We start from the raw sequence: 56,153 nt of genomic DNA on the forward strand, positions 1-56,153 counted from the left end.
CTCGTCGCTCGCATGATTCCATGCGAGCGGAAAGCGCGCTAAGGCAGATGGCAGGGACGCGCTCGGCGGGAAGCGCCCGCGGAACCGCAACTCGTAAAGGAGCCTCGATCTGTGAAATATCGTCTTGCCTGCCTGTTCGTTTTCGCGGTCACGCCCGCGCTCGCCGTCGATCCCACCGGCATCCCTGAATGCGACGCCTTGCTGAAGCGTTACGAGGCTTGCTCGTCGCAGCTCTCGCGCAAGCAGGTGCATGCCGCGCAGAAGGAGCTGCTCGACGGGGCCATGGGGATGCGGGCGGTCGCCAACGATCCGGCGAAGCGCGCCGATCTCGCGCGCTATTGCACGGATACGTTCGAGCAGATGAAGAAGGCGAGCGACATCAAGGACTGCATGTCGAAGCCGTAAGGCTTCGTGCGCCGCCCGACGCTCTTGCCGCCAGCGCCTTTCCGGCGACGCAATGATCGAGATAGGCGCTGGCGCGCATTTCGGCGAGACGGGAGACGGCGCGCTGAAACTCGCGCGCCTCGTCGCCATGCGGGGCGTCGTACAGCAGCTCGGGCGCGGCGGCGGCGGAGATCGCCAGCAGCACATGCGCCTCGTAGAGCACGTCGACGAGCGTAATGAGCCGCCGCGCCTCGTTGCGTTGCTCCGGCGCGAGAATGGGCGCGTCATCCATAAGAATGGCGTCGAAGCGCCGCGCGATTTCCATATAGTCCGAGGCCGCGAGCGGCCGTCCGCAAAGATCCGCAAAGCTCAGCCGGGCGACGCGCCCCGCTGTCTGCGGAATGAAAATCGTGCGCCGTTTTACTTCCAAGGTCGCCGGCGCGCCGCGCCGCACGCCGGCAAGGGCGAGAAAGAGCGCGTCCATGGCGGCATGGGCGGTGTCGTCCACGGGCGCGAAATAAACCTCGCCCGTGCAGTCGTGCCGCGCGCGATAGTCGATCGGCGCAGCGAGGCGCAGCACGTCCATGCGCGATTGCAGGAGCGCGATGAAGGGCAGGAACAAATCGCGGTTGCGCCCGCCGTCATAGAGGCGCGACGGTTCGACATTGGATGTCGCGACGACCACGACGCCCTGCGCGAGAAGCGTCACAAAGAGCCGCGCGAGAATGGTGGCGTCGGCGATGTCGGTCACCGCGAATTCATCGAAGCACAGCAGGCGCGTCTCGGCGGCGATCTCTTGCGCAACGAGCGTCACCGGATCGGCGACGCCGGCCGCCGCCTCGCGCCGAAGCCGGTGCAGCCGATCGTGCACGTCGAACATGAAGCCATGGAAATGGACCCGGCGCTTCTTCTCGACCGGCGCCATGCCGAAGAAGAGATCCATCAACATGGTTTTGCCGCGACCGACCGGCCCCCAAAGATAGAGGCCGCGCGGCTGCTCTTCCGGTTTGAGCAGGCGCCAGACGCGCGCGAGCGGCCCGGCCGGCTTCTTCTTGGGCTTGGCCAGCGTGTCGATCAGCGCCTGCAGCCGCTTCACCGCCTCGCGCTGCGAAACATCGGGATGAAGCCCGCGCTCGACGACGAGCGCGTCATAGCGTTCGACCAAGTGACGTTTCATCAGGCGCGCCGCATCCGGCCGCTGGCGGCCTCGAAAGCGCCGGGACGCAATTCGCAATAGAGCACGCGGTCCGGGTCGACGGGGCCGGGCATGACGAACTTGTCGCGCGGCGCGCGGGCGAAGCCGACCCTGGAATAATAATCGAGATCGCCGACGAGCAGCACCAGCCCATGGCCCGCGGCGCGCGCGGCGTCGAGCGAATGCTTCATCAGCTTCTCCCCGACGCCCTGCGAGCGGAAAGCGGGTTCGACGGTGAGCGGGCCGAGCAGAAGGGCGGGGGTCTCGCCGACGAGAATATGCGTCATGCGATTGGCGCCGACGAGCAGCGTGCCGACGCGCGCGACGAAGGAGAGAGACAGATCAGGCGCGACGCCTTCGCGCAGGCGATAGGCCGTGCGGGCGTAGCGGCCAGGGCCGAAGGCGCGCTCGTCGAGTTTCTCGATCTGCGCCTCATCGGCGGCCGTCATGGGGAAGAATTGGATGACAAGGTCGATCATGAGCCGGAGCGAGGCCATAGCACGCGGCGCGCGCCGGAGGCAAAACCGCCGCTAGAGACTATGCAACAATTGCCGCACGAAGGGCGCGCGCCTGAAGGCGGCGAGGTCGATCTTCATGTCGTCCCCATCCTTCGGCTTGCCGCCAACGGCCTTTCGCGCGTCGCCGAGCACGCCGGCGCGATATTCCTCGAGCGAGAGCGCGCCGGATTTGCTTTTGTTCCAACGCTTGAAGATCTTGTATTTCGCAAGGTCGTAGGCGTCCGAGCGGCCTTCCTCCGCAGCGAGATCGGCGAGGCCGAAGCTGAAGCGCATCCAGGCGTCGCGGGAGATGGCGCCCGTATGCTTCATGTCCATCTCGGCGAAGGTCTTGTCGATGAAGTGGTTGGCCTCGGTCGTCGTGATGACGCCGTCGCGGTTCTCGTCGAATGTCTGGAACATCGCATCGAGCATATGCACGGCGTCGCTTTGCGCGCGGGCGGGCAGGGGGCTGATCGCGACGAGGAGGGCGAGCGCGGTAAGAAAGCGGTTCATCTATAATCCCGAAAAGACGACAGCAGGCCCCAATTCTGGACATGCGCGCAATTATGAGGGCTTCGGCATGCTACAATCAGCCTGCCTGTTGTTTGCGGTAGTCGGTGGTGAGCATTCCGGCGAAGCCCCAATTGTCCTCGTCGATTTCGTCGATCACGATGTGAATGTGCTCCGGCCGCTTGTGCAGAATCTCGACGAGCAGTTGGTTGATGCCTGCGACGAGAGCAGCTTTTTTCTCACGGGTCACGTCGGGGCCTCGGGTGATTTTGACGTTCACATAGGGCACTGCCGAACTCCTTGGATTTGGCGGCGACAGCGCCGTCGCCGGTCAAATCACCAATAGGGCGAGACCGGCTCTCCCGCCACGACTTCGGCGATCCGCGCCCGGGTGGCGGGCGTCGCGTCCGGGGGCAGGGCGCCGAGCGGGAAGAAGCCGGCCTCGGCGATTTCGTGGTTTGGCGCGCGCGGGCCGTCGAAATGGAAGTGCCGCACCACGTAAAGCGCCACATGATCGCGGGCCGAGACGCGGCGGTTGAGATAAACGCCATGCAGCGCCGGCGCGCCCAGAATATGCACGCCGCCCTCTTCCTCCAGCTCGCGGGTCAGCGCCTGCAGCATGGTCTCGCCGCTCTCGACGCCGCCGCCCGGCAGATAGAAGCCCGGAACATAGGTGTGGCGCACGAGCAGCACGCGATCGTCGGCGTCGATGACAAGGCCGCGCACGCCGAGCGTCATGGGCCGTTGGAACAGCGCGCCAAAGGTGATGATCCGCGAGACGAGCCGCGCCTGAAACGTCGGCTGCGGCGACGCCTCGACCGGCGCAGTTTTCGTGGGCGGCTGGTGTCTCATGTTTCGACTATGGCAAATGGCGCGGGAAGGCTCTAGGACTATTCTTGTTGACGGTGGAGACCGCGAGCCTTCAGGCTCGCTCTTAAAAAATGCGCGCCTGAAGGCGCGCGGTCCGAAAGGCGCCCGACACCGTCTCTCCAACAAAGGTCACGAATAAAGGTTGAATGTGAGCTTCCTACTCGCCCATCTCTCCGACGCCCATATCGGGCCGATCCCGCGCCCCAATCTCGCCGAGCTCCTCGGGAAACGCGTCACAGGCTATGTGAACTGGCTCTATAAGCGCGCCGGCCAACACGATATGGGCGTGCTCGCGCGGCTGGTCGCGGATATGCGCGCGCAGGGGCCCGACCATGTGCTGATGACGGGCGACATTGTGAATATCGGCCTGCCGGCGGAGATCGCGCTCGCCAAGGACTGGCTCGCCACGCTCGGCGCGGCGCAGGAGGTGAGCTTCACGCCCGGCAATCATGACGCCTATATGCCCGACGTGACGAAGCTCGTGCACGAGGTCTTCGAACCTTGGACGACCAGCGAATTGCCGGCGCCGGGCTTTCCCTATCTGCGCCGCCGTGCGGGCGTGGCGTTGATCGGGCTCGATTCCGGCGTGCCGACCGCGCCATTCGTCGCCTCGGGACGGCTCGGCGAGAAACAGCTCGCCGCGCTCGGCGCGCTTCTGGACGAGACGCGCGCGGAGGGCCTCACCCGCGTCGTGTTCCTGCATCATCCGCCCCATGTCGGCGGCGCCCGCCTGCTGCGCGGGCTGGACGACGCAGCGGCGTTCGAGGCGGTGATCGCCAAGCATGGCGCGGAGCTCGTGCTGCACGGCCACAACCACAAGCCGAGCGTCGCTTATATCGCCAGCCCCAAGAGCCAGACGCCCGTCGTCGGCGTCGCCTCCGCCTCGGCGCGGCCGGGCGGGCATTATCCGGCGGCGGCCTATAATCTCTACGCCATAGAGCGGGCGGGCGACGCTTTGCGCATCAAGCTGCGTCGCCGGGAATTGAACGAAGCGGGCGAAGTCGTCGAGGCGAGCGCCGAGGAGCTGGTTCAGCCGGCGACATAGGTTTTATAGGCCCAGGCCGCAATGACCGCGAGAAGGCCGAAGAAGGCCGCGGAGCCAAGAAACTCGACCAGATAGAGGAAGAGACGGAAAGCCTTGCCGTCGAGGGCGCCGACTTTCTCTTTCTCTTGCTCTTTCACGGCAGCCGGCGGTCCGCTGCGCAGCGCGCGGGCGGCGCCGCCGCTGGCGTAATCGACCGCCAGCGCTTTCTCCCGCTCGATCAGCCGGTGCGCGATATAATCCGTCACCGCGTCGACAGCTTCGCCGATGTCCGCGGTTTCGCGCAGCGTGATGCGGCCGTGACGCGTATCCTGCAGAAAACGATAGGTCCGCCGGTCGCGGTCCATCTCCACGAAGCCGATCTGGTCGATGAACAGGCGCGGGCGCTCGCCGGGCGCGACGGCGATGTCGAAGATATCGCAGTCGGGCGGCACCTGCGCCAGCACGGGGGCGAGCGCGTCGCAGAGGATGTCGAGCCGCGCCACTTCGGCGGCGCGTAGATCGGCGAGGGCGGCGGAATGCTCGGCATTTTCGACCCGCGCGCGACGCAAGGCGCTCGCGAGACTGGCCATGCGCTGTTCGAGCGGCGCTTGGCCCGGCTTTTCCGCGACCCCAGCCTTTCCGACGCCGCTTTCGCCGCCGACTATGGGCGAAATACGGTCGGTCGCGGCGGGCGCCGGCTTTTTGAGGGCTGTCGAGCGGCCGTTGTCGGGTCTTGCAGGCAAAGGATCTTCCATGTCGCTCACTCGCTTCGCCCTCGGCCGGCGTGTGCAACTTAAGAGTTCTTTTACTATAGCGGCTTGGGCGGGAGTTGCGAAGCGCCGCAAGGGCGTAGCTGAGGCGGGGAGTCGACTTTTCCCCCATGCTCCGGCTAGGGAATCGTCAGGCTGCCGGTGATTCCGGCAATTAACCAGCAAACGCGGCGAAATACGCGCGGAGGACCCCCATGGCGAACGCCCATGGCGAATCGGAAACTGGCGTGGCTCTGGTCGAGCGCGTTCTTTTCGGCCTCGTCTTCGCCGCCGTTGCGGCTCTGGAAGCTTCCGGCGGGCCGACCCATTTGCTCATCGCCGGCTTTTTTGCCGCCGCTTCGCTCTATCTCCTGCGCCCGGCGAGCGACGCGAACCGGCAGGCGGCCAATTTCGCGATCGATTTCGTCGCCGTGGGCGTCTTCGCGGCGCTCTGCGACCGTTCCGGCGTGCTCTGGCGGGCGCCCGAGACGCTGGAGCAGCTCTTCCGCTTCTCGCCTGTGGGCGCCGGCGTCGCGACGGTCGCTTACATTGGCGGCGCGGTTGCGCTGACGGCGCGCTCGCGCATGCGGCTGCGCGGCGCGCTGTTTCTTCTGCCCTTCCTGTTCAGCCTGTTTATCGCCTTTGGCGCGCCGCCCATGACGCAAATCGGCGCGGCTTTGTTCCTGGGCCTCGACGTTCCCGAGTCAGTGGCGAAAATCTCGGCGCGGACGCTGGCGCTATTTCTGCTGAACGAGGCCGTCGTCATCGGCGTGCCGCTGGCGCTGGGCCGTTTCCTGCCGCGGCAATGGCGCCCGCACGGCATTCTCTTCGCTTCCGCCTTCATCGCGTCGCTGACGCCCTTCATGGCGACGGCGGTTTCCCAATTCGTCACGCCTTACATGCCGGCCCCGATCGCCGCCATTGCCGCGGCCGTCGCCGAGGGGCTGGCGCAGGCCGGTCTCTGGGGCGAGACCTATCTCGTCACCCAGGCGATCGCCGGCCTGCTGCGGGCGACGCCGTCGCTCTCCGTCGTCGTCTATCAGGATTGGAAGACCGGCGCGGAGAAGGGCGCGGTCTACGGCTTCACCTTCATGGGCTTGCTGTTGGTCGCCGGGCTCGTCGTCTCTTTCCCGCCGGCGGCGGCCGCCATCGCCTATTCCGGCCCCTTCGGCGGCGCCATCATCGGCGCGGCGCTTTATCCGCTCGCGCGCACGATCGTGGAGAGCACGGATTCGACGCCGCCCTTTTTCGGGCGCCTGCAAGAGGCCTATCGGCGTCGGGCGAATTTCGCGCGCGGGGCCGTCGCGGGCGCAGCCGTGGCGATCGGATTGATGATCGATCTCCCCTCGCAGAGCGGAAGCAACCGGTTCCTCTTCGGCGCCGCCGCCGGCGTTCTTATTTATGCCGGCGTCGACCTGGCGTTCGACCTCGCCGCGCTCATGCGCGATCGCCGCCAGCATTTCAGAAGCTGGCGCGTCTATATGCTGGCCGCGCTGCTCGGCGCATCGGTCGCAGGCGCCATTGCCTGGTATTTCGACGCGGACCAGCTCGGCACGGTCGTGCGGAAGTTCTTCGATTATGTTTCGCTCGACTACGCCGCCGATGGGCGGCCGCTGAACGCCTATATTGTCCGGCCGCTGTTCTCGAAATGGGGCGCGACCAATCTCGGCGTCGTCGACGGCGGCGTGCGGCTTCTCTACGACGAGTCGCTTTCCGGCGTCATTCAGTGGGTCTTCGCGGCGCCGCTCTTCTCGATCAATCTCTTCTTCCTGACCGCGCTGGTGAGGCGCAGCCTCCAGCCGCTCAAGCAGCTCGCGAGCTGGGAAGGTCTCGACATGCTCGTCGAGAACGCCGTGCGCGTGCTGCGCTGGGGTCTGTGGATGGCGCCGGTCATCTACTCCTTCCTCAAGGCCACGCCCGATCCGACCTGGTACAATCAGGACGGTCTGATCCGCACCGGCGTCGCGACCTGGATGAGCTACGTCCTGCCGGACAATGAGTTCCGCTCCTGGAGCCTCGACATTTTCACGGCGCTCCTCGCCTATGACGTCATCCGCGTGCTGATCTGGTTCGATCACATGGGCCTGCGCGTCGCGACGCTCGTGAACCTCTCTTTCGTCGGCGGCGACGCTTTGGACGAGCGGGCGGCGCGTTTCGTTGGCAAGCAGCAGGTGAGCCGCGCCATTCCCGAAGGCATCCGCCGCTTCGGCACCTGGGCGCCGCTGTTGCTGCCCTTCTACATCCCGCGCGGCGCCGAATGGGACAAAGCCTGGAGCGCCGCCGAGCAGATGGCCGGCTCGCGTCCGCCGTCCTACACCTATCTCGTGGGCGGCTATCTCGCCTATGCGGGCTTCATCGCTCTGGGGCTGGTGCTCTTCCTGCTCGGGCGGCTGGCGCAGGCGCAGAAGATACCGCTCGAGGGCATCACCGGCGCCGGCGGCGCGCCCGGCTCGCGGCCCTTGAAGCTCACCAACGGCCTGATGACCAGCGAATGGTTCCAGGACGGGCAGGGCGCGATCCGCATCGAGGGCGTCGCGCGCGGCGGCCCCGCGATCGATCTCACCCGACGCCCCGACGATCACGCCCATCCGCGCGGGCGGTTCCTGTTCCTGCGCGAGGACGGCGGCGAACTCTGGTCGGTGGGCGAGGCGCCGACGCGCTGCCCGGGCGCCTGCGCGCAACTGACCGACGCGGGCGAAAACTGCCTCTTCTTCATCGCCGAGCAGAACGGCTTCGCCGTCGAGGCGCGCGTCTCGCTCGCCCCCGACGAGGCGGTGGAGATCCAGCATATCAAGGTCGTCAATCTCGAGCAGCGGCCCCGCAAGCTCACGCTCGCTTCGCTACGCGAATGGGTGCTGAACGAAACCGCGGTCGAGCTGCGCGACGCGGCCTATAACGCCATCCATGTCGGCACGTGGTACGTGCAGTCGCTGAACGCCATTTTCGCGCAGAACCGCCTGCTGAAGGGCGGCGCTCGGCGTCAGGCCGACCGCCGTCTCTCGCCTGAGATCGGCTTCCACGCCATCGCCGCCGGTCCGGACACGAAGATGACGATCCTCGGCTATGAGGACGTGAAGTCGCGCTTCTACGGCATGGGGCCGACCAACGCGCCTGACAGCCTCAATGGCCTGGGCGAAGCGCCGCGCAGCCCCGAGGACGAAGGGCTTCTCTACGGTTTCGAACCCTGCGCGAGCCTGCGCGTCGAGATCGACATCGCGCCTGCCGGCACGGCCGAGCTTATCGTCGTCGACGGCTGGGCGAAGGACATGGGCCGCGCGACGGCCTCGGTCACGCGCCACCTCGGCCTTGCGCCGATTGCGCCCGACGTTCTGGACAAGGCGCTGACGCGCCGCCGCGCGCTCGTCATGCCGCCGACGCCGGCGCAGCATCGCTACGCCTTCACGGAAGACGGCCGCAGCCTCACGCTTGCGCCAGGCACGCCGCGTCCCTTCGCCCATGTCATCGCCAACGCCGTGGGCCAGGGCTGCGTGCTGACGAATGACGGCGACATCTTCTCCTTCTCCAGCAACTCACGCCTCAACAGCTTCACGCCCTTCCGCATGGGCGAGGGCCGCGCGGCGCCGCCCGGACAGATGATCTATGTCTATGATCTCGCCCGAACGGACCCGCACAGCCCGACCTTCGTGCCGCTACGCCAGCGCGACGCGCGCTATGAGGTGACATTCGCGCCGGGCTCGGCGGTTTTCCGCTCCGAGCGCGACAATCTCGAGCTGGAGATGACGGTCTTCGTCAGCCCTACGGAGCCGATTGAATTCCGCCTGCTCAAAATCCGCAACAAGGCGGATCACGAGCGGCTGCTGCAGATCGTGCCGGCGATGGAGGTTATTCTCGCCGAGATTCCCAACGAGAGCCTCGGGGTCGTGGAATCCGTCATCGACGACGACGTGCGCTCGATCTACTTCCGCAATCCTCAGAATAATTTCGTGAAGGGCTGGGCCTTCGTCACGACCTCGATCCCGGCCGAATTCGCCGAGACGTCGCGCCGCCGCTTCCTCGGCCACGAGAGCCGCAATCCCTATCTTCCCTACATGGTCGAGCACGGCCATCCAGACGCCGGCGCGCCCGAGCACGAGCGCAAGGTGGCGGCTTTCTCCGGCTCGATCGACGTGGCGGCTGGCGGGGAGGCGACCGTCGTCGTCGCGCTCGGCCAGACGACGTCGCTAGACGAGGCGAAGCGCCTCGCCTCTCTCGCCCACGATCCGGTTTACGCGCAGGCGCAGCTCGCGGCGAGCGACGCGGCGTGGGGCGCGCAGCTCTCGGTGCTGCGCATCAAGACCAACCGCCCGGACGTCGATCGTCTCGTCAACGACTGGCTGCCCTATCAGCTTTTGGCCTCGCGCCTGTGGGGCCGCACCGGACCGGCGCAACGCTCCGGCGCAACGGGCTATCGCGATCAGTTGCAGGACGTCATTCCGCTCGTGCATCTCGCGCCGGAGCGCGCCCGTGCGCAGATCTTGCTGCACGCCAGACATCAATATCTCGAAGGCGACGCCTGCAAATGGTGGCACCGCGCTCCCAATGGCGGAACGGGACTCGCCGACCGCACCCATTCCTCAGATCCGCATCTTTGGCTGCCCTATGTCACGATCCGCTATGTGAAGGGCACGGGGGATGCGGCGATCCTCGACGCGGTCGAGAGCTTCCTCGAAGCCAATCCGGTGCCGATGGATCAGGAGGGCGAAGCGACCGTCCCGCTCAATTCGCGCGACAAGGACACGCTGCTCGGCCATTGCGCCCGCGCCATCGACTACACGCTCGACCGTTTCGGCGCCCATGGCCTGCCGCTCGTCGGCTCCGGCGATTGGGACGACGGCATGCATCTCGTCGGCGCGCAGGGGCGCGGCGAGAGCGTGTGGCTCGGCTTCTTCCTGCATGGCATTCTGGTCGATATCGCGCCCTTCTTCGAGGCGAAGGGCGACGGCGCCCGCGCGGCGCGCTATCTCGCGCGCGCCGAGAAACTGCGCGCAGCGCTCGCCGAGTGTTGGCGCGGCGATCGCTATGTGCGCGACTTCGCCGATGACGGCCGCGAGCTTTCTCCGATGAGCGCCATGACCGCCCATTGGCCGACGCTCACCCATGCCGTGGATGCGGCGCGCGGCCGCGAGGCGATCGAGAAGGCGCTCGCCGTGCTCGGCCGCTCCAACCGCATCCTGCTCGTCACGCCGCCCTTCGACGAACATTCCGATCCCTATCCCGGCCGCAGCGCCGAATATCCGCCGGGCGTGCGCGAAAACGGCGGGCAATATTCGCATGGCGTCTCCTGGTTCGTGGACGCGCTGGCCAAGCTCGGCGGAGAGGCCAAAGCGGCGGGCGACGAGAAAGCCGCGCAGGAACTCTTCGCCCTGGCGTTCGAGAGCTGGATCGCCATCTCGCCGATCTCCAAGCTACGCACGCCGGCCGAGGCGGATGTTTACGGCTTGCCGCCGCATCAACAGCCGGCCGACGTCTATGAGGGCGAGGGCTATGCGGGCCGCGGCGGATGGAGCTGGTACACGGGCGCGGCGGCGCGCATGATTTCCGCCGCCTACGCCATGCTTGGCCTGGAGTTCGAGAATGGCGAGCTGCGCCTGCGCGCCGACGCCTTCGATCGCAAGGGCGGGGTGCAGTTGGAAGAGGTCTCCTACAAAGGCAAAGCTTTCACAAAAGAGAACAAGTCAGGGGTATAAGTAGAACGGCCTGAAGAGGTTTAAATTCCAATTGTCACGCGCGCGGCGTTTACTGTAGCGTCAATGTCAACAGGCGTCGTTTGGGCGCCTGTATTGGCGTGCTCTCATGCGTGCGTCGGCGTTATTTTTTATTTTTATTTATCTACTTAGCCCTGTCGCGGCACGGGCGGGCGCCTGGCTTTACCCGGAAGGTCACGGGCAGCTTATCCTCACAACCGCCTTCGCCGACGCGCGAGGCGCCTTCGACTCCAGCGGCCGGCTGGCGCAGACGCCGTCCTATCGAAAATTCGAAGACCGTTTCTACCTCGAACATGGCGTGACCGATTGGCTGACCTTCGTCGCCGAGGGAAGCGCGATGAGCTTTCACGGCGGCGGCGAGTCGGCGCGGCTCACACAACTCGAAGCGCTGATCGCGCAAGCAAAGGGCGGCTTGCCGCTCATCCTGCCGGCGGAAAAGGGCATAAAATTTCAGGGGCTCGGCCTCGGCGCCGCTGGCGCGCGTCTGCAGCTTTACGCTGACGCCGACTATGTGGTTTCGGTCGAAACGAGTCTGCGCGCGGCGTCGAGCGCGGCGCGTTGCTTCCTCGATATGCGCGGTCCGACGCAATTCGACGCGCGCCTCCTGATGGGGCGCTCTGTGAGCCTGTTCGGCTTCACGGGTTTCCTCGATGCGCAGATCGGCTATCGAACGCGCGGACAGAATGGCGATGAAATCCGCCTGGATCTAACCGCGGGGCTTCGGCCGATCGACCGCCTCATGGTGATGGCGCAAAGCTTCTCGGCGCTCGCGCCGCGCGGCGGGCTCTCGACCTTCATGGCCGCGCAGAAATTTCAACTGAGCGCGGTCTATGAGGCGACGCCCGCCATATCGCTGCAGATCGGGGCCGTCACTGCGCTCAATGGCGTCAATGCGCCGGCCGAGCACGGCCTGATCGGCGGAGTCTGGTGGCGCTATTGAAACGGTTTATTGCGCCTCGGCGATGGCCGAGACGGGTTCGACCTTCACATGGGCGACGCCGGCCGAGCGGAACCCCAGCGCGTCTGCGGCCGTCGCAGAGACGTCGATCACGCGGCCGCCTCTAAAGGGTCCGCGGTCGTTGATGGTGACGACGACGGATCGATTGTTCACCAGATTGGTGACCCGCACCCTCGATCCAAAGGGCAGTGTGCGGTGGGCCGCCGTATAGGCGCCGACATGGCCGCCGCTCGCGGTGCGTCCGCCGAGTTTGTAATAGGAAGCCTTACCGACCCAATCTGCTTGGGCGCCGCCGGGAAACGCAACCAGCGCGACGGCTCCAATCAATATTTTCCTCAACAGCAGTCTCCTCCTCGCACATGCGTGCTTGCGGCGGTTTGCGCCGGCGATCATTGCGCCAGCGTGGCTGCTGTCAGTAGAGAGGCGTTCAGGCAAAATAAAGGTAGGAACAAGACGCACTAGAGATAGGAACGTCCAGAAGTGTGGTGATTCACTATAAATTGTGCGGCGCAAACAACGCGCGGACAGTCTCTCATAATAGAAAGAAAATAGTCGGTTATACGATACATATCAGATATTGCGGAGCATGCGTCGTTGCATAATAGCAACACGGCGAAAAAATCATCCGGGCGCTAGCCTGGCGGCAGGGCAGGCGCGTGTTGCTTGATTTGCCTATTGGCGGCCGCATCTAGCGGCTTCTGGCGGCGTTGCGGCAGAAGACGCGCGCCCACGCTTTTCTTCGCTGAGCGCCGCCTTTCGGCAAGGAGGCGGAGATGGTTACCCGGAAATTCTACGCCGCTCTAGCAAGCGCGGCGTTGGCGGCGGCTCTGTTCGCGCAGACCGGAGCGGCCGACGCACAAATGCGCGTCGGCGGCGGCGCGCCGGCCGGCGGCGGCTTCGCCCATGGCGGGGTCGGCGGCCTCGGCGGCGGTGGGCTTGGCGGCGGCGGGCTCGGGGGCGGCGGCCTCGGGGGCGGCGGCCTCGGCGCAGGCATGGGCGGCGGGGGATTTGCTCACGGACCGGTTGGAGGGCTCGGCGGGGGCGGGTTTGGCCACGGCGGATTCGCCGGCGGCGGAATGGCGCGCCCCTTCGGCGGGTTTGGTGGCGGCGGCGCGATGTTCGGACCGGGACGCCTTGGCGGGGCCCCCGTCGCGGGCGTTTTCGGCGGCGGTCACCGCTGGGGCGCGTTCGGCGGCGGTTGGGCCGGGCGCCCTTACGGCATGTGGGGCGGGCGCCACCTCGGCTGGGGCGGGCGTAACCTCGCCTGGGGTGGGCATTGGGCGCGCCCATGGGGTGGCTTCGGCTACCGTCGCGCGGCGTTTGGCTGGGGAGGCTGGGGCTGGCGGCGGCCTTGGTGGCGCCACCGGGGTTATTATGCGGGCGGCTGGCCGCTGTATGGCGCAGGCCTCCTTGGCGGCGGCTGGGGGTGGGGCGGCTATGGCTGGCCCTATTGGGACGATTATGGAAGCTGCTGGCGGCCCCGAGTCATTCGCACTTACTGGGGTTGGCGGCGCCGCTGGGTGAATGTCTGCAGCACCTGGGGTTATCCCTCCGGGGGCTATCCCTCCTGGGGCTATGGCGGCTGGGGCGGGCCCGGGGTCTTGAGCGTCGGCTGGGGACCAGGCTGGCTCTGGTGATGAAACATCCCTCCCTCGCCGATGCGCGGGGGAGGTTTTTTTTCAGGCGGCGGCCGAGCGGGCATGAACGTCGTGCCCGCCGTTTTTCTGCATGACGTCGATGGCGATCTTCTCCTTCGCCTCGTCCCAGGCGCGCGCCCAGAGCAGCATGCCGCCATGGGCCATCTGCGCCTTCACCCAGGTCGCCTCCGCTGAGCCCAGGAGCTGGGCGAGAGTCGCGCCGATGATGCCGCCGCCCCCGCCGAGCGCCAGCGCCGCCGCGATCGCCGCGCCCAGCGTTCCGCCTGCGGCCAGCGCCATGCCGGCGCCGCCGACCGCGCCGATGTAAAAAAGTGCGCCGATCAGGCCCGCCTTGGCCTCGTTGCGGGCCTCCGGGTCGATATAAGCGCCGTGCGGCGCCGCCGCGCTGCCGCCGAGCTTTTCCGCCGAAAGGCTAGAGTCGCCGAGCGCCTCGCGCACGACAGCCTGCGGCGCCAGAACGCTGATCGTCGCCTGGTCGAAGCCGTCGACGAGGAGATCGTCGATGGCCGATTGCATCTGGTCGAGATTGTCGAACACGCCGACGACCTCGCGCAGCTCGCCACGTTGCTCGGGCGTAAGAGCTTTTTGCGTTTCCATTCCCGTGCTCCCCGAGCGCGGCGCGACGAAGCCGCCTGAACCAACCGCGCTCTCGCTTTGTTAAAGGGAGCGGAGAGGGCAGGGTGGCAAGGTTCGGGCGGGGGATTTTGGGGTGGATGCGAAAGGGGCGCATGCACGTTTCCACATGAGCCGCAAACCTCTCCGCGTCATGCCCGCGCTTGTCGCGGGCATCCACGCCGCGCCGCTGTGCGCGCCTTGGAGCGTTTGTGCAGCCCCTCGGCGTGGATGGCCGGGACGGAGCCCGGCCATGACGGTTAATGGGCTGTCGCGCTGCTTCTCCCCGACCATGAAACAGCACGCGGGGCTTGAGCGGCATAGCCTTGGCGATATCATCGCAAGATGCGCGGCGGCTGGGTTTACATCGTGACCAATCGGCCAAACGGAACGCTTTATCTGGGCGTGACGAGCAATCTTGCGCGCCGGGGTTGGGAGCACCGGGAAGGCGTCTTAGACGGCTTCACGAAGCAATATGGCCTGAAGCGGCTGGTTTGGTACGAGCCGTTCGAGGACATTCGCACGGCCATTCAGCGCGAAAAGACAATGAAACACTGGCCGCGCGCTTGGAAGGTGCGGCTCATTCTGGACCTGAACCCCGAGTGGCGCGATTTGTACGAAGACTTGGCGAACTGAGTGTGTGAGCGGCAACTTCTCGGCCGTCATGCCCGCGCTTGTCGCGGGCATCCACGCCGCGCCTGTGCGCGCCTTGTTGCGTTTGCGGAGCCTCTCGGCGTGGATGGCCGGGACGAGCCCGGCCGTGACGGCTGAGAGGGCTCTTGAAGCCTTTGAAAAGAGCCTCACCCAACGTCATGCCCGCGCTTGTCGCGGGCATCCACGCCGCGCCGCTGTGCGGGCCTTGGAGCGTTTGTGCAGCCTCTCGGCGTGGATGGTCGGCACAAGGCCGGCCATGACGGTTGAGAGGTTACGCACGCACACGCACGCGTTCAGCTTCGGTCAGCTACACCCCGTCGTACTTCCGCACGTCTCGCACTTCAAGCACGTCCCATTGCGCACCAAGGTGAAATTCGCGCACTCCGGGCAAGCCTCGCCGACATAGCCCTTCATTCGCGCTTCGGCGCGTTTTTCCGCCATGCCCTGCACCGATTTCGTCGGCTCCGTCCAGCCGAGCTGCGAGAGCGGCTCGCTGGCTTCCTCGCGCGTCACTTCCGGCGTTTCGCGCAGCGCCACGGCGCCGCCGTGCACCACCATCAGCTTGTCGGTCTTGGAGCGCAACAGGCCGCGCGAGACGATGGCGCTCGTCTCTGTGGCCTTGCCTTCGTGCTCGCCTTTGCCCAGCACGTCGTGGCCGATGTCGTCGGGCGAGACATGCGCGAGATCGCTGCGGCCGAGATAGGAGACGGCAAGCTCGCGGAACACATAGTCGAGGATCGACGTCGCGTTCTTGATCGCGTCATTGCCCTGCACCGGGCCCGCGGGCTCGAAGCGGGTGAAGGTGAAGGCGTCGACATATTCTTCGAGCGGCACGCCATATTGCAGGCCGAGCGAGATGGCGATGGCGAAGTTATTCATCAAGCTGCGGAAGGCCGCGCCTTCCTTGTGCATGTCGATGAAGATTTCGCCCAGACGCCCATCGGCATATTCGCCGGTCCGCAGATAGACCTTGTGGCCGCCCACCGCCGCCTTTTGCGTATAGCCCTTGCGGCGATCGGGAAGCTTCTCGCGCTCGCGCACCAGTTGGTGAATGACGCGCTCGACGATGCGCTCCGCGACATTGGCGGCGCGCGCCGGCATGTTTTGCGCGATGAGCTCCTCGACCTTGTCGTCCTCTTCGTCCTCGCCTTGGATGAGCTGGGCCGACAAGGGCTGCGAGAGCTTGGAGCCGTCGCGATACAGCGCATTGGCCTTGAGGCCGAGACGCCAGGAGAGCAAGTAAGCCTGCTCGCAATCCTCGATCGTCGCGTCATTCGGCATGTTGATGGTCTTGGAGATCGCGCCCGAGATGAAGGGCTGCGCCGCCGCCATCATGCGGATATGCGAGTCGACCGAGAGATAGCGCTTGCCCGTGCGCCCGCACGGATTGGCGCAATCGAAGACGGCGTAATGTTCGCCTTTCAGGAAGGGCGCGCCCTCCAACGTCATGGCGCCGCAGGCGTGAATATTCGCCGCCTCGATCTCCTGTTTGGAGAAACCGAGATGCGTCAGCAGATCGAAATTCTTGTCGTCGAGCTGCTCAGGGCTCACCTTCAACACGCCGGTGAGGAAGTCCGGCCCGAGCGTCCATTTGTTGAAGACGAATTTGATGTCGAAGGCGCTCGGCAAAGCGGCTTCGACTGCCGCGATCTTCTCGTCGGTGAAGCCGCGCGCGCGCAGCGACGCCGTGTTGATCGCCGGCGCATTGGCGAGCGAGGCGTGGCCGACGGCATAGGCCTCGATCTCGGCGATTTCGCTCTCGCGATAGCCGAGCGCGCGCAGACCTTCCGGCACGGCGCGGTTGACGATCTTGAGATAGCCGCCGCCGGCAAGCTTCTTGAATTTCACCAGCGCAAAGTCGGGTTCGATGCCGGTCGTGTCGCAATCCATCACGAGGCCGATCGTGCCCGTGGGCGCGACGACGCTGACTTGCGCATTGCGATAGCCGTAGAGCTCGCCCTGCGCGAGCGCCTTGTCCCAGGCCGCCGCCGCATGTTCGGCGAGCCGCGCGTCGGCGCAGGCGGCGACGTCGAGCGGCACCGGATTGACGGAGAGGCCCTCATAGCCCGCGCGCTCGCCACGCGCCGCGCGGCGATGATTGCGGATGACGCGCAGCATCGCCTCGCGGTTTTCCATGAAGCGCACGAAGGGGCCGCGCTCCTTCGCCATTTCGGCGGAGGTCGCGTAGCAGACGCCGGTCATGATCGCCGAGAGCGCGCCGGTGATGGCGCGACCAGCCTCGCTGTCGTAAGCGACGCCCGAGGACATCAGCAGGCCGCCGATATTGGCGAAGCCGAGGCCCAGCGTGCGATATTCATAGGAAAGCTGCGCGATCTCCTTGGAGGGGAATTGCGCCATCAGCACGGAGATTTCGAGCACCACGGTCCACAGGCGCACGGCGTGCTCGTAAGACTCGACGTCGATGCGCTTGGTCGTCGGATCGCGGAACTGCAGCAGGTTCAGCGAGGCGAGGTTACAGGCCGTGTCGTCGAGGAACATATATTCCGAGCACGGATTGGAGGCGCGGATGTCGCCGCCGGCCGGGCAGGTGTGCCAGTCGTTGATCGTGGTGTGGAACTGAATGCCCGGATCGGCCGACGCCCAGGCGGCGTAGCCGATCTTCTCCCACAGATCGCGGGCGCGCAGCGTCTTCGCAACCTTGCCGTCGAGACGCTTGATGAGGCTCCACTCGCCGTCGTTCTCGACGGCGTGCAGGAACTCATCCGTCACGCGCACGGAGTTGTTGGAGTTCTGGCCGGAGACGGTCAGATAGGCCTCGCTGTCCCAATCCGTGTCATAGGTGTCGAAGGAAATATCCTTGTAGCCCTGCTTGGCGAATTGGATGACGCGCTTGATGTAATTGTCCGCCACGTCGTTCTTGCGGGCGAGCTTGATCTCGCGCTTCAACGCCGGGTTCTTCTCCGGATTGAAGCAATCGTCGCCCGAGCCCTCGCAATTCACGCAGGCGCGCAGAATGGCCTTGAGATGTTTCTTGACGATCTTGGAGCCGGTGACGAGCGAGGCGACCTTCTCCTCCTCCTTCACCTTCCAATCGACGAAGGCCTCGATGTCGGGATGGTCGACGTCGACGACGACCATCTTCGCCGCGCGGCGCGTGGTGCCGCCGGATTTGATCGCGCCCGCGGCGCGGTCGCCGATCTTGAGGAAGGACATGAGGCCCGAGGAGGAGCCGCCGCCCGAGAGCTTCTCCTTCTCGCCGCGCAGCTTGGAGAAATTGGTGCCCGTGCCGGAGCCATATTTGAACAGGCGCGCCTCGCGCACCCAGAGATCCATAATGCCGCCGTCGTTGACGAGATCGTCCTCGATCGACTGGATGAAGCAGGCGTGCGGCTGCGGATGCTCATAGGCCGACTTCGACTTCACCATCTTGCCATTGGCGAAGTCGACGTAGAAATGCCCCTGGCTCGGCCCGTCTATGCCATAGGCCCAGTGCAGGCCGGTGTTGAACCATTGCGGCGAATTGGGCGCCGCCATCTGCATGGCGAGCATGTAGCGCAGCTCGTCCATGAAAGCCTGGGCGTCTTCCTCGGCGTCGAAATAGCCGCCCTTCCAGCCCCAATAAGCCCAGGCGCCGGCGAGCCGGTCGAAGACCTGCTTGGCGGAGATTTCGGAGACGTAGCGCTGATCCTTGGGGAGCGCGGCGAGGGCTTCCGTGTCGGCGACGCAGCGCCACAGGAAGGAGGGGATGGAGGTCTCCTCGATCTTCTTCAGCTGCGCGGGCACGCCCGCCTTACGGAAATATTTTTGCGCGAGCACGTCTGAGGCGACTTGGCTCCATTGGGCCGGCACTTCGATGCCGTCGAGCGAAAACACCACGGATCCGTCGGGATTACGGATCTCGCTCTTGGCCGTGCGGAACTCGATAGACGCGTATGGAGACTCGCCCGCCGTGGTGTAACGCCGCTCGATTTTCATGCCCTTCAATCTCCTTCAGGCGCGAGGCCGCGCTCGCGCGCAGCCGTTCGCCGGCCCGCGACGCAAATGTCCGCAATACGAACTCGGTTAGAGGCGCGCCGTCGCCCGCGGCCGAATCTGCTCGCGAGGTTGGAACGCCGGATACGAGGATTACGCTCAAGTAAAATGACGACCTCCGGCGGAAGCCGGACACAGCCAGACGTTGCGAAGAACGCTCGCCGTGACGTCATGATCTTGTGCCTCCACACTGCGCGAGTCTGAAGATGTCGTCAAGATATTGTGGCGGATATTAACAGGGAGACAACATGTGGACAAATCGGTGAATTCTGGGGATAAATCCAGAGGCAAGGCCAGAAAAGGTCGGCGCTACCCCGTCATTGCGAGCGAAGCGAAGCAATCCGGGGCAGCGGAATGGCTGTGGATTGCTTCGTCGCTTCGCTCCTCGCAATGACGGGCGCCACTGAGGCTTGCAGGCTATTTACAGCTCGCCGCCGGCGCGGGCTTCAGCAGAAAAGCGTGGTTCTCGGCGTTGGCGGGGCTGAGATAGAGGTAGCTTCCGCGCGCCTCGGGGCCCGGAAGCTCCAGCCGCTCGCGGATCGTGAGCATCAATCCTTCGGGCTTTTGCTCCAGCGTAAAAGAGCCCGAGTCATTGAACGACACGCGGCAGGCGCGCACGCCGTCTTCCTTGCTCTTGCAGCGCTCGGTTTCCTGTGCGGAGAGCGCGGCGTTGCAGACGAGGCCGGTCCGCTCCCAAAAACAGGCGCCGATCGTGCTGAAGGCGGTCTTGCCCGACCACATCGCGAGCATGGCGTCGGCGAGGATGCGCTGCTTTTCGCCGGGCGTTTCGGGGACGGAGGTCTTGGCGACCGAAAGGGCGACCTTGCGCACGATCTGCCCGCGATGCGCCTGGAGCCAGGCGGCGTCGTAGACGCGTTCGTAGCAGCCCGCGAGCGGGACGATCTCCTCCGCGCAGGCCGGCCCCGTGAGCGCGATCGCCGCCGTCAGGAAAAGCGCCTGCCGCCCAAAAATCATGCTTTGCCTCCGGAAGTTCGCGGGCAAAACTAGAGCCTGGCGGGGCTTGTGTCACCAATCGGCGCGTCACAAAAGCTTTGTGGAATCGTGATGAAAAAATTTCTGTAATCGCGGGGGAATTATCGCGGATGTGGACCAGCCACGCGGATATTGGGCGGACGATCGCCGCTCTGACAAATCTTCAGCCGCCTTCGCCGCAGAACAAGACCATTGTTGAAACGCTTGGCCGCATGGGCTCGCTCGAGGCGCGGCTCGCGCGTCGCAAGGGCGAGATCCGCAAAGCGCAGCGCCTGCGTTACGAGGTCTTCTATAAGGAAGGCGGCGCGATCCCGGACGCCAAGACCGCCTTCACGCGCCGCGACGCCGACAAGTTCGACAAATATTGCGACCATCTGATCGTCATCGATCATGCGTGGACGAATAAGCGCGGCAAGGTGAAGCCGAAGATCGTCGGCGCCTATCGGCTGCTGCGCGGCGACATGGCGCAGAAGGCCGGCGGTTTTTACTCTGCCGGTGAATATGACATCGCGCCCTTGCTCGCGCGTCATGCCGGCAAGCGGATTCTCGAGCTCGGCCGCTCTTGCGTGCTGGAGTCGCATCGCAGCAAGCGCACGATCGAGCTGCTGTGGCGCGGCCTGCTCGCCTATATCCGCGCGCATCAGATCGACGTGATGATCGGCTGCGCGAGCTTTCCGGGCGTGAGCCCACTCGCCCACGCCCAGGCGCTGAGCTATCTCGCCCATTACGCCGGCGCGCAGGGCGAGTGGCGGGTGAAGGCGAAGACCGATCTTTATGTGCCCATGGCCATGGCGCCGAAGGACAGCCTCGACGCCAAGGCGGCGCGCGAGGCGCTCTCGCCGCTCATCAAGGGCTATCTGCGCCTCGGCGCGCGCTTCGGCGACGGCGCGGTGGTGGACCTCAAATTCAACACGACGGATGTCTTCGTCGTGATGCCAGTCGCAGAGATCGGCGCGCGCTACATCGAATATTTCAGCGGCGTCGAGCGCCGCGCGGCGTAAGGCCTTCCGGCAGCGACGCCCGTCATTGCGAGCGGAGCGAAGCAATCCAGAGCCACGCCTCGGCTCTGGATTGCTTCGTCGCTTACGCTCCTCGCAATGACGGCGGTGGCCGGAGATTAGCGCCCTTACCGTCGCATCTCCTGCAACATCGCCCGCACCTGCGCTTCAGTCTCCGCCGCCAGCGCTTTGCGATCCTTGCCCTCGAATGCGATTGCCTCGCCAAAGGCAATGCGGCACTGAACGCCGCCGCGTTTCATGAGGCTCCACAGATGCGGCAGGAAGGTCATGTCGCCATACCAGCCGACATCGACCGGCCGCGCGCCGTCCGTGTAAAGGATCGCCGCCGGCGCGATGGCCACCGCGCCGTCATACCCTTGGATGGCGTCGAAATGCGCCGGCTTGAACGGCAGAACGTCGACGCCCGCGCTCGATGTGCCTTCGGGAAAGACGACGAGATCGCGGCCCCCGCGCAAAACGCCGCAGAGCGCGGCGTTGACCAGCGGAATGTCCTTGCGCGAGCCGCGCGGCACGAAAACCGTGCCCTGCAGTCGCGCCAGAAAGCCGAGAACCGGCCAGCCCGCCACTTCGCTCTTGGCCAAAAAGACCAGCGGATAAAGGCTCGCGAGCGCGATGATGTCCGTCCAGGAAACATGGTTCGAGACCACGAAACGCGGGCGCGAGGCGGGCAGGGCGCCCGCGGGCGCCACCTTGATGCCGATCACGATGCACATCAGCCGGCAGAAGCCGGTTTGGATCGAGTGCTGAACCGCCCAGCCGCGCCGCCGCGCGATCGTTTGGATCGGAACGAGAAAGATGAAGGCGGCCGCCATGGCGGCGGCGAAGGCGAAAGCGCGGATATAGGGCATCGCCGCGCTGATCGCGCGGGCGTGAGACAGGCGTGTGACAAGGCGCAGGACGAATTCACCCGTAGCTGTCTCAGGAACGGGACGGATGCCCCCGCCGAGCGCCAGCGTCTTGCTGCGCCGCCCTTGACGTCGCCGCTTGCGGCGCCCTTATGTGCTCAGCCGCCGCGCTGGCGGTGGAGGAAGGTTCCCCAGGAGAAATTCCCATGTCCTTTGTGATTGCGCGCCGCGCTGTCGTCGTTGCGGCCCTCTCGCTCGTTTCCGCCGGGCTGGCGACGGCCCCCGCCTTCGCGCATGGCCCCTCGCGCCAGAAAGTGGTCGAGAAGATCGAGATCAACGCGCCGGCCGACAAGGTCTGGGCCATCGTCGGCAATTTCCAGGACATGAGCTGGCTGCCCCCGGTCGCCAAGACCGAAGGCGCGGGCGGCAATGACGTCGGCGCCAAGCGCAAGCTGACGCTCAAGGACGGCGGCGTGATCGAGGAGTCGGTCACGAAATACGACGCGGCCGGCAAGTCGATCAGCTATAAGATCGACAATGTCGACGTGAAGGTTCTGCCGGTGAACAACTATTCCTCGACGATCACCGTCAAGGACGCGGGCGGCAAGACGGAAGTCGAATGGAAGGGCGCCTTCTATCGCGGCTTCATGAACAACGACCCGCCGCCGGAGCTCTCCGACGAAGCGGCGATCAAAGCCGTGACGGGCGTCTACACCGCCGGCCTCGCCGGGCTGAAGGCCAAGGCCGAAGGCAAGTAACCCGATAGCCCAGCGCGAGAGGGGCGCCGGGAGGATTGTAAAATGTCCAACCTGTCCCGCCGCGCCGCGCTTCTCGCGCTGGCGGCGTTCGCTTCAATGGCGTTGGCGGCCGTCGCCGGCGCCGAGCCCCCCACGCCGGGGCCGAATTCCTGGGCCGCCCATGGCGCGGCCCCGCTCAAATCGATCGAGACCATCCTCATCGATGCGCCGCCCGAAAAGGTTTGGGCGGTGGCGAGCGACTTCGCCCATTACGACTGGCTGCCCGGCGTGAAAGGCGTCGAGGCGAGCGGCGGCAATGAGCCGGAGAAGGCCAAGCGGAAGCTCCTCATGGCCGATGGCGGCGCGGTGGATGAAACGCTCGTGCGATGGGACGCCGGGCGTATGACGCTCGCCTGGCATCGCGACCATGACGACGTCAGGCGGCTGCCGGCCATCAATTACATGACGCATGTGACGGTGAAGCCCGCCGGGGAGGGCAAATCGCTCGCCGAATGGAAGGGCCGCTTCTATCGCGGCCATCCTTTCAACGACCCGCCGCCGGGTCTCGACGATGACACGGCCCTCGCCGCCGTGACGGCGCTGCACCGCGCCGGTCTCGCGGCGCTGAAGGCGCGGGTGGAGGGGAGATGAAGCGTCCGAGCCTCCCTTCTCCCGCTTGCGGGAGAAGGTGTCGCGCCGAAGGCGTGACGGATGAGGGCCGCCCTCACCCGACCCCTGCTCACGCAGGGGCCACCCTCTCCCGCAAGCGGGAGAGGGCAACGCGCGCAGTCTGTCTTGCCGCGATGCTTTTTTCCTCCGTGTCTCAGGCCGACGAAGCCTTCGTCACTGCGCAGGGGGCCGATGCGCTCGACATTATCGACGTCACAACGATGAAGCCGCTCGCGCGCCTCCCCATCGGCGGCAAGCCGGCGGGGATTACTGTCAGCCGCGACGGCGCGCGCGCCTATGTGACGAGCCCGGAAGGCAAGTTCCTCACAATCATCGACGCCAAAGCGCATAAGGTCGAGCGACGCATCCCGATCGCCGGAGGGCCGCTCGGCGTGGCCGCCGCCCCGGACGGCAAGCGCGTCTATGTCGCCGACCTCTACGGGCGCCGGCTCGTCGAGGTCGACCCGGAGCAGGGCGAGCTGCGCTCCGTCGGCGTCGGCGCCATGGCCTCGGGGGTCGCGGTGACGCCCGACGGCAAGACCATCATCGTCGCCGATCGCGACGACAACGCCGTCTCCTTCATCGACGCGCAAAACTTTACCCGCATCGCGACGCTGCCGGTCGGCAAACATCCCTTCGGCGTGACGATCGACGCCGCAGGCGCCCGCGCCTATACCGCCAATGTCGAATCGGACGACGTCAGCGTGATCGACATCGCCGCCCGCAAGGTCGTCGCGACGCTGAAAACGCAGAGCCGTCCCTATACGGCGGCGCTGGCGAGCGGGCGGGTGTTTGTCGCGAACCAGCACGCCGATAGCGTGAGCGTCTTCGACACGGCGACATTCGCGCCCCTCAGCGTCGTGAAAGTCGGCGAATATCCCGAAGGAATTGCAACGGGCGGCGACGGTTCGCGGGTTTACGTCGCGAGCTGGTTTTCAAACGAGCTCTGGTCCATCGACGCCAAAACCCTGAAGGTCGAGGGCAAGGTCGAGACAGGCGATGGGCCGAGGGCTTTTGGGGCGTTTATCGCCCCTTCGGCCGCCACGCGAGACTAGACACCGCCGCGCCGCAACGCCATAAGGAGCGCAACGACGCCGACTGGCCGGCGCAAGGCGCGCCGCAAAGAAGAGGCCGAACGCATTATGTCCATCTTCACCCGTTTCTTCACCTGGTGGGATCGCGCGACCCTCAACACGAGCCTGTGGACCGCGCTCTATGGCGAACGCGTGGGGACGGACGAGTTCGGCAATGTCTATTACCGCCGCCGCGGCGGAAAGAAGGACAAGGCGCTGGGCATCGAGCGCCGCTGGGTGATCTTCAACGGCTATTGCGAGGGCTCCGCGATTCCGCAGGGCTGGCACGGCTGGCTGCATCACACGGTCGATACCCCGCCCACCAAGGAAAACTACGCCCGCAAGGAGTGGGAGCTGCCGCATCAGGCGAATTTGACCGGCACGCCGCTCGCCTACCGGCCGCCGGGATCGCAGCTCTCGACCGGCGAGCGCACGCCGAGCGGCGGCGACTATGTCGCCTGGCGGCCGGAGGGCTGATTCCCCTTCCGTCCACGGAAACGCCTTTCTTGCCTGTTTATGTCGGTCCAGCGTTTTCCTCTGGCCGCTGCGCGCGGCGCGGTGACATGATGATCTCATCCCTTCGTTACGGCTTGGCGCTCGGCGCCTTCATGGCCGCGCTCTCTGGCGTGGCCGCCGCCGAACCCATCCGCCATCCCACCGCCATCTTCGCCGGCCTCGACAAGACAACCGGTCGCATCATCAATTTCGACGTGGCGATCGACGAGACCGTCCAATTCGGCTCGCTGAATGTGACGCCGCGCGTCTGCAACACGCGGCCGCAGACCGAAGCGCCGCAAACGACGAGCTTCGTCGAGGTCGACGAGGTCGCAAGCCGGCTGGAGCGGCAGGCAAAGGCCGAGTTGAAGGACGCGCGCGCCGACGCCAAGTCCGAGACGCGGCAGGAGGCCAAGCGCATCTTCTCCGGCTGGATGTTTGCGGCGAGCCCCGGCCTCCATGGCGTGGAGCATCCGGTCTACGACGTCTGGCTCGTTGATTGTAAGGGCGGCAAGGAGAACGCGCCGACGCCCGTCGCCGCCGAGGAGCCGTCGGTAGACGGCGCCGCCGCGCCTGCGCCGGAAACGGGCCGCAAGAAGCGCTCGCGCAAGGTGGAGCCCAAGGCTCCGGCGCCGGTGGAGAACGCGCCGATCGGCCCGTCCGATTCGGTTCCGCCGCAGCCCGCCATGGACGGCGCCCCCGCGCCCGACGCCGGCGCGGCCGAAGCTCCGGCGCAGCCTCAGCCGCAGAAGAAAAAGAAGAGGCGGTCGTCGCCCGCCGTGACGCCTGTGGAGCCGCAGCCGGGCGGGCTTCTGCCGTTCTGATCATACGGGATCCGCTTGATTAGTTCGCTGTCATTCCCGACGCTCGCGCAGCGAGCGATCGGGAATCCAGAGCAAAACCAGCTCATCTGTGGCTCTGGATTCCCGGTCGGGCTTTCAGCCCGCCGGGAATGACAAATCCTCACGCGAGCTGTTCAAACGGAAATGGAATCAATCCTCAAGCGCGGCGAGCGCCTGGTGGCCGGAGACCCTCTCCTCCGGCTTCCAGACATGGAAGTTGGCGACGACGCAGAGCGCCTCTTCCAGCGCGCGATGATAGGAGTCCCGCGAAATCTCGATCGCGCCCAGCGAGGCGAGATGCGTGGTCATGAACTGCGTGTCGAGGAGCTGGAAGCCGCCGGCGCGCAGCCGCGCCACGAGGTGAGTGAGCGCCACTTTGGAAGCGTCGCGCTCGCGATGGAACATGCTCTCGCCGAAAAAGGCGCCGCGTAGCGCCACGCCATAGAGACCGCCAACAAGCTGACCGTCGCGCCAGCATTCCACCGTATGGGCGAAGCCCATGTCGAAAAGCTGGCGATAGAGGCGGCGGATTTCGTCGTTGATCCAGGTCTTCTCGCGATCCGGCGCGGGCGCGGCGCAAGCCTCGATCACCGCGTCGAAGTCGCGGTCGACAACAACCTCGAAACGATCCGAGCGCACGGTCTTGGCGAGCGAGCGTGAGACGATGAAGGTGTCCAGCGGAAAGATCGCGCGCTTTTCAGGGTCGACCCAGAAGAGCTGGTCGTCCTCGGCGCTCTCCGCCATGGGAAAGAGACCGATGGAATAGGCGCGCAGCAAAAGCTGCGGCGTGATGGCGTAGGAGGCGCCGGGTTTCGACATAGGTAAAAGGATAGCGCCTAATCTGGAAAAATGCAGCGGTCGCTATCTGGCAAACTTTATCAGGCCGTCGCCGCGGACGCCACTTATGCGAAGACGGCGGGTGGGGGGAGAGTTCGGTCCTTCCGGCGGTCTCCGTCATTGCGAGGAGCGCAGCGACGAAGCAATCCAGAGCCGCGATGACGCTCTGGATTGCTTCGCTCCGCTCGCAATGACGGACTTCCCTTCGCTTACTCGGGCGTCCGCAACTCAATGAGGATAATCAAACCTCCGGCTCGATCCCGCCTGTCGCCAGGAAATGCTCGAGCCAATGGATGTCGTAGATCCCGTTCTGCACGTCGGCGTTGCGCACCAACGTGCGGAACAGCGGCAGCGTCGTGTCGATGCCGTCGACGATGAATTCGTCGAGCGAGCGGCGCAGGCGCATGAGCGCCTCTGTGCGGTTGCGGCCGTGGACGATCAGCTTGCCGATCAGCGAGTCGTAATTGGGCGGAATCGAATAACCCTGATAGACAGCCGAATCGACGCGCACGCCGACGCCGCCCGGCGGATGGTAATAGGCGATGCGGCCCGGCGAGGGGCGGAAGGTCAACGGATGTTCGGCGTTCACGCGGCACTCGATCGCATGGCCGTAGAACTGCACGTCTTCCTGTTTCATCGAGAGCGGCGAGCCGGCCGCAACCCTGATCTGCTCGCAGACGAGATCGACGCCCGTGATCGACTCGGTGACAGGGTGTTCGACCTGAATGCGCGTGTTCATCTCGATGAAATAGAACTCGCCATTCTCGTAGAGGAACTCGACCGTGCCTGCGCCGGCATATTGCAATTCGCGCATGGCCTTGGCGCAAACTTCGCCGATCTCGCGGCGCTGCGTGTCGTTGAGCGCGGGGGAGGGGGTTTCCTCGAACACCTTCTGGTGGCGGCGCTGCAAAGAGCAGTCGCGCTCGCCCAGATGGATGGCCTGGCCCTTGCCGTCACCGAAAACCTGGATTTCGATATGGCGCGGCTTTTCGAGATATTTCTCGATGTAGACCGTGTCGTCGCCGAAGGCGGCCTTGGCTTCCGTGCGCGCCGTCGCCATGGCGACGCCGAGGTCATGCGCGTCGCGCGCGACCTTCATGCCGCGTCCGCCGCCGCCGGAGGCCGCTTTCACCAGCACGGGAAAACCGATCTTCTGCGCGACCTTCAGCGCCTCCTTCTCGGAGAGCACGGGACCATCCGAGCCCGGCACGCAGGGAATGCCGAGGCGCTTGGCGGTGGCCTTCGCCTCGATCTTGTCGCCCATCAGCCGGATATGTTCGGACTTGGGGCCGATGAAGGTGATGTTGTGCTCTTCGAGAATTTCCGCGAAGCGGGCGTTCTCGGAGAGGAAGCCATAGCCCGGATGCACGGCGTCGGCGCCGGTGATCTCGCAGGCCGACAGCAACGCCGGGATGTTGAGATAGGAATCGCGCGCCGCCGGCGGGCCGATGCAGACGGACTCGTCGGCGAGCTTCACATGCATGGCGTCGGCGTCGGCGGTCGAATGCACCGCCACGGTGGCGACGCCGAGCTCCTTCGCCGCGCGCAAGACGCGCAGCGCGATTTCGCCGCGATTGGCGATGAGGATTTTGTCGAACATCCGCGCGCCTTATTCGATCACGAGGAGAGGTTCGCCATATTCGACCGGCTGGCCGTCCTCGACGATGATGGCGGTGACGACGCCCGATTTCGGGGCGACGATGTCGTTGAAGGTCTTCATCGCTTCGATCAGCAGCAGCTTGTCGCCGGCCGAAACGCGCGAGCCGATCTCGATGAAGGGCTTGGCGTCGGGGTTGGGGCGCAGATAGGCTGTGCCGACCATCGGCGATTTGACCGCGCCCGGATGTTCGGCGAGGGATTCCTCGGTCGGCGGCGCAGCGGGCGCGGGCGCTGCGATGGGGGCGGGCGCAGCGACAGGCGCGGGCGCATAAGCCGTCTGCGCCGGGGCGGCGATGGTGACGGTCGCGGGCGCGGCGAGCGGGGCCGGCGTGCGGGCGGCGCGAATGCGCAAATCGCCCTTCTCGACCTCGAACTCGGTGAGATCGCTCTGCGCCACGAGCTCGGCGATGGTGCGCAGCAGCGCAGGGTCGATCAAAGGCGCGGTCGCGGCGGCGGCGCGAGGCGCCGCTGCGCGGGCCGGGGCGGGCGTGCGAACGGGGGCGGCGGCGGCCGAGGAGCGGCGGCCGCGCGTGGTCTTGGTGGGCTGTGCTTTGCGCGCCATGGTTTTTCCCAGGTCTTTCTCAGATGTTTTGGAGAATGGCCTCGAGGGCCAGCAAATATGAAAGCGGGCCGAAGCCCGCGATGACTCCCCGCGCCGCCGGGGAAATATACGAGTGATGGCGGAAGCTCTCCCGCGCATGCACATTGGAAAGATGGACTTCGATGACGGACGCCTGCGCGCCTTTGATCGCGTCGTAAAGCGCGATCGACGTGTGGGTCAGGGCGCCGGCGTTGAGGATGACCGGCGCGCCCGCGGCGCCCGCCTCCTGAATCCAAGTGACGAGATCGCCCTCGAAATTCGATTGCTTGAAGACGAGCGAGACGCCCTTCGCCCTACAGCGTTCGTCGAGCTGGGCGCGGATGTCGTCCAGGGTCGCCGATCCGTAGATCCCGGGTTCGCGCTTGCCGAGAAGGTTGAGATTTGGACCGTTGAGCACGTGTACGGCTGACATTGCCTTCCCGAACGATCGATTTTCTTCAAAGAGCGAAGCGCGTCTCTCTTAGCCGCATTGGCCCCGCAAAGGAAGCCCGGCAGGAAAGGGCGCGCCGGACCGCGCGCCTTCAGGCGCGCTCTTTAATGCGAGCCCGAAGGCGCGCGGTCCGGTCAATGCGAGCGTGAAGGCTCGCGGTCCGGGCGCCTCAACAGGTCGCCTTGCCGCATTTGCGTATGTTGTCGACCTTCGCCTTGAGCTGCGCAAAGGGCAGGCCGCCCACGACGGCCTCCTTGCCGATGACCCATGACGGCGTGCCGTCGAATTTGAGCTGTTCGGCGAGAGCGGCGACTTCCTTCAGCGCGGCCTGCGTCTCGGCGCTGTCGGCGTCTTTCTCGAGCCGGTCGATATCCGCGCCGACCTCCTTCGCCGCCGCGATGGCCTGCTGCTTGCCGATGTGCCCGCGCGTCGAGAGCAGCTTCTTGTGGAATTCCCAGAATTTCGCGGGCGAGAGCTGCATGCGGGCGGCGGTCGCGATATGCGCGACATCGACCGAGTCCGCCCCGAGAATCGGGAAATCCTTGAGAACGACGCGCAGCTTCGGATCGGTTTCGATGAGCTTCGCGACCGAGGCGAGCGATTGCTTGCAGTAGCCGCAGTTGTAGTCGAAGAATTCGACCAGCGTGACGTCGCCGTCCGGATTGCCGACGACGGCCTGATTTGCCGAATGGACGATCTTCTCGCCGTGTTCCACGACGGCTTTCTCGCGCGACGCCAGCTCCGCCGCTTCCTCGCGTTTCTTGAGCGCCTCGATCGCCTCGCGGATCACTTCCGGATTCGAAACGAGATAGTCGTGGATGATTTTCTGGATGCCGGCCTTTTGCTGGTCGGAAAAGGCGTCGGCCGCCCGCGACGGCGTCGCGCCGGCGAAAATGACCCCTGCAAGGGCGCCGGCGACGGCAAGAGCGCGCCAGGACGCAGCGCGGGACGGGGAAAGGCGCATCGATTTCTCCTTCATGCGCGGGGCGATAAAGCGCCTTCCGCAATTCGGGGCGTGTTCTGGAGTGAGGCCGCTTTTAACAGACGGCCTCGCCCCTGTCATTCAGGGGGCCGAGGCCGTCGTTTGATCAGCGCATGTAGCTTCCGCCGTAGCCGCTCGAATAGGAGCTGCCCGACGTGGCGTTGCGCACGCCGTCGTTCACGAGCACCGAGCCGAGGCCGTAATTGAAGCGCGCCTCGCCCAGCGTGCGGAACTGCAGGGACACCATGACGGCCTGGTTGCGCGCCGGCAGGCCGGTGTTCGCCTGCGGCTGATAGATTTGGGAGTAATTGATCGACAGCGTCGTGCATTCGTCGTGATAGCCGACGCCCGCGCCCAGCGCCGCGACCGAGAAGAGCGGCGCCGTGCCGTTGAGATTGGCGCCCGTATAGGCGGTGTACAGATACGGGTTTTGAGTGAGATTATTGTAGAGATAACGGCTCATGTCGAAAGTGACGGTGCCGTTCAGGAAATAATTCTTCGTGATGTCGTAGCGGCCAGTGGCCGAAAGACCCTGCCGACGGACGTCGAAGCCGATCGCCGGCTGGGACGCGTAATTGGCGTATTGCAACTGCAGGGACAGCGGATCGAAGTTGAATGTCGCGAACAGATCGATGCGCTTCGCGATCAGGCTTTCCTTGTCGAAGCGACCCTTCGCGACAAAGCTCATGAAGGAGGCGGGCGCAAAGGCGAAACGGCCGACGATGTCGGACGTGCGCCTGTTGAGGCCCGAGTTCAGGCCGACATTGGCGGCGTCGGCGGTGGCGTAGCCGTTGGCGCCGGCGAGCTGCGTCGACTGGCCGACCATGGCGTTGACGAAGCCGCCATTGCCGAGCGTCAGCGTGGCCTGCCCGCCGTAATTCAGGCGCGTGCCGGTCTCGAAGCGGTCGTAGCCCGAGAATTTGTTCCATTCGAACAAGGTCGAGTCGTCGAAGACGAGGCTCTGCGCGTCCATATTGACGAGCGAGGGAATCGACGTCTGGTTCGGGCGCGCGACAATTTGTGCGATGGGCTCGACGACAATATTGCCGATGGGGCTGCGCGCGAGGATGGGATAGCGCCATTCGGCGCCGAAGCCCGGCGTCGCCTGACCGCGGAAACGCTGATCCAGGCCGTCCAGAAACAGGCCCTGATTGGCGTTGGGGATCGGTTGCCAGGAACTATTGTAGATCGGGTAGAGGCCCTGCCGGTCGTAATCGAGATAGCTGCCGGTGAAACGCGCGAAGGCGAAGGCCGTCCAGACCCCGCCGATGGGGTCGATGACCTTGCGTTTCCAGTCGCCCATGACCGTGGCGTGCTGGTAGGCGCCGCCGATGCCGCGCAACAGGCACGTGCTGCGCTGTGGAACGACGTCGCGATTGTAGGACTGACAGACGTTGTAAAGGCCGTAGATCCTGTCCAGCGTGCGCGGGTTGATCGACTCGTAATTGGCGACGTCCGCCGAGGTGCTCGTGAAATTGGCGTCGATTTCGATCTGGCCGCCGACGCCGGCGGTCTTGGCCGGATCGACGTCGAAGACACGATTATAGTCGATCACCGGATGCACGAGCGGCTGCTGCGCCTGCACGTCGCTGGGCGAGAGACCCTGGAAGTAATAGCCGCGCATGTCGAAATAGCTGCGCGGACCCTGGCCGTTCAGATAGATCGTCGAGGACGATTCGCGGAAGTAATAGTTCTGCAGGAGATAGTTGAACTGCTTGTAGTCCTGCAGAAAATAGCGATCCGAGAGCGCCGTTATATCCCAGCCGGCGCGCCAGCGGTCGTTGAGCCAGAAGTCGCCCTGAGTCTGGAGCGCGCCGCGCCATTCCCGATTGCGGGCGCCATAGGGAGCGATGGCGAAGGCGCTCGGATCGCCGACATGCGTGCCTTCGGCGCGGACCGAAAATCCGCCGTTCTCGAAGCGCTTGCGGAACTCGCCCGTCAGGAAGGGCCCCTGGCGGGAAAAGATGGTGGGCGTGATCGTGAGGTCGGAATCGGGCGAAATCGCCCAGAAATAGGGAACCCCGACGCCCGCGCCGAGCTGTGAGCGATAGGTGAAGACGGGCGTCAGCAAGCCGGACTTGCGCTTCACCGTCGGATCCGCGGAGGACCAGAAGGGCACATAGGCGATCGGCGTTCCGAGGAACTCGAAGGTCGCGTCCTCGTAGTAGATCGTCTTCTCGGCGTTGTCGTGGATGATCCGCTTGGCCTTCAATTGCCAGGTGCGCGGCTTCGAGGGGTCGTCCTTGCAGGCCTCGCAGGCCGTATAGGCGCCCATGTCGAAGGTCGTGACGCCATCCGTGCGTTCGGCGCGCGGCGCGCTGAAATGGGTGTCGTCGGCCGTGTCGACCTGGAGGCTCTCGATGAAGCCGGCCTTGAAGTCGTCGGTCAGATCGAAGCGCTCTGCGCGGGCGATCGTGCCATTGGTCTCGGTGAGCTTGGCGTGGCCCTCCGCATAGACCCGTGACGTGTTGCGGTCATAGACCACGCGGTCCGCCTCGAGCAGGCGGCCTTTGTAGAGAAGCTGCACCTGGCCACGCGCCGTGACGGTGTTGGCTTTCTCGTTATAGATCATCTCCTTGGCCTCGACGACCATGCGCGCGCCCGCGCCTTCCGGCGCGGCCGAGGCGGGCGAAGCAAAGACCGCCGCGCCGCCCGTTAAGGCGGCGACGCTGGAGAGGAGAGCCGAGAGGCGGCGAAGGCGGCGAGACATCAGCCGTCCTCCGAATAGAGCAAAGTAAGCGTGCCCAACATGCTCCCGACGAGTGCAGGCGACCATGCGGCGACGAGTGGAGAGATCATCCCGGCGCCCCCGAGGTCGGAGAAGATTTTAGTGGCGATGTAAAGCACGAAGCCAGCCACAACGCCACCGGAAAGCGTCTTGGCCACGCCGCCGAACCGAAAGAACCTTAACGAAAAGCTCGCGGCGACCAGGACCATGGCGACGAGAAGCAGGGGGCGCGCCAGAAGGGTTTGGAACTGCAGTCTATATTCTGTCGCGTCGAGTCCAGCCTCGGTCGTGCGGGCCGTCATTTCCGGGAGATCCCAGAAGGGCGTGCCCTGCGCCGGCGTCGTGGCGGCGGCGGCTTGCTCGGGGGTGATGTCGGTCGCGAGCATATAAGAATCGACCTGGCGTGCGGGTTCGCCGGGCGCGCTGACCGTCGCCCCTTGCAGCACCCACACGCCCGGCTCGAGATGCGCCTTGCCGGCCTCCACGCGCTCGACGAAGCCGCCGTCGGCCGAATAGATATTGACGCTCACGCCCTCGAGATCGACGCCGCTGTTGGCCGTCAGATTCGCGTGAATGACGGCAAGGCCGTCGACGCCGTGCTGACGCAGCCACACGCCGCGATCGACGCGAACGCTCCCCTCCCGCCCGAACAGCTCGAGCTCCATCTGATCCGAGCGCTGCTTCATTTTGGCGGAGAGCGGGTTGTAGATCGTCACCGAGACGATCCCGATGAGAAGCGCGGCGAGCGCCGGCGCGGCGACGAATTGCCAGACCGACATGCCGGCGGCGCGCGCCACGATCAGCTCAAGCTTGCGGGTCAGGTCGACGAAAGTCGCCATGGAGCCGAAGAGAACGGCGAAGGGGAGAATCATCTCCGCCGCGGCCGGCACCTTCATGACCGTCATCAGCGCGATCATTCCCGCGCCGGCCGCCGGATTGTCGCTGGCGCGGCGCAGCGTCTCGACGAAGACGACGACGAACATCAGGCAGAAGATGGCGAAAAAAATCGCCAGAATGGCGCGCGTGAAGCGCATGCCGAAATAGCGGGTGATGGTCACGCCGATCACGACCGCGCTCCGGCGCGGCGGAAGGGAGCATAGGCCGGGGCGCGGCATCGCGTCATCGTCGCCATCGGCCTCGGTTCGCTCCTTCTCAAGTGACTCAAAACGCAGCGTTAAACGCTCATTAACGATCGCTAGACGCTCCCGCGCGTCCAGGCAAGCGCCGCTCCGGATACGGTCGAGGTTCAGACTAATTCATTTCTCGAGCGTTGCTTTTGCGCAACGTCGCCATTTTCTGGCCCGATCGCGGCGATTTGGGGGCGCGACCCGGCGAGGCTATTTGACCGGGGCCCTTGGCCGCGATATTGCGCGACCAATGTTTTCTTCAGCGCGGCCAATTCTAGCGCCGCGCGACCCTCCAGCGAGGCGGCAATGTCTCTCAATGCGAAATTCGAGGTCCTTTCCTTCGATGAGGCGGAGGCCGCTCTGCGCGCGCCCGAGGACGCCGCCCGCCCGCGAACCCTCGTCGTTTTCGCCGGAAACGAGCTTGCGATGTCGGAGCGCGTCAAGGCGCTGCTGAAGGAGGCGCAGGCGCAGATCGAGCGCGCTGCGGGCGCGACGAAGTTCAAGGGCAAGGCCGGTTCGGTGCTGGAGATCCTCGCGCCTGTCGGCGTGGCGGCGAGCCGGCTCCTTGTTATCGGCGTGGGGGCCGGCAATTCGGACGATTCCGACAAGCCCGCCAAATTCGAGGACTATCTGTCGCTCGGCGGCCAGACGGCTGGGAAGCTGGCTGTGGGCGCGGCGGCCGTGGTCCTGTTCGACCTGCCGGAAGCGCCGTCCGAGCCAGCCGCTGCGGCGGCGCAATTCGCGCTCGGCGGCTGGCTGCGCGCCTATAAATTCGATCAATACAAGACGAAGAAGAAAGACGAGGACAAGGACGGTCCGATCGAGATCCAGCTCGGCGTCGCCGACGCGGAGAGCGCGAAGGCGCATGTGCTCGAGGCTACGCACACCGCCGAGGCGGTGGTTCTGGCCCGCACGCTGGTCAATGAGCCCGCCAATGTTCTGTCGCCGGCCGAATTCGCCCGCCGCGCCTCGGAGCTGATGAAGCTCGGCGTCGAGGTCGAAATCCTCGACGAGAAGGCCATGGCGGAGCTCGGCATGCGGGCGCTGCTCGGCGTCGGGCAGGGCTCCGAGAATGAGAGCCGCCTCGTCGTGCTGCGCTGGAACGGCGGCGCGGCGGGCGCCGCGCCCGTCGCCTTCGTCGGCAAGGGCGTCGTCTTCGACACCGGCGGCATTTCGATCAAGCCCGCCGCCTCCATGGAGGATATGAAGGGCGACATGGCCGGCGCGGCGGCCGTCACCGGCGCGCTCTACGCTATCGCCGCGCGCAAGGCGAAGGCCAATGTCGTTGGCGTGCTCGGCCTCGTCGAGAACATGCCCGACGGCAAGGCGCAGCGGCCCGGCGACATTGTCAAATCCATGTCCGGGCAGACCATCGAGGTCATCAACACCGATGCGGAAGGCCGCCTCGTGCTCGCCGACGCGCTCACTTATGTGATCGAGAAGCACAAGCCCGCCGCGGTCGTGGATCTCGCGACGCTGACCGGCGCGATTCTGGTGGCGCTGGGCCAGGAATATGCCGGCCTCTTCTCGAACAACGACGAGCTGTCCGAGCGCCTTGCCAAGGCGGGGACGGCGACGGGGGAGAAGCTGTGGCGCTTCCCCATGGGGCCATATTACGACAAGCTCATCGACTCGAAATTCGCCGATATGAAGAACACCGGCGGGCGTCACGGCGGCTCCATCACGGCGGCGCAGTTCCTCCATCGTTTCGTCGGCAAGACGCCCTGGGCGCATCTCGACATCGCCGGCACGGGCATGGGCTCGCCTTCCAGCGACGTGAACCAGAGCTGGGGCTCCGGCTTCGGCGTGCGTCTGCTCGATCGGCTGGTGAAGGATCATTACGAGGGGTAAATCCGCTCTCCCGTCATTGCGAGCGGAGCGAAGCAATCCAGAGCCCCATCGCTGCCCTGGATTGCTTCGTCGCTTACGCTCCTCGCAATGACGGTGTCGCCCGCGGTCCGGCCGGCCGCGCCCAAGCACATGATTTTTATTTGAAAACCTTTGGCTCCGTCCCACCTATCGGCCCTGAGGGAATGCGCGCATTCCCGGTCGATCGGCGCATCCGTTGGATGCGGCAGAGCGAAAGGAACATGAAATGCAACGCAGCATTGCCGGCCAGAACGTGAACGCCGACACGCTGGCCAAGATCATCGGCGGCATCTTCCTCATCGTGGGCATTCTGGGATTCTTTCCCAATCCGCTCGTGTCCTGGCGCGGCCTTTTCGACGTCAACACCGTCCACAATGTCGTCCATCTGGTGAGCGGCGGCATTCTGCTGGCGGCGCCCTCTTACAACTCTTCCGGCATGGCGCTGCGCGTCATCGGCATCGTCTACGGCATCATTACAGTCATCGGCTTCATCTCCACCGACGCGCTGAGCTGGATGGCCGTCAACGGGCCGGACAACTGGCTGCATCTCGCGGTCTCGGCGCTGATGATCTGGGGCGGCTACATGCTGCCGTCGGAGGGAGCCGACCGCGTAACCACCGCTCATATGTGAGCGTTTCGGCGCAATCACGTCGCGCCGCGGCTTGGCTGCGGCGCGCCATCGGTTCTGGAGTCGAGAACATGACGGCGGCGCTGCCGAACGATGTGAAGACCGCGATATTGGAGGCGATGCGGGAGAACGCGGTCGATGTATCGCGCATCCGCGTCGACGTCCATGGCGACGAGGTCGTGGTGAAGGGCGCCGTGAACACGCAGGAGGAAAGGCAGGCGGCCGAAGAGGCGATCGAGCGCCTCTCGCGCCGCGCCAAGATGCGCTGCGAACTCGACGTCGCTCTGATTTACGAGGGGGAGGAGGACACGGTTTACGAAGCGGGCGTCGAATCTTTCCCCGCCAGCGATCCGCCCTCCTGGACCCCGGGCTCCGGGCGGGCGTGACCGCTCAGAGGCGTCTCAGGACCACGACTTCGCCGGCCACTGGGGCGCCGGCCTCCAGCCTTAGCGTCGTCGCGACGCGGGTGAGCGTTTCGAAACGCGCTCCTGCGACGGCGGCGACATAATCCGGCGCATGCGCAAACCGGCCGCAGGGGCGCAGGCGGTAGTCCGCGCCTTCGCCGGTTTCGAAGCTCGCGACGAAGAGACCGCCCGGCGTCAGACGCTGCGCCGTTTGTTCGAAGAGGGCCGACAAATCGCCGAAATAGACGAGGACGTCGAGCGCCGTGACGAGGTCGAAACGCGCGTCGTCCGCGGCGAGAAAGGCGATGGCTTCGCTCTCGACAAGCCGGTGATAGAGACCGCGTTCCCCGGCTTTTTCCAGCATGCCGGCAGAGATGTCGACGCCGGTAAGTTCCTCGCCGAGCCGCGCCAGGAAGGGCGCCGCAAGCCCGGTCCCGCAGCCCAGATCCAAGACTTTACCGAAGCGCCGCCCGGTTTCGGACAGGAGCTTCTCGCAGGTGGCGGGAAGGCTGTAGCCCAGCACGTCGATGAGCTGCGTCTCGAAATTGGGGGCGAATTTATCGAAGCAGGCGGTCAGATAGGCGTCGGGCGCGCGCGCATGGGCCGTCCCCTGGAGCGCGTCGAGATGATAGCGGATGACGCGATCTTCCGGCGCGAGATCGAGCAGCGCCTCGGCCAGCCGGATGGCGCCGGGCTCGTGACCGAAGCCGCAGAGCATCTGAAAGGCGTCGCGCAAGACAGTTTCGACGTCTTCCGCGTGGCCGCCAGCGGCTTCTTCATAGATGCGGAGCGCCGCCTCGACCGGTTCGTCGATCGCTGCGGCGACGAGCGCAACGCGCGCGTATTTGCGCTGGATCCCGGCCTCTAGGGGAAATCCGGCGGCGGCTTTTTGGAACGACTCGCGCGCCTGCGAGAATTGCCCGAGCATGCGCTGCGCTTCGCCGAGACAGGCATAGATTGCCGGCCCGGTGACGGTCTGCTCCGAGGCGACGGCGGAGAGCAGACGTTCGGCGCTCTCGAAGCGGCGCAGCTCGAAATGGAGCAGCCCCAGGCCCGTCACGGCGCCCGGCAGATTCGGCGCAATGTCGAGCGCGGCGAGAAAGGCCTGTTCCGCCACATTCATGTCGCCGAGCGCGTGAGCGGCGTTGGCGAGCATCAACCAGGTTTGCGGATGGGCGGGGTCGGTCCTCAGAGACGTCGAGAGGTAATGGACGGCCTCCGCCGGCCGGCCGGTCGCGTAGAGAAGGCTGCCAAAGTCGCTCAGAATGCGCGCATCGGCCGGCGCGAGACGCGCCGCGCTTTCAAGGAGTTCGGTCGCTTCGACGAGCGCGCCCACCGCCCATAGGGACAGCCCCTGGCGCCTGAGGTTCGCGGCCTCCCATGCGGCGGGATCGATCGGGCTCGCGGCCGGAAGACCGGCGTTCTGGACGTTCGTTGCAGGCGCGGCGGGGCGTTCGAAAGCCATCTCGATCAATCCCTCTTCAGGAAAAAACTGAGGAGGAAGATTGCGCGCCGGTCTGGTGCGGGGCTGGCCATCCGCTCGGCTCTTGCGCGCGGCCGCCGAATTGGCCATCAAAGGCCCCGCCGCCGGTCGCGAGGGGCCAATGGTCGACATCTCCTTCTACCACCACCAGACCCGCAAGATCGAAGACACGCTGCCCACGCTGCTGGAGCGCTCTCTAGCGCGCGGTTGGCGCGTCGTCGTGCAGGCGACGAGCGACGCGCGGGTGAACGCGCTGGATCAGCGCTTGTGGTCCTATCGGCCCGAGAGTTTTCTGCCGCATGGGACCAAGCGGGACGCGTCGCCTGAGACCCAGCCGATCTACCTCACCAGCGGCGATGATAATCCCAACCACGCCGATGTGCGCTTCTTCGTCGAAGGCGCACATATCGCGCCGATTCTCGCGAGCGACGCAGCGCCTGCCGAGCGCGCCGTGCTGCTCTTCGACGGCGAAAACCCGGAAGAACTCGCCAACGCGCGCGCGCAATGGAAAGAGCTGCGCGACGCCGGCCAGACGCTCGTCTATCAGCAACAGGACGACAGCGGCCGCTGGGTGGAGAAGGCGCGCGAACCAAAGGCAAAAGCATGAGAGACGCTGAATTCGGCGATAGACGCGCGCGCGCCAGAGAACGGCTCGACGCGATCGATCCCCACATGCGCGAGGGCGGCGCCGAGGCCGATCCGCAGCGCAAGGGTTGGTTCGAGGCGGTCTATGAGCTTGCCGCCGATGATCCGGCAGGCGTGCCCTGGGCCAATCTCATCCCGCATCCCTTGCTGACGCAATGGCTGGAGCGGCGTTCGCTCGAGGGGCTGCGCGCGCTCGACGTCGGCTGCGGGCTCGGCGACAATGCCGAGGCGCTCGCTGCAGCGGGGGCGCAGGTCACGGCCTTCGATCTCGTGCCGCGCGCCGTCGAATGGGCGCAACGCCGCTTTCCGCAAAGCGCGGTTCGCTACCGAGCCGCAGATCTCTTTGGCGCGCCGGCGGAATGGCGCGGCGCTTTCGATCTCGTCCACGAGCTTTACACGTTGCAGGCGTTGCCGGCGGCGCTGCTGCCGCAAGCCGCGCGGGCGCTTGCGTCCCTTGTTGCGCCGGGCGGCAAGTTGCTCGTGATCGCCCGCGCGCGCGACGAAGGGCAGCAGACCGCCCGTCCGCCATGGCCGCTGACGCAAGCGCAGATCGAGGCGCTCGCGGTCGACGGGCTGCGTCTTGTCTCGCTGGAGGATATTCCCGCCACTGACAGCCTCGTGCGGCATTGGCGCGCTGAATTCGCCAAGGAGGACTCCGCGAGGTGAGCGCGCCGCTCCTCTCGGTCGAGGGCGTATCGAAGAGATACGGCGCCGTCGTCGCGCTCGATGAGATCACGCTCGACGTCGGCGCCGGCGAATTCTTCGCGCTGCTCGGTCCGTCGGGCTGTGGCAAGACCACGCTGATGCGCTGCATCGCCGGCTTCGAGGCGCCCGACGCTGGCCGTCTGACGCTGCGCGGCGAAAATCTTGCCGGCGTGCCGCCCTATCGGCGGCCCGTGAATATGATGTTCCAGTCCTACGCGCTATTTCCGCATCTCGACGTCTTCGAGAACATCGCCTTCGGCCTGCGTCGCAAGGGCGAGCGTGAAGAGGCGATCCGCGCGCGGGTCGGCGAGCTTTTGGAGATGACGCAGCTTTCGCCCTTCGGCGCGCGGCGGATCAACGAATTATCAGGCGGTCAGCGTCAGCGTGTCGCGCTCGCCCGCGCGCTGGCGCCGCGGCCGGCGCTGCTGCTGCTCGACGAGCCGCTCGGCGCGCTCGATCGCAAGCTGCGCGAGGAGACGCAGTTTCAGCTCAAGGAAATCCAGCGCAAGACGCAAACGAGCTTCGTCATCGTGACGCACGACCAGGATGAGGCGCTGGCGATCGCCGACCGCATCGCCGTTATGCGCGCCGGCAGGCTGGAGCAGATCGCGTCGCCAATCGACATTTACGAGAAACCTGCGACGCGTTTCGTCGCCGGCTTTGTGGGCGAGACCAATTTCATCGAGGGCGTGGTGGCGCGGGACGGCGGCGCAGCCTTCGTGACCTCCTTCGCGCGCCTGCCGCGCGCCGAATGCGCGCTTCCTGAAGGCGCGCGCGCGACGCTCTCCATCAGGCCAGAGCGTATCGAGATTTCGCGGGAAGGGCAGGGCATAGCCGGCCGCGTCGAGGATTATGTCTTTCGCGGCGAATATACGCTGCTGCGCGTGCGCGTGGCGCCCGACGCCGTGCTGCGCGTCGGCGCCTATGACGGGCGCTTCGCCATTGGCGACGAGGTGCGCCTGACGATCGCGCCGGAGGCGGGCGTTCTGTTTGCGGAGGCGGCATGAACGCTTGCATAGGCGGTCAATGTCATTCCCGGCGGGCTGAAAGCCCGACCGGGAATCCAGGGCAGCTTTCTCGAATGCTGCCCTGGATTCCCGATCGCGCTCCGCGCGTCGGGAATGACACCCGCAACCCGCCGGGGCGCCGTCATTGCGAGGAGCGTCAGCGACGAAGCAATCCAGAGCCGCATCGCTGCTCTGGATTGCTTCGCTCCGCTCGCAATGACGGCGTGACACAAGGGCCCTTCCCGTGAAATCGCGCCGCCTCTCCCTCGGCCAGCGCATCACGCTCGCGATTCCCTATCTCTGGATCGCCGCCTTCTTCCTCGCGCCGATGCTGCTCATTGCGAAAATCTCGCTCTCGAACTCGGTGCTGGCGCGCCCGCCCTATGAGCCGCGCTTTCTGCCGTCCGATACGCTCGGCGACATCTGGGCCAAGGTTCAGACGCTCACCTTCGCCAATTACCGCGCGCTCGTCGGCGACAGCCTTTATTTCGACGCCTACGTTTCGTCGCTTCTCATCGCCGGCGTCTCGACGCTGGCGACGCTGCTCGTCGCCTATCCCTTCGCGCTCGCCATGGCGCGCAGCCCGCGCAAGTGGCGCCCGTTCCTCATCGGCATGGCGGCCGCGCCGTTCTGGACGAGCTTTCTCATCCGGGTCTACGCCTGGATCGCGCTCTTGCGCGACGAAGGCCTCATCAACAATGCGCTGATGGCGCTTGGCCTCATCCATGCGCCGCTCGAATTGTTCGCGACGACCGGCGCGGTCGTGGTCGGCATCGTCTATTCCTATCTGCCCTTCATGCTGCTGCCCATCTACGCCGCGCTCGAAGGGCAGGATGCGAGCCTGCGTGAGGCGGCGGAAGATCTCGGCGCTTCGCCTTGGCAGGTTTTCTTGCGCATCACTTTGCCGCTCTCGCGTGACGGCGTGATCGCCGGCGCCTTGCTGGTTTTCATTCCGGCGGTCGGCGAATTCGTCATCCCCGAGCTGCTTGGCGGCTCCGATACGCTGATGATCGGCCGCACGCTCTGGAACGACTTCTTCGCCAACCACGATTGGCCCGCGGCCTCGGCGGCGGCGATCGCGCTGGTGAGCATCCTTCTCGCGCCCTTGCTTTTATGGGAGCGCGCGCGGTTGCGCGAAGAGGAGCGGCGCGGATGAGCAACATCTTTCGCATCGCCGTCCTGACTGCCGGCTTCGTCTTCCTCTACGCGCCCATCGCTATTCTCGCCGCGATGAGCTTCAACGCTTCGCGCCTCGTCTCCGTCTGGGGCGGCTTCTCGACCAAATGGTATGCGGCGCTTCTGGAAAACGAGCCGCTCATCGAATCGACGAAGATCAGCCTCGCCGCCGCCGTTCTCTCCGCGGCCATTGCGACCTTTCTCGGCCTGCTGGCGGCGGTGGCGCTCGCGCGTTTCGGGGCCTTCCGCTCGCGCATGCTGTTCTTCGGCGCGGTGCATGCGCCGCTCGTTCTGCCCGAGGTAGTGCTGGGGCTCGCCTTGCTGTCCTGCTTCGTGGCGCTGGGAATCGGACGCGGCTTCGCGACGCTGGTCATCGGCCATGTCACGCTGACCATGTGCTTCACGACCGTGGCGCTGCTCTCGGCGCTGCGTAGCTGCGACCTCGCATTGGAAGAGGCGGCGATGGACCTCGGCGCGACGCCGCTTCAGGCTTTTGCTCTGGTCGCGCTCCCGCAAATTGCGCCGGCCTTGATGAGCGCCTTTCTGCTCGCCTTCACCTTATCGCTTGATGACCTCGTGATCGCGAGCTTCGCAACCGGGCCGGGCGCGACGACGCTGCCGATGCGTATTTTCTCCCAGGTCAGGCTCGGCGTCTCGCCGCAGATCAACGCCATTTCGACTTTGCTTCTCGGCACGGTCGCCCTTGCGCTGGGCGGCTCCGCGCTTGTCATGCAGGCGGGCAAGCGCCGGGGATTGTGAAAGCCCTGTAACGCGCCACATAGGGGTCATGGCCTCTCGTTGGTTTGCGTCCCTGCCCAATCTCATCACCATTGGCAGGCTGGTCCTCACGCCGGCCATCATCGGCTTTGTGATCGACGAGAAATGGGGCGCGGCGTTCGCGCTCTTCGTGGTCGCGGGCGTCTCCGACGCGCTCGATGGCTGGCTGGCGAAGACCTTCCATCTCCAGTCGGATCTCGGCGCGGTGCTCGATCCGCTGGCCGATAAGACGCTCATCATTTCCATCTATGTGTCGCTCGCGGTTGGCGGTAATCTCCCGGCGTGGCTCGCCATTCTCATCGTTTCACGCGACGCGCTGATTCTTGGCGGCGTCCTCGTGGCCTGGTTTCTTGCTCGCCCCTTCAAGATCAAGCCGCATTTCTCCTCGAAAATAACGACCGCCGTCCAAATCGTGCTTGCCGCCGTGATATTGGCGGGCCAAGCTTTTGGCGTCCGGATAGGGGCGCTGGAAGACGCGCTGATCGCGAGCGTCGCTGCATTGACCATTGCTTCCGCCAGCGTCTATCTGTGGCTCTGGGTCCAGCATATGAGGCCTTGAGAATGGCGAAGCAGACGCGGCCGGCGGCCCCTCGCGCGCAAGGCGCGCGCGCGCCCCGGAATTTGTCCTCGGCGGCAACCGCCGTCGAGGCCCCACCGACGGAGCCCGTGCAGCTTGTCGCCGTGAAATGGGCGGGCTTGAGCCTCGAACGCCAGCTCGGCCTGTGGGCGGCGACGCTTCTCGTCTTGTGCGGCGTGCTCTATCTGCTCAGTCCGGTTCTCGCGCCCTTCGTGGCGGGCACGGCGCTTGGCTATTTGCTCGATCCGATCGCCGATCGCCTGCAGCGGCTGGGGTGCTCGCGGCTGGGCGCTGCGCTGTTGCTGCTCGCAATCTTCATCGCCTTTGTGGTGACGGCGCTTGTGGTGCTGCTGCCGATTTTCACCCATCAGCTCACCGGCTTGCTTGCGGCGCTGCCCGGCTATCTGCAAACGCTGCACGGCCTCGCCACCGATTGGGGCGGACGTTTCTCCAACGAATATCTGAAGGAGTTCCTGGAGAAATACGGGCTCGCGGGCACGAGCGTCAGTCTCGACGTCGAGAAATATTTCAACGATCTCGCAGGCCAGAGCGCCGCCTACGCCGCCGATTTTCTCAAGTCGCTGCTGTGGCGCGGCTATGCGCTCATCAACGTGATCTCGCTCGTGGTCATCACGCCGGTCGTCGCCTTCTACATGCTGCTCGACTGGGACAATATGGTGAAGATCATCGACGATCTCGTCCCGCCGCGGCATCGCGAGGATGTGCGGATGTTGGCGCGCGACATCGACCGCGCGCTCGCGGGCTTCGTGCGCGGGCAGTCGCTCGTCTGCGTCTTTCTGGGTCTTTGGTACGCACTGGGCCTCTCACTGATCGGGCTGAATTTCGGCTTTCTGATCGGCGTCATCGCGGGCTTTCTGAGCTTTGTCCCTTACGTGGGCACGCTGACGGCGCTGGTCTTCTCCATCATCATCGGCGTTGTGCAGGCCTGGCCGCAGATCGATCTGCCGCTGGAGGCCATCGTCGTCGTTTCAATTGGCCTGGTCCTCGACGGCTATGTATTGTCGCCGCGGCTTGTCGGAGCCTCGGTCGGATTGCATCCGGTATGGATCATGTTCGCGTTGCTGGCGTTCGGCGCGCTCTTCGGTTTCACGGGCCTCATCGTCGCGGTGCCGACCGCGGCGGCGATCGGCGCGCTGATGCGCTTCCTCGCCCGCCGCTATCGCGCCAGCGCGCTCTACCGCGATTCCGCCCACGCGCAGGACCGGGCGTAAAGACCCATGGGCGACGGGGGACCGGCGCAACTGCCTCTGGAGCTTCCGCTCGCGCCGCGCCTCGGGCGCGAAGACTTCCTTGCTGCGCCGTCGAATGAGGCGGCGCTCGCCATGGTCGAGCGCTGGCCCGATTGGCCGGATCGCATTCTGACGCTCATCGGCCCGCCCGGCAGCGGCAAGAGCCACCTCCTTGCGATTTGGGCCGAGCGCGCCTCGGCGCTACGCGCGCAAGGCGGGGCGCTGCCCTCTCTGGAGGCGCTCGTCGCCGCCGCCCCGCAGGCGATCGCCATCGACGAGATCGACCGCATCACCGACGAGACGGCGCTTTTTCATTTGCTGAATTTCGCCGTCGAGCACCGGGTTTTCGTGCTGATGGCGGCGCGGCGCGCGCCGACGGCCGCCGAGGTGCGATTGCCGGACCTGCTGTCGCGGCTGCGCCGGGCGCCGATGGCGCAGATCGGCGCGCCCGACGACGATCTGATGCGCGCGGTGCTGGAAAAGCTGTTCCGCGACCGCCAGCTTCTCGTCGAGCCGCCGGCGCTGGCCTACGCCGCGCTGCGTCTCGAACGCTCGCTCGACTCGGCGCGGGCTTTCGTCGCCGCGTTGGATCGCGAAGCGCTGGCCCAGCGCCGGCCTGTCACACGCGCGCTTGCTGCTCAGGTTATGGAGGCCTTCGCAGAGAGAGATGAGTGAGTCGCTGTTGGGCGAATGCTGGGCGTGAGCTTTTCCCTCCCCTTTACGGGGAGGGTGGCGCGCGAAGCGCGACGGGTGGGGTAAAGCCTCATCGACCGTCATTGCGGCGCGAACCCCACCCGGCGGCCTCTGGCCGCCGACCTCCCCGTAAAGGGGAGGTATTTTCGGGGCTCAGAGCGCGAGATTGCCAATTCAATTCTCTCCGCACCGGCCGCCCATGCGGCGCTTTCGCCCTGCCGCCGGCGGCGCGATTGTGGCATAAGACAGAAAAGATCAGGAAAGCGGCATGACAGCCAATATGCGAGAGACGAGCGAGCGGGCCTCCACGGCCATCGAGGCCGCGACGATCGAAGTGATGGACCGGGCCGACGAGATTCTGGAACGCCCGGAAGAACTCGCCCTCTCGCCGCGACGCTTCATCAATCGCGAGCTTTCATGGTTGGAATTCAACCGCCGCGTTCTGGAAGAGGCCTCCAACAAGAGCCATCCGCTGCTCGAACAGGTGCGCTTCCTGTCCATCTCCGCAAATAATCTCGACGAATTCTTCATGGTCCGCGTCGCGGGCCTGCGCAGCCAGATTCGCTCCGGCCTCACCGCCGTCTCGCAGGACGGGCTGAGCCCTTCCGAGCAGCTCGCCAAGATCAACGAGCGCGCGGTGCTGCTGACGAATGAGCAACTGCGGCGCTGGCGCGAGCTGCGTCGCGAGATCGAGGAAGTCGGCATCGTCATCGTCGAGCCCGCCGACGTTTCCAAAGCCGACCGTGAATGGCTGGAAGACTATTTCCTCAGCCGCATCTTCCCCGTGCTGACCCCGCTCGCCGTCGATCCGGCGCATCCTTTCCCCTTCATTCCCAATCTCGGCTTCACTCTGGCGCTGGAGCTAGTGCGGCCGGGCGACCGCAAGACATTGCAGGCGCTGGTGCGTCTGCCGCCGAAGATCGAGCGATTCGTGCGTCTGCCCAACCAGGGCGGCGCGCGTGCGCGTTTCATGCAGCTCGAAGCGCTGATCGGTATGAACGCGCAACGGCTTTTCCCCGGCTATCTGCCGCGCGGGCAGGGGCTCTTCCGCGTCATTCGCGACAGCGACCTCGAAGTCGAGGAAGAGGCGGAGGATCTGGTCCTCTTCTTCGAGACCGCGCTGAAGCGCCGGCGCAGAGGTTCGGTGATTCGTCTCGAAGTCGCCGCCGACATGCCCGAGTCGCTGCGCGCCCTCGTCGCCGACGAGCTGGACGTGCAGGAGGGCGAGACCTTCGAGATCGACGGCATGCTGGCGCTGAACGATCTCTCCGAGCTTGTCGCGCTCGACAGGCCGGATTTGAAGTTCAAGCCCTATAATCCGCGCTTTCCGGAGCGGGTGCGCGACAATGGCGGGGATTGCTTCCTCGCCATCAAGCAGAAGGACCTCGCGGTCCATCATCCCTATGAGTCCTTCGACGTCGTCATCCAATTTCTGCAGCAGGCGGCGCGCGACCCTAACGTCATCGCCATCAAGCAGACGCTCTACCGCACCTCGAACAACAGCCCGATCGTGCGCGCGCTCGCCGAGGCGGCGGAGGCCGGCAAATCCGTCACGGCGCTGGTGGAACTAAAGGCGCGCTTCGACGAGGAGGCCAATATCCGCTGGGCGCGCGATCTGGAGCGCGCCGGCGCGCAAGTGGTCTTCGGCTTCATCGAGCTGAAGACGCATGGCAAGCTGTCGATGGTTGTGCGGCGCGAGGGCGCCGGGCTTGCCACTTACTGCCATATCGGCACGGGCAATTATCATCCGGTGACGGCGCGTATTTATACGGACATCTCGGTCTTCACCGCCGATCCGGTGATCGGCCGCGACGTCTCGCGCATCTTCAATTACATCACCGGCTATGCGGAGCCCGCCGGGCTCGAGCGCATGGCGGTCTCGCCGATCTCGCTCAAGAAACGTCTGCTCGAACATATCGAGCAGGAGGTCGAGTTCGTGAAAGCCGGAAAGTCCGGCGCGATCTGGCTGAAATGCAACGCCCTCGTCGATCCCGAGATCATCGACGCGCTCTATATGGCCTCCAAGGCTGGCGTCTCGATCGATTGCGTGGTGCGCGGCATTTGCTGCCTGCGGCCGGGCGTCCCGGGCCTGTCGGAGAATATCCGCGTGAAATCGATCGTCGGGCGCTTTCTCGAACATGCGCGCGTCTACGCTTTCGGCGGGGGCCATCCGCTGCCGCACCCGCGCGCGCATGTCTATATCTCCTCGGCCGATCTCATGCCGCGCAACCTCGACCGCCGCGTCGAGGTTCTCCTGCCCATCACCAATCCGACGGTGCATCAGCAATTGCTCGATCAGATCATGCTCGCCAATCTCATGGACAATGAGCAGAGCTACCGCGTGCTCCCCGACGGCTCGTCGCAGCGCATCTGCCCGGGGGAGGGCGAGGAGCACTTCAATGCGCATCAATATTTCATGACCCATCCGAGTCTCTCGGGCCGCGGCAAATCGCTCAAAGATTGGCGCCCGCGTTCGCTTCTGAAGCGCAAGCAAGATGTTTAAGGGCATTCTTCGGCCGCAGCGCATCGCGCAGCCGGCGCCAAGCTCCACGCGGCCTGTCGCCATCGTCGACATCGGTTCCAACTCGGTTCGTCTTGTGTCCTATCAGGGGCTCGCGCGCGCGCCGACGCCGATCTTCAACGAAAAGGCCATGTGTGGCCTCGGCAAGGGCGTTGTCACCACCGGACGGCTGCCGGAGGAGGGCGTCGAGAAAGCGCTGAAGGCGTTGCGCCGCTATCGCGCCCTCTGCGAGACGATGGGTGTGCTGGACATAGAGGTCATCGCCACGGCGGCGGCCCGCGACGCCGAGAACGGCCCGGCCTTTATCGCTGCGGCGCGCGATGTGATCGGCCGCGAAATCTCGCTGCTGTCGGGCAAGCGCGAGGCCGAGCTGTCGGCGCTCGGCGTCGTGTCGTCGGTGCATGAGCCGGACGGCGTCGTCGGTGATCTCGGCGGCGGCTCGCTGGAGCTGATCGACGTGACGGGCGACCAACTGGGCAAGGGCGTCACTCTGCCGCTCGGCGGCCTCGCTCTGATGGACGCCTCCCGCCGCAATCCGCGCGACGCGACGCGGATCGCCCGCAAGGCGATCGCCGAGGCGAAGCCTCTGGAGCATCTCAAGGGCCGCGCCTTCTATGCGGTCGGCGGCACCTGGCGCTCGCTCGCCAAGCTCCATATGCGCCAGCGAAACTATCCGCTGGGCGTCATGCACAACTACCGCATCCAAACCAGCGAGGCGTCGGATTTCGCCGCGCTGGTGGAGCATGTCGACAGCACGGCGATCGAGGACATCAACATCGTCTCCGCTGCGCGCCGGCCGCTTCTCGCCTATGGCGCGATCGTGCTCGACGAAATCATTCGCCGCGCCAAGCCGCGCGAGATCGTCATCTCGGCGGCGGGCGTGCGCGAGGGGATGTTGTTCGAGCGGCTCTCCGAGGCCGAGCGCAAGATCGATCCGCTGATTTCGGCGTCGCGCGAGCTGGAGACGCTGTTTGCGCGCGCGCCGGGCTATGGCGACGAGCTGATCGTCTGGACCGACGCGCTGATGGCCTCGAGCGACATAGACGAAACGCCGGAGGAGAAGCGCCTGCGCCACGCCGCCTGCCTTCTCTCCGACATCGCCTGGCGCGCTCACCCGGAGTATCGCGCGCAGCGCGCCATGAACATCGTCACGCACGGCCCCTTCGTGTCGGTCGATCATCCGGGCCGCGCCTATCTCTCGCTTGCGATCGTGATGCGTCACGAGGGAACGGAAGCAGGGGAGGGCATCGGCGCCGTGCGCAGCCTGCTGACGACCCGCCTTTTCGTGCGCGCCCGCGTGCTCGGCGCGGCGATGCGGGCGGCCTATCTGCTGTCGGCTTCGATGCCGGGCGTCCTGCCGCGCACGAAGATTCTCATTCGCAAGGATGCGCTCGTTCTGACGCTTCCGCGCGACTTCGCCGATCTCGCAAGCGACCGCGTGCTCAGCCGGCTGAAAACGCTTGGCCGGCTCGCCGGAGTCGATGCCCAGATCGAGATCGAGGCCTAGCCCGCCAAACCTCGCAGGCGGCCTCGTCCTTCGAGACGCGAGCTTCGCTCGCTCCTTCAGGATGAGGCCTAAGTATACGGCGTAAATTGCAGAAGCCCCTCATGCTGAGGAGGCTGCGCAGCAGCCGTCTCGAAGCGCGAGGGGCGTCAACGCCACCTTGTCATCGGTTCGCTGTCATTCCCGACGCTCGCGCAGCGAGCGATCGGGAATCCAGAGCAGAACCGGCGCTTTTGCGGCTCTGGATTCCCGGTCGGGCTTTCAGCCCGCCGGGAATGACATTCCCCAATGCGAGCTGTTCAAGCGGAAATCGCGTCAGCATCGCCAAGCGTTGTTCCGCGCATCGCTCGCGGCGGAACCAAGGCTCGCCCCAGCCGTTCCGGAAGCTGCGTACGCCCGTGCGAGGCTGCGCCGCTGGAATGGGGAGAGCGCCGCATGAGAGCCCTCGTTTGGCACGGCAAGGAAGACATTCGCTGCGACAGCGTTTCCGACCCCGAGATCGAGGACCCGCGCGACGCGATCGTGAAGGTCACGAGTTGCGCCATATGCGGCTCCGACCTCCATCTCTTCCATAATTTCATCCCGGCGATGCTCCCAGGCGACATCATGGGGCACGAGATGATGGGCGAGGTGGTCGAGGTCGGCTCGGGCATGAACGGCAGCCTCAAGAAAGGCGATCGCATCGTCGTGCCTTTCACCATCATTTGCGGCGAATGCGAGCAGTGTAAGCGGGGCAACTATTCGGTCTGCGAGACGACGAACCGCAACAAGCCGCTCGCCGACAAGTTTTACGGCCACGCCACGGCGGGCCTCTTCGGCTACACCCATCTGACGGGCGGCTATCCGGGCGGGCAGGCGGAATATGTCCGCGTGCCTTTCGCCGATAAAACGCACATAAAAGTGCCGGAAGGGCTCAGCGACGAGCAGGTTTTATTCCTCGGCGACATTCTCCCCACCGGCTGGCAGGCCGCCGTTCAATGCGACATCGAGCCGAGCGACACGGTTGCGATCTGGGGATGTGGTCCGGTTGGGCAGATGGCGATCCGCAGCGCGATACTACTGGGCGCGAAGCAGGTCGTCGCCATCGACTATCTGCCGGAACGTCTGGAAATGGCGGAGGCCGGCGGCGCGGTCACGATCAACTTCGAAGACGAGAGCGTCATCGAGCGCCTGCAGGAGCTTACCGACGGTAGGGGCCCGGAGAAATGCATCGACGCCGTCGGTCTCGAAAGCCATGTCGGCTGGTCGCAGCCCGACACGCTGGTCGATCGCGCCAAGCAAATGGTTGGGCTCGAAAACGACCGCCCGCATGTGCTCCGGGAGATGATCTATGTCTGCCGCCCGGCTGGTGTGATCTCCATCCCCGGCGTCTATAGCGGGCTGATCGATAAGATTCCGATGGGCCTCGCGATGAATAAGGGCCTCACCATCCGCACTGGCCAGACCCATGTGAACCGCTGGACCGACGATCTCTTGCGCCGCATCGAGGAAGGCCAGATCGATCCGTCCTTCGTCGTCACCCACACCGCCTCGCTCGATGAGGGGCCCGATATGTATAAGCTGTTCCGCAACAAGCAGGACAGTTGCATCAAAGTCGTTTTGACGCCTTGAGAGGGGAGGCGGTTATGACCTTCGTCGCAAATCTCTCGAACATCGTGCGGTCCAAGGGCGATCCAAGGGTTCTCAGCACCGGCCCGAGTTCACTCTCGGGGTCGGACCGTCTCGCGCGCGCGCTCGGCTGGTTCAGCATCGGCCTTGGAGTCGGCGAGCTGTTGGCGCCCCGGATGTTGACGCGGATGATGGGCGTGCGGGGCAAGGAGACGCTGTTGCGCGCCTATGGCGCACGCGAGATCGGCGCGGGGATGATGTCCTTGTCCCCTGACAAGGGCGCCGGCCTGCAAAGCCGGGTCGCGGGAGACGTGCTCGACATTGTGACCTTGATGGCGCTCAAGCCGCGCAGTTCGAAGCAAGGCAATCTGGGTCTCGCCATGTCCGCAGTCCTGGGCGTCACCCTATTGGATATCGTCGGGGCGATGTGGGTGAAGAGCGACGAGAGCCGAAGCTATGGCGCACAGCGCTCCTACCGCGATCGCAGCGGCTATCCGCAAGGCGTCGCGAAATCCCGCGGCGCCGCGCGCGATTTCCTGAAGCCGCCGGAGGCGCGCGCCGCGCCGATGGCCAACGCGGCGCCTCGTGCGGGCGCTCGGCCGTGGTGAGGGCGTCTAACCCGCCGGCGTGAAGGCGTCCGACCGGATCGCTTTCATGCTCGCGCCCGCCATGAAGAGATCGCGCTTGAGCCGCTTCACGAGGTTCTCGCCGCCGCACAGGAAAAAGGCAGTATCCGCCGCGCGCGAGGATTCGGCCGCGAGCGCCAGCGCCGCCACATCGCCGCCCGTGTCCAAGGTCGCGGGGATGTAAGCGAAATCACGGGCGCGCGCGAACGCCTGGAGTTCGTCCGTCAAATAGAGCCCCTTGCTATCCCGGGCGCCATGGTAAAGCCGGATCGGCCCGCGATGGCCTTGCCGCAGCGCGTCGCGCAGCACGCCATAAAGCGGCGCGAGGCCCGTCCCCGCGCCGATGAGCGTCAACGGCTGATCCGCGGCGACGCCCTCGTAAAAGCACGTCCCGCGCGGGCCGGCGATGTGGAGCCTATCGCCCGCGCGAAGGTCGGCGGAGAGACGCCGGCTCATGCGGCCGTTCGGATGCAGGCGGACATGCATTTCGAGGAACGGGTCTTCCTCCGGGCAGCTCGCGAGCGAATAATGGCGGCTGAGGCCGGGCTCGGCGATCAGCTCCAGAAATTGCCCGGGCCGGTAGGCGAAATTCGCCGTCTCGATGCGCAGTCGAACGACGTCTTCCGAGAGCGGCTCGATCGCGCGGATCGTCGCCTCCTGCGGCGCGCCGGCGTCGTCTGGCGGGACGATCTTCAAAGGAGTGGTCGGGCGGCAGATGCAGGGCAGGAAGAAGCCCAGCGCCTTTTGCGCCTCTGTCAGGCCCCGTTGCGATTCTTCCGGCGGCGCGCCCTCGATCGCGCGCAGCATGCAGCATTGGCACTGGCCGGCGCGGCAGGAATGCGGCGTCTCGACGCCGGCCCGCAGCAGCGCCTCGAGGACAGTCTCGCCCGGCGACAAAGCCACCGGGCGATCCTGGAATGAAAGAGACGGGGCGCCCGTCACCGGCAGAGCACGTCGTCGCGTACGGAATTGGCGATGGCGGCGACCTCCCTAACTTCCTTTTCGGGGACGCCGAGCGTTCGCAGCGTGCTGTCCAAATTCTCGATCACGGCGTCGACATGGGAATCGTTGAGGCCCTTGGCGACGAGGCGCTTGTGAGCGTTGCGCATGTCGAGGCCCGTGTAGCTATTGGGGCCGCCGAAGGCCATTGTCAGAAAGGACTTCTGCTTGGCGATCTGATTTTCCATATCCACGCCGTCGAAAAAGCGCGCGATGCGCCCATCGGCGAGAACCTTGCGATAGAAGAGTTCGACAGCGGCGTTGACGGCTGCTTCGCCGCCGAGACGTTCGTAGAGGCTGGACATCGGGTTTCCCTCCCTAAAGAAGTATTTTTGATGCTTCTTTTTGTAGGCGGGATTCTCGAACCTTGCAATGGGACCACAGATGCGGCTGACAACGCACAGCGACCTTTCCTTCAAGACACTGATTTTCTTGGCAGTTGCGGGAGAGGATGGCGCCACGATCGCGCAAATTGCGTCCGCTTTCGGCGCCTCCGAGCACCATCTTCGTAAGGTGGCGCTGGAGCTCGTTCGCTTAAATCTGGTGACGGCGACTCGCGGCCGAAGCGGCGGGCTGCGCCTCGCCGCTTCGCCGGCTGAACTCACGATCGGGGGGCTGTTGCGCCAGTTCGAGAGCGATTTCGCCGATGCGCACTGTCTGGGCGCGGCGCAGAATGGCTGCGTCATTTTCGGTCTCTGCGGCCTGCAGCGCGTCTTCAACGAATCTCTGGGCGCGCTCTTTTCCGTGCTCGACCGCTATACTCTGGAGGATGTCGTGAAATCCTCCCCGGGCGTCGCGGCCAAGCTCGGAATCGAGGCCGCGCCGCCGCCAGTGTGAGTGTGGCGGATCAGCGCTCAGGCGAGAGCGCGACCCGATCGACGCGGATGACGTTCATCGCCTCGGCGCCGTAGAGGCAGGTGAAGCGCGAGGATTTGCCGTCGGCGTCGTCCACATAGGCCGCGCGGCCCGGCTCCACGGTGAGCTGCACGCGGGTCGGCGCGCCGCCCTTGGTCTCCATCTCTCGGTCCGCAATCATCATGGTCAGACGGCAGGCGCCATTGGCCGGCTGGAAATAGCTCACGACATGGGCGCCGCCGGCGTCCAGACTGGCCGCCATCAGCGGCTTCATCTTGGTCTCCGACCAGGCGTCCGCCGCCGACACGGGCGTCGCAGCCGCCAGGGCCAGAACGCCGCCGAGCGTCAGTGCGATATTCCGTGTTTTCATGATCTATTCCTTTCTTCTATGAACCAGAGCAGCGAAGGGCTAGGCTCGACCTCTCCAAAACGCGGACGACAATGTGTCAAACCCGCTGTCTCCTTCGCTGAGGCAAAGGTATCACTGCGCCGCAGCATTTCAATACCGCATTGCAATAAAAATCGCATATTGCTTTGTTCTATAATGTGATCGCAAAGTGGCGACAATGGCGCAGCTTCCGGGTCGGGTGCCTCCCATGCGGGCAAATCAGGATTATGCTCAAGAAATGCAAAAGCCCCATAGAGACAAGCGTGTGTGGGTCTTTATGATAGAGAAAATCTATTGATCTGCTTAGAATTTGCCCTACCGAAACCGCCTCATTCGACGCTCCCGGCCCCTGAAAGGCCGTCGTTATTCCAGACGCGCATCCGCTGCGCCCCATTGTCGCAGGAAAAGGAGAGGCTGGATTCGGGGGCGGATTGGAGACGCGCAACGCCACCGCCGCTCACGATCATCTCGACATGGGAGACGCTTGCCTGCTGCGAGTCGCCCGCGCCGAGGATGGTCAGAACCAACGCGCATTGGTTCCCGCGATCGACAAAATAGCCGGCGACATGCTGGCCGCCGAGGTCGAGGCTAAGGGCCTCCCGAGGAGATAAGGTCAGAGCCGCAAGCGCTTCCGCCCGGGTGAGCGTGGCGGACGCGGCCAGCCCGGCGCCGGCGAGCGCCATAATGCGAAGGTTTCCCTGCTTCACGGCGCTTCCCTCCAGTGCTGGCGACAGAGCGCACGGCCCAGACGCGACCAAGCACGGCGCGCGCCGAAAGCGCACGGCCGACTTCGGTCAGACGCCGAGAGGCTTGCCCCGGCGCGCAATGGCTAGTTAGGGCGAGAGGCTGGGATGTCAGCCCGAGGCGGAAGCTTCTTCGCGCGTCTCAGCCGAGGCTTCCGCCTGCGCGGGGGCTTCGCCGGCGTCCTGCCAATCGAAGGTGACGACCCTGCCGTTCTCGATGGCGAGCGCGAGTCGGCCGCTTTTCAGCTCCAGCGCCTTCTCGCCGAAAATGGCCCGCCGCCAGCCCTTCAGCGCCTGCACGTCGGCGCGGTCGTCAGCGGCGATCGCCTCGAGGTCTTCGACCGTGGCGATCATTTTAGCGGCGACGCCGGTCTGCTCCGTCACCTGGCGCAGCAGAACCTTGAGCAGCTCAACGGTCGCGCCGTTCGAGCCGCGCCGCTCGCGCTCGATGCGCGGAACGCTCGCAGGATCGCGGGCGAGGCCGCGTTCGACGGCGGCGACGATGTCGGCGCCGGCGCGCGAACGCTCCATCCCCTTGGGGAAGGAGCGCAGATTGGCGAGCGCCTCGGGGCTGCGCGGGGCCGATTGCGCGATCTCGATGAGCATGTCGTCCTTGAGGACGCGCGAGCGCGGCACGTCGCGGCTCTGCGCCTCGGACTCGCGCCAGGCGGCGAGCTCCATCAGCACCGCGAGATCGCGCGGCTTGCGGGCGCGGTGACGCAGACGCTCCCAGGCGTTCTCGGGATGCTGCTCATAGGTCGCGGGGGAGGTGAGCGTTTGCATCTCGTCGGCGAGCCAGTCGAGCCGGTTCGAGCGTTCGAGCCGGGCCCGCAGCGAGAGGTAGATGTCGCGCAGATGGGTGACGTCGGCGATCGCATATTCGATCTGCGCGGCCGAGAGCGGCCGGCGCGACCAATCGGTGAAGCGCGAGGATTTGTCGAGATTGGCCCGGGTGATCGCCTTGACGAGCTCGAGGTAGGAGGCCTGCTCGCCGAAGCCGCAGACCATGGCGGCGACCTGGGTGTCGAAGAGCGGCGCCGGAATGAGGCGCGCGAGCCGCCAGATAATCTCGAGGTCCTGCCGCGCGGCATGGAACACTTTGACGACCTCGGGGTTCGCCATCAACTCGAAGAAGGGCGAGAGGTCGACGCTGTCGGCAAGCGCGTCGATGGCGACGGCCTCCTCGGGCGAAGCGATTTGGATGACGCAGACTTTCGGCCAGAAGGTCGTCTCGCGCAGAAACTCTGTGTCGACAGTCACGAAGGGGTGACGCGAAAAGCGGTCGCAGACGGCTGCGAGTTCGTCGGTAGTGGTTAGAAGGCTCATCGAGCGCCAGTTTACTCAGTTTCGCTGGAAGGAAGAAGCATTTTCGCGGTTTATGCGCGTTCGACGATCACAGCCGTGCCATAGGCGAGGACCTCGGTCACGCCGTCCATGATTTCATTGGCGTCGTAGCGCATCCCAACGATGGCGTTGGCGCCCGCGTCGGCCGCATGCGCGCACATATGGTCGAAGGCCTCCTGCCGGGTTGCTTCCGCCAGATTCACATAGACGGAAAGCTTGCCGCCGAAAATAGTCTGGATGCCCCCGAAGAAATTTCCGACCACCGAACGCGAGCGCACGGTGACGCCGCGGACGAGCCCGAGATGCCGGACGATGCGATAGCCTGCGATGTCATTGGTCGTCGAAACGATCATTACTCCTCCGGCGGCAAAATTCGATTCGAAATCGTCGCTAGCCTAGCCGCCCGCGCGATTAGCGCAAACAGCCGAGATTTGCTGGTTGCAGAAGGCCACCAGTGCGGTAGGATTAAGCACACTCTAGACCGACGGAGCCAATCCGGGACATG

54 protein-coding genes (1 of these 54 cut by a window edge) are annotated in these 56,153 nt (G+C 65.4%); 29 read left to right on the top strand and 25 right to left on the bottom strand.

The window, feature by feature from the left end:
* The first annotated feature begins 111 nt into the window (after positions 1-111).
* Entirely contained in the window at positions 112-405 is a 294-nt protein-coding gene (locus JJT62_RS10755) for a hypothetical protein (RefSeq protein WP_202072749.1), read from the top strand.
* Here JJT62_RS10755 and zapE read toward each other — a convergent pair.
* The 5 genes from zapE to JJT62_RS10780 all read right to left on the bottom strand — a co-directional run bounded on the left by zapE (position 380) and on the right by JJT62_RS10780 (position 3,438).
* The gene (zapE, locus tag JJT62_RS10760) at positions 380-1,561 is read right to left on the bottom strand and encodes a cell division protein ZapE (RefSeq protein WP_202072750.1); all 1,182 of its coding nucleotides are present in this window, start codon (positions 1,559-1,561) and stop codon (positions 380-382) included. The genes JJT62_RS10755 and zapE overlap by 26 nt on opposite strands.
* Positions 1,561-2,058, bottom strand: coding sequence for a GNAT family N-acetyltransferase (locus tag JJT62_RS10765; protein ID WP_202072751.1), 498 nt, complete (start codon positions 2,056-2,058; stop codon positions 1,561-1,563). Before JJT62_RS10765 ends, zapE begins: the two co-directional genes overlap by 1 nt.
* A 51-nt stretch (positions 2,059-2,109) precedes the next feature.
* Entirely contained in the window at positions 2,110-2,589 is a 480-nt protein-coding gene (locus tag JJT62_RS10770; protein ID WP_202072752.1) for a hypothetical protein, read from the bottom strand.
* A gap of 76 nt (positions 2,590-2,665) precedes the next feature.
* Positions 2,666-2,875, bottom strand: a complete 210-nt coding sequence (locus tag JJT62_RS10775) for a 4-oxalocrotonate tautomerase family protein (RefSeq protein ID WP_202072753.1) — start codon at positions 2,873-2,875, stop codon at positions 2,666-2,668.
* A gap of 47 nt (positions 2,876-2,922) precedes the next feature.
* Positions 2,923-3,438, bottom strand: a complete 516-nt coding sequence (locus tag JJT62_RS10780) for an NUDIX domain-containing protein (RefSeq protein ID WP_202072754.1) — start codon at positions 3,436-3,438, stop codon at positions 2,923-2,925.
* Between the two features lie 166 nt (positions 3,439-3,604).
* On the opposite strand from JJT62_RS10780, the gene JJT62_RS10785 reads away from it, so the two are divergent.
* Positions 3,605-4,501, top strand: coding sequence for a metallophosphoesterase (locus JJT62_RS10785; protein WP_202072755.1), 897 nt, complete (start codon positions 3,605-3,607; stop codon positions 4,499-4,501).
* On the opposite strand, the gene JJT62_RS10790 is transcribed toward JJT62_RS10785, so the two are convergent.
* Positions 4,486-5,235, bottom strand: coding sequence for a hypothetical protein (locus JJT62_RS10790; protein WP_202072847.1), 750 nt, complete (start codon positions 5,233-5,235; stop codon positions 4,486-4,488). The genes JJT62_RS10785 and JJT62_RS10790 overlap by 16 nt on opposite strands.
* A 209-nt stretch (positions 5,236-5,444) precedes the next feature.
* Here JJT62_RS10790 and JJT62_RS10795 point away from each other — a divergent pair, with 209 nt between their 5' ends.
* Both JJT62_RS10795 and JJT62_RS10800 read left to right on the top strand, forming a co-directional pair.
* On the top strand, positions 5,445-10,916 hold the full coding sequence (locus JJT62_RS10795; protein WP_202072756.1) for a GH36-type glycosyl hydrolase domain-containing protein: 5,472 nt from the start codon (positions 5,445-5,447) through the stop codon (positions 10,914-10,916).
* Positions 10,917-11,022: 106 nt separating this feature from the next.
* The gene (locus JJT62_RS10800; RefSeq protein WP_202072757.1) at positions 11,023-11,874 is read left to right on the top strand and encodes a hypothetical protein; all 852 of its coding nucleotides are present in this window, start codon (positions 11,023-11,025) and stop codon (positions 11,872-11,874) included.
* Between the two features lie 6 nt (positions 11,875-11,880).
* Here the strand turns inward: JJT62_RS10800 and JJT62_RS10805 are convergent, their stop codons facing one another.
* Positions 11,881-12,231: a septal ring lytic transglycosylase RlpA family protein gene (locus JJT62_RS10805; RefSeq protein ID WP_246744826.1), complete on the bottom strand. Its 351-nt coding sequence runs from the start codon at positions 12,229-12,231 to the stop codon at positions 11,881-11,883.
* A 434-nt stretch (positions 12,232-12,665) separates the two neighbouring features.
* Between JJT62_RS10805 and JJT62_RS10810 the strand changes: the two genes are divergently transcribed.
* Complete coding sequence (locus JJT62_RS10810; RefSeq protein WP_202072759.1) at positions 12,666-13,529, top strand: hypothetical protein; 864 nt, start codon at positions 12,666-12,668, stop codon at positions 13,527-13,529.
* A 42-nt stretch (positions 13,530-13,571) separates the two neighbouring features.
* Here the strand turns inward: JJT62_RS10810 and JJT62_RS10815 are convergent, their stop codons facing one another.
* Positions 13,572-14,147 (bottom strand): hypothetical protein, encoded by a 576-nt coding sequence (locus JJT62_RS10815; protein ID WP_202072760.1) that lies wholly within the window; start codon positions 14,145-14,147, stop codon positions 13,572-13,574.
* A 360-nt stretch (positions 14,148-14,507) separates the two neighbouring features.
* On the opposite strand from JJT62_RS10815, the gene JJT62_RS10820 reads away from it, so the two are divergent.
* Entirely contained in the window at positions 14,508-14,798 is a 291-nt protein-coding gene (locus JJT62_RS10820) for a GIY-YIG nuclease family protein (RefSeq protein ID WP_202072761.1), read from the top strand.
* Positions 14,799-15,119: 321 nt separating this feature from the next.
* Here JJT62_RS10820 and JJT62_RS10825 read toward each other — a convergent pair whose 3' ends face one another.
* Both JJT62_RS10825 and JJT62_RS10830 read right to left on the bottom strand, forming a co-directional pair.
* On the bottom strand, positions 15,120-18,752 hold the full coding sequence (locus JJT62_RS10825; protein ID WP_202072762.1) for a vitamin B12-dependent ribonucleotide reductase: 3,633 nt from the start codon (positions 18,750-18,752) through the stop codon (positions 15,120-15,122).
* A 474-nt stretch (positions 18,753-19,226) separates the two neighbouring features.
* Entirely contained in the window at positions 19,227-19,784 is a 558-nt protein-coding gene (locus JJT62_RS10830) for a hypothetical protein (protein WP_202072763.1), read from the bottom strand.
* Positions 19,785-19,912: 128 nt separating this feature from the next.
* Between JJT62_RS10830 and JJT62_RS10835 the strand changes: the two genes are divergently transcribed.
* Entirely contained in the window at positions 19,913-20,803 is an 891-nt protein-coding gene (locus JJT62_RS10835; RefSeq protein ID WP_202072764.1) for a GNAT family N-acetyltransferase, read from the top strand.
* A gap of 125 nt (positions 20,804-20,928) precedes the next feature.
* On the opposite strand, the gene JJT62_RS10840 is transcribed toward JJT62_RS10835, so the two are convergent.
* Positions 20,929-21,669, bottom strand: coding sequence for a 1-acyl-sn-glycerol-3-phosphate acyltransferase (locus tag JJT62_RS10840; RefSeq protein ID WP_202072765.1), 741 nt, complete (start codon positions 21,667-21,669; stop codon positions 20,929-20,931).
* A 203-nt stretch (positions 21,670-21,872) separates the two neighbouring features.
* On the opposite strand from JJT62_RS10840, the gene JJT62_RS10845 reads away from it, so the two are divergent.
* From JJT62_RS10845 to JJT62_RS10865, 5 genes are all read left to right on the top strand, one after another.
* A complete protein-coding gene (locus JJT62_RS10845; RefSeq protein ID WP_202072766.1) occupies positions 21,873-22,424 on the top strand; it encodes an SRPBCC family protein in 552 nt (183 codons plus the stop codon).
* 42 nt (positions 22,425-22,466) lie between these two features.
* Entirely contained in the window at positions 22,467-23,054 is a 588-nt protein-coding gene (locus tag JJT62_RS10850; RefSeq protein WP_202072767.1) for an SRPBCC family protein, read from the top strand.
* A 152-nt stretch (positions 23,055-23,206) separates the two neighbouring features.
* Entirely contained in the window at positions 23,207-24,127 is a 921-nt protein-coding gene (locus tag JJT62_RS10855) for a YncE family protein (protein WP_246744827.1), read from the top strand.
* 87 nt (positions 24,128-24,214) lie between these two features.
* Positions 24,215-24,622 (top strand): NADH:ubiquinone oxidoreductase subunit NDUFA12, encoded by a 408-nt coding sequence (locus JJT62_RS10860; protein WP_202072768.1) that lies wholly within the window; start codon positions 24,215-24,217, stop codon positions 24,620-24,622.
* Between the two features lie 89 nt (positions 24,623-24,711).
* Complete coding sequence (locus tag JJT62_RS10865) at positions 24,712-25,464, top strand: DUF2155 domain-containing protein (protein WP_202072849.1); 753 nt, start codon at positions 24,712-24,714, stop codon at positions 25,462-25,464.
* 168 nt (positions 25,465-25,632) lie between these two features.
* Here the strand turns inward: JJT62_RS10865 and aat are convergent, their stop codons facing one another.
* From aat to lptG, 7 genes are all read right to left on the bottom strand, one after another.
* Positions 25,633-26,301 (bottom strand): leucyl/phenylalanyl-tRNA--protein transferase, encoded by a 669-nt coding sequence (gene aat / locus JJT62_RS10870; RefSeq protein WP_202072769.1) that lies wholly within the window; start codon positions 26,299-26,301, stop codon positions 25,633-25,635.
* Between the two features lie 259 nt (positions 26,302-26,560).
* A complete protein-coding gene (accC, locus tag JJT62_RS10875) occupies positions 26,561-27,919 on the bottom strand; it encodes an acetyl-CoA carboxylase biotin carboxylase subunit (RefSeq protein WP_202072770.1) in 1,359 nt (452 codons plus the stop codon).
* Positions 27,920-27,928: 9 nt separating this feature from the next.
* Positions 27,929-28,540, bottom strand: a complete 612-nt coding sequence (gene accB, locus JJT62_RS10880; protein WP_202072771.1) for an acetyl-CoA carboxylase biotin carboxyl carrier protein — start codon at positions 28,538-28,540, stop codon at positions 27,929-27,931.
* A gap of 19 nt (positions 28,541-28,559) precedes the next feature.
* Complete coding sequence (aroQ, locus tag JJT62_RS10885) at positions 28,560-28,991, bottom strand: type II 3-dehydroquinate dehydratase (RefSeq protein WP_202072772.1); 432 nt, start codon at positions 28,989-28,991, stop codon at positions 28,560-28,562.
* 187 nt (positions 28,992-29,178) lie between these two features.
* Positions 29,179-29,973: a DsbA family protein gene (locus JJT62_RS10890; RefSeq protein ID WP_246744828.1), complete on the bottom strand. Its 795-nt coding sequence runs from the start codon at positions 29,971-29,973 to the stop codon at positions 29,179-29,181.
* 124 nt (positions 29,974-30,097) lie between these two features.
* Positions 30,098-32,701: an LPS-assembly protein LptD gene (locus JJT62_RS10895; protein ID WP_202072774.1), complete on the bottom strand. Its 2,604-nt coding sequence runs from the start codon at positions 32,699-32,701 to the stop codon at positions 30,098-30,100.
* Entirely contained in the window at positions 32,701-33,786 is a 1,086-nt protein-coding gene (gene lptG / locus JJT62_RS10900; protein ID WP_202072775.1) for an LPS export ABC transporter permease LptG, read from the bottom strand. Before lptG ends, JJT62_RS10895 begins: the two co-directional genes overlap by 1 nt.
* Positions 33,787-34,152: 366 nt before the next feature.
* Here lptG and JJT62_RS10905 point away from each other — a divergent pair, with 366 nt between their 5' ends.
* The 3 genes from JJT62_RS10905 (at position 34,153) to JJT62_RS10915 (ending at position 36,729) form a co-directional block, all read left to right on the top strand.
* Complete coding sequence (locus JJT62_RS10905; RefSeq protein ID WP_202072776.1) at positions 34,153-35,697, top strand: leucyl aminopeptidase; 1,545 nt, start codon at positions 34,153-34,155, stop codon at positions 35,695-35,697.
* A 244-nt stretch (positions 35,698-35,941) separates the two neighbouring features.
* Positions 35,942-36,346, top strand: coding sequence for a DUF4383 domain-containing protein (locus JJT62_RS10910; protein WP_202072777.1), 405 nt, complete (start codon positions 35,942-35,944; stop codon positions 36,344-36,346).
* 68 nt (positions 36,347-36,414) lie between these two features.
* Entirely contained in the window at positions 36,415-36,729 is a 315-nt protein-coding gene (locus tag JJT62_RS10915) for a BON domain-containing protein (RefSeq protein WP_202072778.1), read from the top strand.
* 4 nt (positions 36,730-36,733) lie between these two features.
* Here the strand turns inward: JJT62_RS10915 and JJT62_RS10920 are convergent, their stop codons facing one another.
* Entirely contained in the window at positions 36,734-38,212 is a 1,479-nt protein-coding gene (locus JJT62_RS10920; protein ID WP_202072779.1) for a methyltransferase domain-containing protein, read from the bottom strand.
* 139 nt (positions 38,213-38,351) lie between these two features.
* Here JJT62_RS10920 and JJT62_RS10925 point away from each other — a divergent pair, with 139 nt between their 5' ends.
* The 12 genes from JJT62_RS10925 to JJT62_RS10980 all read left to right on the top strand — a co-directional run bounded on the left by JJT62_RS10925 (position 38,352) and on the right by JJT62_RS10980 (position 51,301).
* Complete coding sequence (locus JJT62_RS10925; protein WP_202072850.1) at positions 38,352-38,837, top strand: DNA polymerase III subunit chi; 486 nt, start codon at positions 38,352-38,354, stop codon at positions 38,835-38,837.
* Positions 38,834-39,541 (top strand): bifunctional 2-polyprenyl-6-hydroxyphenol methylase/3-demethylubiquinol 3-O-methyltransferase UbiG, encoded by a 708-nt coding sequence (locus tag JJT62_RS10930; RefSeq protein ID WP_202072780.1) that lies wholly within the window; start codon positions 38,834-38,836, stop codon positions 39,539-39,541. Before JJT62_RS10925 ends, JJT62_RS10930 begins: the two co-directional genes overlap by 4 nt.
* Positions 39,538-40,587, top strand: coding sequence for an ABC transporter ATP-binding protein (locus tag JJT62_RS10935; RefSeq protein ID WP_202072781.1), 1,050 nt, complete (start codon positions 39,538-39,540; stop codon positions 40,585-40,587). Before JJT62_RS10930 ends, JJT62_RS10935 begins: the two co-directional genes overlap by 4 nt.
* A gap of 244 nt (positions 40,588-40,831) precedes the next feature.
* Positions 40,832-41,743, top strand: a complete 912-nt coding sequence (locus JJT62_RS10940) for an ABC transporter permease subunit (protein WP_202072782.1) — start codon at positions 40,832-40,834, stop codon at positions 41,741-41,743.
* Positions 41,740-42,522, top strand: coding sequence for an ABC transporter permease subunit (locus JJT62_RS10945; protein ID WP_202072783.1), 783 nt, complete (start codon positions 41,740-41,742; stop codon positions 42,520-42,522). The genes JJT62_RS10940 and JJT62_RS10945 overlap by 4 nt, the downstream gene beginning before the upstream one ends.
* Positions 42,523-42,550: 28 nt before the next feature.
* Positions 42,551-43,099 (top strand): CDP-alcohol phosphatidyltransferase family protein, encoded by a 549-nt coding sequence (locus tag JJT62_RS10950; RefSeq protein ID WP_202072784.1) that lies wholly within the window; start codon positions 42,551-42,553, stop codon positions 43,097-43,099.
* 2 nt (positions 43,100-43,101) lie between these two features.
* Positions 43,102-44,349: an AI-2E family transporter gene (locus tag JJT62_RS10955; protein ID WP_202072785.1), complete on the top strand. Its 1,248-nt coding sequence runs from the start codon at positions 43,102-43,104 to the stop codon at positions 44,347-44,349.
* Between the two features lie 6 nt (positions 44,350-44,355).
* Entirely contained in the window at positions 44,356-45,042 is a 687-nt protein-coding gene (locus JJT62_RS10960; protein ID WP_202072786.1) for a hypothetical protein, read from the top strand.
* A 286-nt stretch (positions 45,043-45,328) separates the two neighbouring features.
* A complete protein-coding gene (locus tag JJT62_RS10965) occupies positions 45,329-47,563 on the top strand; it encodes an RNA degradosome polyphosphate kinase (RefSeq protein WP_202072787.1) in 2,235 nt (744 codons plus the stop codon).
* A complete protein-coding gene (gene ppx, locus JJT62_RS10970; protein WP_202072788.1) occupies positions 47,556-49,088 on the top strand; it encodes an exopolyphosphatase in 1,533 nt (510 codons plus the stop codon). Before JJT62_RS10965 ends, ppx begins: the two co-directional genes overlap by 8 nt.
* A gap of 432 nt (positions 49,089-49,520) precedes the next feature.
* Positions 49,521-50,696, top strand: a complete 1,176-nt coding sequence (locus JJT62_RS10975; RefSeq protein ID WP_202072789.1) for a zinc-dependent alcohol dehydrogenase — start codon at positions 49,521-49,523, stop codon at positions 50,694-50,696.
* Between the two features lie 14 nt (positions 50,697-50,710).
* Positions 50,711-51,301, top strand: a complete 591-nt coding sequence (locus JJT62_RS10980; RefSeq protein WP_202072790.1) for a hypothetical protein — start codon at positions 50,711-50,713, stop codon at positions 51,299-51,301.
* A gap of 6 nt (positions 51,302-51,307) precedes the next feature.
* On the opposite strand, the gene JJT62_RS10985 is transcribed toward JJT62_RS10980, so the two are convergent.
* Positions 51,308-52,261 (bottom strand): 2Fe-2S iron-sulfur cluster binding domain-containing protein, encoded by a 954-nt coding sequence (locus tag JJT62_RS10985; RefSeq protein ID WP_202072791.1) that lies wholly within the window; start codon positions 52,259-52,261, stop codon positions 51,308-51,310.
* Positions 52,258-52,623, bottom strand: a complete 366-nt coding sequence (locus JJT62_RS10990) for a group 1 truncated hemoglobin (RefSeq protein ID WP_202072792.1) — start codon at positions 52,621-52,623, stop codon at positions 52,258-52,260. The genes JJT62_RS10985 and JJT62_RS10990 overlap by 4 nt, the downstream gene beginning before the upstream one ends.
* Positions 52,624-52,702: 79 nt before the next feature.
* Between JJT62_RS10990 and JJT62_RS10995 the strand changes: the two genes are divergently transcribed.
* Positions 52,703-53,155, top strand: a complete 453-nt coding sequence (locus JJT62_RS10995) for an Rrf2 family transcriptional regulator (RefSeq protein WP_202072793.1) — start codon at positions 52,703-52,705, stop codon at positions 53,153-53,155.
* A gap of 10 nt (positions 53,156-53,165) precedes the next feature.
* Here the strand turns inward: JJT62_RS10995 and JJT62_RS11000 are convergent, their stop codons facing one another.
* The 4 genes from JJT62_RS11000 to JJT62_RS11015 form a co-directional block, all read right to left on the bottom strand.
* Positions 53,166-53,543, bottom strand: a complete 378-nt coding sequence (locus JJT62_RS11000; protein WP_246744829.1) for a hypothetical protein — start codon at positions 53,541-53,543, stop codon at positions 53,166-53,168.
* A 347-nt stretch (positions 53,544-53,890) separates the two neighbouring features.
* Positions 53,891-54,268 carry a hypothetical protein gene (locus JJT62_RS11005; protein ID WP_202072794.1) on the bottom strand — a complete coding sequence of 126 codons (378 nt, stop codon included), beginning with the start codon at positions 54,266-54,268 and terminating at the stop codon, positions 53,891-53,893.
* A 147-nt stretch (positions 54,269-54,415) separates the two neighbouring features.
* On the bottom strand, positions 54,416-55,630 hold the full coding sequence (gene rnd / locus JJT62_RS11010) for a ribonuclease D (RefSeq protein ID WP_202072795.1): 1,215 nt from the start codon (positions 55,628-55,630) through the stop codon (positions 54,416-54,418).
* A 50-nt stretch (positions 55,631-55,680) separates the two neighbouring features.
* A complete protein-coding gene (locus JJT62_RS11015; protein WP_202072796.1) occupies positions 55,681-56,001 on the bottom strand; it encodes a YbjQ family protein in 321 nt (106 codons plus the stop codon).
* A 149-nt stretch (positions 56,002-56,150) separates the two neighbouring features.
* Here JJT62_RS11015 and JJT62_RS11020 point away from each other — a divergent pair, with 149 nt between their 5' ends.
* Positions 56,151-56,153, top strand: partial view of a tetratricopeptide repeat protein gene (locus JJT62_RS11020; RefSeq protein WP_202072797.1) — the start only. The gene runs 921 nt beyond the window's last position; 3 of the gene's 924 nt are visible here — the first part of the coding sequence; it begins with the start codon at positions 56,151-56,153; the stop codon falls past the right edge of the window.

Source organism: Methylocystis sp. Sn-Cys, assembly GCF_016745395.1.
Classification (GTDB): Bacteria; Pseudomonadota; Alphaproteobacteria; order Rhizobiales; family Beijerinckiaceae; genus Methylocystis; species Methylocystis iwaonis.

Coding starts and splice junctions, on each gene's coding strand:
- aat (WP_202072769.1), bottom strand. CDS start 26,301: ATGTCGAAACCCGGCGCCTCCTACGCCATCACGCCGCAGCTTTTGCTG.
- rnd (WP_202072795.1), bottom strand. CDS start 55,630: ATGAGCCTTCTAACCACTACCGACGAACTCGCAGCCGTCTGCGACCGC.
- JJT62_RS10905 (WP_202072776.1), top strand. CDS start 34,153: ATGTCTCTCAATGCGAAATTCGAGGTCCTTTCCTTCGATGAGGCGGAG.
- JJT62_RS10960 (WP_202072786.1), top strand. CDS start 44,356: ATGGGCGACGGGGGACCGGCGCAACTGCCTCTGGAGCTTCCGCTCGCG.
- JJT62_RS10995 (WP_202072793.1), top strand. CDS start 52,703: ATGCGGCTGACAACGCACAGCGACCTTTCCTTCAAGACACTGATTTTC.
- JJT62_RS10910 (WP_202072777.1), top strand. CDS start 35,942: ATGCAACGCAGCATTGCCGGCCAGAACGTGAACGCCGACACGCTGGCC.
- JJT62_RS10820 (WP_202072761.1), top strand. CDS start 14,508: ATGCGCGGCGGCTGGGTTTACATCGTGACCAATCGGCCAAACGGAACG.
- JJT62_RS10955 (WP_202072785.1), top strand. CDS start 43,102: ATGGCGAAGCAGACGCGGCCGGCGGCCCCTCGCGCGCAAGGCGCGCGC.
- JJT62_RS10815 (WP_202072760.1), bottom strand. CDS start 14,147: ATGGAAACGCAAAAAGCTCTTACGCCCGAGCAACGTGGCGAGCTGCGC.
- JJT62_RS10920 (WP_202072779.1), bottom strand. CDS start 38,212: ATGGCTTTCGAACGCCCCGCCGCGCCTGCAACGAACGTCCAGAACGCC.
- JJT62_RS10850 (WP_202072767.1), top strand. CDS start 22,467: ATGTCCAACCTGTCCCGCCGCGCCGCGCTTCTCGCGCTGGCGGCGTTC.
- JJT62_RS10965 (WP_202072787.1), top strand. CDS start 45,329: ATGACAGCCAATATGCGAGAGACGAGCGAGCGGGCCTCCACGGCCATC.
- JJT62_RS10845 (WP_202072766.1), top strand. CDS start 21,873: ATGTCCTTTGTGATTGCGCGCCGCGCTGTCGTCGTTGCGGCCCTCTCG.
- JJT62_RS10790 (WP_202072847.1), bottom strand. CDS start 5,235: ATGGAAGATCCTTTGCCTGCAAGACCCGACAACGGCCGCTCGACAGCC.
- JJT62_RS10795 (WP_202072756.1), top strand. CDS start 5,445: ATGGCGAACGCCCATGGCGAATCGGAAACTGGCGTGGCTCTGGTCGAG.
- JJT62_RS10990 (WP_202072792.1), bottom strand. CDS start 52,623: ATGTCCAGCCTCTACGAACGTCTCGGCGGCGAAGCAGCCGTCAACGCC.
- accC (WP_202072770.1), bottom strand. CDS start 27,919: ATGTTCGACAAAATCCTCATCGCCAATCGCGGCGAAATCGCGCTGCGC.
- accB (WP_202072771.1), bottom strand. CDS start 28,540: ATGGCGCGCAAAGCACAGCCCACCAAGACCACGCGCGGCCGCCGCTCC.
- zapE (WP_202072750.1), bottom strand. CDS start 1,561: ATGAAACGTCACTTGGTCGAACGCTATGACGCGCTCGTCGTCGAGCGC.
- JJT62_RS10835 (WP_202072764.1), top strand. CDS start 19,913: ATGTGGACCAGCCACGCGGATATTGGGCGGACGATCGCCGCTCTGACA.
- JJT62_RS10925 (WP_202072850.1), top strand. CDS start 38,352: ATGGTCGACATCTCCTTCTACCACCACCAGACCCGCAAGATCGAAGAC.
- JJT62_RS10860 (WP_202072768.1), top strand. CDS start 24,215: ATGTCCATCTTCACCCGTTTCTTCACCTGGTGGGATCGCGCGACCCTC.
- JJT62_RS10810 (WP_202072759.1), top strand. CDS start 12,666: ATGGTTACCCGGAAATTCTACGCCGCTCTAGCAAGCGCGGCGTTGGCG.
- JJT62_RS10930 (WP_202072780.1), top strand. CDS start 38,834: ATGAGAGACGCTGAATTCGGCGATAGACGCGCGCGCGCCAGAGAACGG.
- JJT62_RS11015 (WP_202072796.1), bottom strand. CDS start 56,001: ATGATCGTTTCGACGACCAATGACATCGCAGGCTATCGCATCGTCCGG.
- JJT62_RS10800 (WP_202072757.1), top strand. CDS start 11,023: ATGCGTGCGTCGGCGTTATTTTTTATTTTTATTTATCTACTTAGCCCT.
- JJT62_RS10980 (WP_202072790.1), top strand. CDS start 50,711: ATGACCTTCGTCGCAAATCTCTCGAACATCGTGCGGTCCAAGGGCGAT.
- aroQ (WP_202072772.1), bottom strand. CDS start 28,991: ATGTCAGCCGTACACGTGCTCAACGGTCCAAATCTCAACCTTCTCGGC.
- JJT62_RS10780 (WP_202072754.1), bottom strand. CDS start 3,438: ATGAGACACCAGCCGCCCACGAAAACTGCGCCGGTCGAGGCGTCGCCG.
- JJT62_RS10915 (WP_202072778.1), top strand. CDS start 36,415: ATGACGGCGGCGCTGCCGAACGATGTGAAGACCGCGATATTGGAGGCG.
- JJT62_RS10950 (WP_202072784.1), top strand. CDS start 42,551: ATGGCCTCTCGTTGGTTTGCGTCCCTGCCCAATCTCATCACCATTGGC.
- JJT62_RS10765 (WP_202072751.1), bottom strand. CDS start 2,058: ATGATCGACCTTGTCATCCAATTCTTCCCCATGACGGCCGCCGATGAG.
- JJT62_RS10840 (WP_202072765.1), bottom strand. CDS start 21,669: ATGCCCTATATCCGCGCTTTCGCCTTCGCCGCCGCCATGGCGGCCGCC.
- JJT62_RS10895 (WP_202072774.1), bottom strand. CDS start 32,701: ATGTCTCGCCGCCTTCGCCGCCTCTCGGCTCTCCTCTCCAGCGTCGCC.
- JJT62_RS10825 (WP_202072762.1), bottom strand. CDS start 18,752: ATGAAAATCGAGCGGCGTTACACCACGGCGGGCGAGTCTCCATACGCG.
- ppx (WP_202072788.1), top strand. CDS start 47,556: ATGTTTAAGGGCATTCTTCGGCCGCAGCGCATCGCGCAGCCGGCGCCA.
- JJT62_RS10830 (WP_202072763.1), bottom strand. CDS start 19,784: ATGATTTTTGGGCGGCAGGCGCTTTTCCTGACGGCGGCGATCGCGCTC.
- JJT62_RS10890 (WP_246744828.1), bottom strand. CDS start 29,973: ATGCGCCTTTCCCCGTCCCGCGCTGCGTCCTGGCGCGCTCTTGCCGTC.
- JJT62_RS10770 (WP_202072752.1), bottom strand. CDS start 2,589: ATGAACCGCTTTCTTACCGCGCTCGCCCTCCTCGTCGCGATCAGCCCC.
- JJT62_RS10945 (WP_202072783.1), top strand. CDS start 41,740: ATGAGCAACATCTTTCGCATCGCCGTCCTGACTGCCGGCTTCGTCTTC.
- JJT62_RS10865 (WP_202072849.1), top strand. CDS start 24,712: ATGATCTCATCCCTTCGTTACGGCTTGGCGCTCGGCGCCTTCATGGCC.
- JJT62_RS11000 (WP_246744829.1), bottom strand. CDS start 53,543: ATGAAAACACGGAATATCGCACTGACGCTCGGCGGCGTTCTGGCCCTG.
- JJT62_RS10855 (WP_246744827.1), top strand. CDS start 23,207: ATGCTTTTTTCCTCCGTGTCTCAGGCCGACGAAGCCTTCGTCACTGCG.
- JJT62_RS10975 (WP_202072789.1), top strand. CDS start 49,521: ATGAGAGCCCTCGTTTGGCACGGCAAGGAAGACATTCGCTGCGACAGC.